This window comes from Fundicoccus sp. Sow4_D5 (assembly GCF_052116365.1).
Classification (GTDB): domain Bacteria; phylum Bacillota; class Bacilli; order Lactobacillales; family Aerococcaceae; genus Fundicoccus.
Map to the genome: position 1 here is coordinate 57,672 of NZ_JBQKLF010000006.1, position 57,671 is coordinate 115,342.

General features: G+C 38.8%; 53 protein-coding genes and 1 tRNA gene (2 of these 54 cut by a window edge). 5 read left to right on the top strand and 49 right to left on the bottom strand.

All coding sequences use genetic code 11. From position 1 onward, the window contains the following. On the top strand, positions 1–747 hold the 3' end of the coding sequence (locus ACTQ45_RS08265; RefSeq protein WP_441752784.1) for an ATP-binding cassette domain-containing protein. Its footprint begins 795 nt before the window's first position; 747 of the gene's 1,542 nt are visible here — the last part of the coding sequence; its start codon lies off the left edge, out of view; its stop codon occupies positions 745–747. A 297-nt stretch (positions 748–1,044) separates the two neighbouring features. Then, positions 1,045–2,427 carry a L,D-transpeptidase family protein gene (locus ACTQ45_RS08270; RefSeq protein WP_441752786.1) on the top strand — a complete coding sequence of 461 codons (1,383 nt, stop codon included), beginning with the start codon at positions 1,045–1,047 and terminating at the stop codon, positions 2,425–2,427. A gap of 175 nt (positions 2,428–2,602) precedes the next feature. Here ACTQ45_RS08270 and coaD read toward each other — a convergent pair whose 3' ends face one another. The 10 genes from coaD to ACTQ45_RS08320 form a co-directional block, all read right to left on the bottom strand. Next, positions 2,603–3,097, bottom strand: coding sequence for a pantetheine-phosphate adenylyltransferase (gene coaD, locus ACTQ45_RS08275; RefSeq protein WP_441752788.1), 495 nt, complete (start codon positions 3,095–3,097; stop codon positions 2,603–2,605). 1 nt (position 3,098) lies between these two features. Then, on the bottom strand, positions 3,099–3,659 hold the full coding sequence (rsmD, locus tag ACTQ45_RS08280; protein ID WP_441752790.1) for a 16S rRNA (guanine(966)-N(2))-methyltransferase RsmD: 561 nt from the start codon (positions 3,657–3,659) through the stop codon (positions 3,099–3,101). Positions 3,660–3,690: 31 nt separating this feature from the next. After that, on the bottom strand, positions 3,691–4,233 hold the full coding sequence (locus tag ACTQ45_RS08285) for a YlbG family protein (protein ID WP_441752792.1): 543 nt from the start codon (positions 4,231–4,233) through the stop codon (positions 3,691–3,693). A gap of 8 nt (positions 4,234–4,241) precedes the next feature. Beyond that, on the bottom strand, positions 4,242–5,603 hold the full coding sequence (locus ACTQ45_RS08290; RefSeq protein WP_441752793.1) for an FtsW/RodA/SpoVE family cell cycle protein: 1,362 nt from the start codon (positions 5,601–5,603) through the stop codon (positions 4,242–4,244). Between the two features lie 482 nt (positions 5,604–6,085). Then, entirely contained in the window at positions 6,086–6,688 is a 603-nt protein-coding gene (locus ACTQ45_RS08295; protein WP_441752794.1) for a superoxide dismutase, read from the bottom strand. A gap of 82 nt (positions 6,689–6,770) precedes the next feature. Continuing rightward, positions 6,771–7,667 carry a DMT family transporter gene (locus tag ACTQ45_RS08300; protein WP_441752796.1) on the bottom strand — a complete coding sequence of 299 codons (897 nt, stop codon included), beginning with the start codon at positions 7,665–7,667 and terminating at the stop codon, positions 6,771–6,773. A 71-nt stretch (positions 7,668–7,738) separates the two neighbouring features. Continuing rightward, entirely contained in the window at positions 7,739–9,568 is a 1,830-nt protein-coding gene (gene typA / locus ACTQ45_RS08305) for a translational GTPase TypA (RefSeq protein WP_441752798.1), read from the bottom strand. Next, entirely contained in the window at positions 9,555–10,364 is an 810-nt protein-coding gene (locus ACTQ45_RS08310; RefSeq protein WP_441752799.1) for an inositol monophosphatase family protein, read from the bottom strand. Before ACTQ45_RS08310 ends, typA begins: the two co-directional genes overlap by 14 nt. A 9-nt stretch (positions 10,365–10,373) precedes the next feature. Beyond that, on the bottom strand, positions 10,374–10,679 hold the full coding sequence (locus ACTQ45_RS08315) for a UPF0223 family protein (protein ID WP_441752801.1): 306 nt from the start codon (positions 10,677–10,679) through the stop codon (positions 10,374–10,376). Between the two features lie 289 nt (positions 10,680–10,968). After that, a complete protein-coding gene (locus tag ACTQ45_RS08320; protein ID WP_441752803.1) occupies positions 10,969–11,457 on the bottom strand; it encodes a cupin domain-containing protein in 489 nt (162 codons plus the stop codon). Between the two features lie 212 nt (positions 11,458–11,669). Between ACTQ45_RS08320 and ACTQ45_RS08325 the strand changes: the two genes are divergently transcribed. Continuing rightward, positions 11,670–13,043 carry an MATE family efflux transporter gene (locus ACTQ45_RS08325; RefSeq protein WP_441752805.1) on the top strand — a complete coding sequence of 458 codons (1,374 nt, stop codon included), beginning with the start codon at positions 11,670–11,672 and terminating at the stop codon, positions 13,041–13,043. A 114-nt stretch (positions 13,044–13,157) separates the two neighbouring features. Here ACTQ45_RS08325 and ACTQ45_RS08330 read toward each other — a convergent pair whose 3' ends face one another. From ACTQ45_RS08330 to gdhA, 31 genes are all read right to left on the bottom strand, one after another. Beyond that, positions 13,158–16,694, bottom strand: coding sequence for a phosphoribosylformylglycinamidine synthase (locus ACTQ45_RS08330; RefSeq protein ID WP_441752806.1), 3,537 nt, complete (start codon positions 16,692–16,694; stop codon positions 13,158–13,160). 16 nt (positions 16,695–16,710) lie between these two features. Then, a complete protein-coding gene (locus tag ACTQ45_RS08335; protein ID WP_441752807.1) occupies positions 16,711–17,397 on the bottom strand; it encodes a phosphoribosylaminoimidazolesuccinocarboxamide synthase in 687 nt (228 codons plus the stop codon). 12 nt (positions 17,398–17,409) lie between these two features. Then, on the bottom strand, positions 17,410–18,624 hold the full coding sequence (purK, locus tag ACTQ45_RS08340; RefSeq protein WP_441752808.1) for a 5-(carboxyamino)imidazole ribonucleotide synthase: 1,215 nt from the start codon (positions 18,622–18,624) through the stop codon (positions 17,410–17,412). Beyond that, positions 18,527–19,024, bottom strand: a complete 498-nt coding sequence (purE, locus tag ACTQ45_RS08345; RefSeq protein ID WP_441752809.1) for a 5-(carboxyamino)imidazole ribonucleotide mutase — start codon at positions 19,022–19,024, stop codon at positions 18,527–18,529. The genes purK and purE overlap by 98 nt, the downstream gene beginning before the upstream one ends. After that, the gene (gene purD, locus ACTQ45_RS08350; protein ID WP_441752810.1) at positions 19,021–20,295 is read right to left on the bottom strand and encodes a phosphoribosylamine--glycine ligase; all 1,275 of its coding nucleotides are present in this window, start codon (positions 20,293–20,295) and stop codon (positions 19,021–19,023) included. The genes purE and purD overlap by 4 nt, the downstream gene beginning before the upstream one ends. A 20-nt stretch (positions 20,296–20,315) precedes the next feature. Continuing rightward, positions 20,316–21,905, bottom strand: a complete 1,590-nt coding sequence (gene purH, locus ACTQ45_RS08355; protein ID WP_441752812.1) for a bifunctional phosphoribosylaminoimidazolecarboxamide formyltransferase/IMP cyclohydrolase — start codon at positions 21,903–21,905, stop codon at positions 20,316–20,318. Positions 21,906–21,907: 2 nt separating this feature from the next. Then, complete coding sequence (gene purN / locus ACTQ45_RS08360; protein WP_441752813.1) at positions 21,908–22,480, bottom strand: phosphoribosylglycinamide formyltransferase; 573 nt, start codon at positions 22,478–22,480, stop codon at positions 21,908–21,910. After that, positions 22,480–23,526, bottom strand: a complete 1,047-nt coding sequence (gene purM / locus ACTQ45_RS08365; RefSeq protein ID WP_441752815.1) for a phosphoribosylformylglycinamidine cyclo-ligase — start codon at positions 23,524–23,526, stop codon at positions 22,480–22,482. Before purM ends, purN begins: the two co-directional genes overlap by 1 nt. Further along, a complete protein-coding gene (purF, locus tag ACTQ45_RS08370; RefSeq protein WP_441752956.1) occupies positions 23,519–25,021 on the bottom strand; it encodes an amidophosphoribosyltransferase in 1,503 nt (500 codons plus the stop codon). The genes purM and purF overlap by 8 nt, the downstream gene beginning before the upstream one ends. A gap of 723 nt (positions 25,022–25,744) precedes the next feature. Further along, the gene (gene lpdA, locus ACTQ45_RS08375) at positions 25,745–27,154 is read right to left on the bottom strand and encodes a dihydrolipoyl dehydrogenase (protein WP_441752817.1); all 1,410 of its coding nucleotides are present in this window, start codon (positions 27,152–27,154) and stop codon (positions 25,745–25,747) included. Between the two features lie 12 nt (positions 27,155–27,166). Beyond that, on the bottom strand, positions 27,167–28,810 hold the full coding sequence (locus tag ACTQ45_RS08380; protein ID WP_441752819.1) for a dihydrolipoyllysine-residue acetyltransferase: 1,644 nt from the start codon (positions 28,808–28,810) through the stop codon (positions 27,167–27,169). A 101-nt stretch (positions 28,811–28,911) separates the two neighbouring features. Beyond that, positions 28,912–29,889 carry an alpha-ketoacid dehydrogenase subunit beta gene (locus ACTQ45_RS08385; RefSeq protein WP_441763462.1) on the bottom strand — a complete coding sequence of 326 codons (978 nt, stop codon included), beginning with the start codon at positions 29,887–29,889 and terminating at the stop codon, positions 28,912–28,914. A 2-nt stretch (positions 29,890–29,891) separates the two neighbouring features. Beyond that, a complete protein-coding gene (gene pdhA / locus ACTQ45_RS08390) occupies positions 29,892–31,001 on the bottom strand; it encodes a pyruvate dehydrogenase (acetyl-transferring) E1 component subunit alpha (protein WP_441752823.1) in 1,110 nt (369 codons plus the stop codon). A gap of 353 nt (positions 31,002–31,354) precedes the next feature. Next, positions 31,355–32,269 (bottom strand): ABC transporter ATP-binding protein, encoded by a 915-nt coding sequence (locus tag ACTQ45_RS08395; RefSeq protein ID WP_441752825.1) that lies wholly within the window; start codon positions 32,267–32,269, stop codon positions 31,355–31,357. Further along, positions 32,254–33,315: an ABC transporter ATP-binding protein gene (locus ACTQ45_RS08400; protein ID WP_441763463.1), complete on the bottom strand. Its 1,062-nt coding sequence runs from the start codon at positions 33,313–33,315 to the stop codon at positions 32,254–32,256. Before ACTQ45_RS08400 ends, ACTQ45_RS08395 begins: the two co-directional genes overlap by 16 nt. An 8-nt stretch (positions 33,316–33,323) precedes the next feature. Further along, entirely contained in the window at positions 33,324–34,397 is a 1,074-nt protein-coding gene (opp3C, locus tag ACTQ45_RS08405) for an oligopeptide ABC transporter permease (RefSeq protein ID WP_441763464.1), read from the bottom strand. A gap of 2 nt (positions 34,398–34,399) precedes the next feature. Further along, on the bottom strand, positions 34,400–35,341 hold the full coding sequence (locus tag ACTQ45_RS08410) for an ABC transporter permease (RefSeq protein WP_441752830.1): 942 nt from the start codon (positions 35,339–35,341) through the stop codon (positions 34,400–34,402). 283 nt (positions 35,342–35,624) lie between these two features. Beyond that, a complete protein-coding gene (locus ACTQ45_RS08415) occupies positions 35,625–37,268 on the bottom strand; it encodes a peptide ABC transporter substrate-binding protein (protein WP_441752833.1) in 1,644 nt (547 codons plus the stop codon). Between the two features lie 143 nt (positions 37,269–37,411). Continuing rightward, positions 37,412–38,191, bottom strand: coding sequence for an acetyl-CoA carboxylase carboxyl transferase subunit alpha (gene accA, locus ACTQ45_RS08420; RefSeq protein ID WP_441752835.1), 780 nt, complete (start codon positions 38,189–38,191; stop codon positions 37,412–37,414). Positions 38,192–38,204: 13 nt separating this feature from the next. Then, positions 38,205–39,062, bottom strand: a complete 858-nt coding sequence (gene accD, locus ACTQ45_RS08425; RefSeq protein WP_441752837.1) for an acetyl-CoA carboxylase, carboxyltransferase subunit beta — start codon at positions 39,060–39,062, stop codon at positions 38,205–38,207. 1 nt (position 39,063) lies between these two features. Next, positions 39,064–40,473: an acetyl-CoA carboxylase biotin carboxylase subunit gene (gene accC, locus ACTQ45_RS08430; RefSeq protein WP_441752839.1), complete on the bottom strand. Its 1,410-nt coding sequence runs from the start codon at positions 40,471–40,473 to the stop codon at positions 39,064–39,066. A gap of 1 nt (position 40,474) precedes the next feature. Next, positions 40,475–40,909, bottom strand: coding sequence for a 3-hydroxyacyl-ACP dehydratase FabZ (gene fabZ, locus ACTQ45_RS08435; protein WP_441752840.1), 435 nt, complete (start codon positions 40,907–40,909; stop codon positions 40,475–40,477). A gap of 22 nt (positions 40,910–40,931) precedes the next feature. Then, positions 40,932–41,420 (bottom strand): acetyl-CoA carboxylase biotin carboxyl carrier protein, encoded by a 489-nt coding sequence (gene accB / locus ACTQ45_RS08440; protein WP_441752841.1) that lies wholly within the window; start codon positions 41,418–41,420, stop codon positions 40,932–40,934. 2 nt (positions 41,421–41,422) lie between these two features. Beyond that, positions 41,423–42,658 (bottom strand): beta-ketoacyl-ACP synthase II, encoded by a 1,236-nt coding sequence (gene fabF / locus ACTQ45_RS08445; RefSeq protein ID WP_441752843.1) that lies wholly within the window; start codon positions 42,656–42,658, stop codon positions 41,423–41,425. Positions 42,659–42,701: 43 nt separating this feature from the next. Next, a complete protein-coding gene (gene fabG / locus ACTQ45_RS08450; protein WP_441752845.1) occupies positions 42,702–43,424 on the bottom strand; it encodes a 3-oxoacyl-[acyl-carrier-protein] reductase in 723 nt (240 codons plus the stop codon). Continuing rightward, positions 43,421–44,377 (bottom strand): ACP S-malonyltransferase, encoded by a 957-nt coding sequence (locus ACTQ45_RS08455; protein ID WP_441752847.1) that lies wholly within the window; start codon positions 44,375–44,377, stop codon positions 43,421–43,423. Before ACTQ45_RS08455 ends, fabG begins: the two co-directional genes overlap by 4 nt. Positions 44,378–44,421: 44 nt before the next feature. Next, complete coding sequence (gene fabK / locus ACTQ45_RS08460; protein ID WP_441752848.1) at positions 44,422–45,381, bottom strand: enoyl-[acyl-carrier-protein] reductase FabK; 960 nt, start codon at positions 45,379–45,381, stop codon at positions 44,422–44,424. A gap of 19 nt (positions 45,382–45,400) precedes the next feature. Continuing rightward, positions 45,401–45,625, bottom strand: coding sequence for an acyl carrier protein (locus tag ACTQ45_RS08465; RefSeq protein ID WP_441752850.1), 225 nt, complete (start codon positions 45,623–45,625; stop codon positions 45,401–45,403). A gap of 29 nt (positions 45,626–45,654) precedes the next feature. After that, positions 45,655–46,602 carry a beta-ketoacyl-ACP synthase 3 gene (locus tag ACTQ45_RS08470; protein ID WP_441752851.1) on the bottom strand — a complete coding sequence of 316 codons (948 nt, stop codon included), beginning with the start codon at positions 46,600–46,602 and terminating at the stop codon, positions 45,655–45,657. A gap of 12 nt (positions 46,603–46,614) precedes the next feature. Further along, a complete protein-coding gene (gene fabT, locus ACTQ45_RS08475) occupies positions 46,615–47,082 on the bottom strand; it encodes a fatty acid biosynthesis transcriptional regulator FabT (RefSeq protein ID WP_441752853.1) in 468 nt (155 codons plus the stop codon). A 245-nt stretch (positions 47,083–47,327) separates the two neighbouring features. Next, a complete protein-coding gene (gene gdhA, locus ACTQ45_RS08480) occupies positions 47,328–48,671 on the bottom strand; it encodes an NADP-specific glutamate dehydrogenase (RefSeq protein ID WP_441752855.1) in 1,344 nt (447 codons plus the stop codon). Positions 48,672–48,945: 274 nt separating this feature from the next. Here gdhA and efp point away from each other — a divergent pair, with 274 nt between their 5' ends. Beyond that, positions 48,946–49,509: an elongation factor P gene (gene efp, locus ACTQ45_RS08485; RefSeq protein WP_441752856.1), complete on the top strand. Its 564-nt coding sequence runs from the start codon at positions 48,946–48,948 to the stop codon at positions 49,507–49,509. Positions 49,510–49,665: 156 nt separating this feature from the next. Here the strand turns inward: efp and ACTQ45_RS08490 are convergent. Further along, a tRNA-Arg gene (locus ACTQ45_RS08490) sits at positions 49,666–49,739 on the bottom strand. Between the two features lie 150 nt (positions 49,740–49,889). On the opposite strand from ACTQ45_RS08490, the gene ACTQ45_RS08495 reads away from it, so the two are divergent. Continuing rightward, entirely contained in the window at positions 49,890–51,068 is a 1,179-nt protein-coding gene (locus tag ACTQ45_RS08495) for a glycoside hydrolase family 3 protein (RefSeq protein ID WP_441763465.1), read from the top strand. Positions 51,069–51,167: 99 nt separating this feature from the next. On the opposite strand, the gene def is transcribed toward ACTQ45_RS08495, so the two are convergent. The 7 genes in view from def to ACTQ45_RS08530 are tightly spaced (at most 56 nt apart) and all read right to left on the bottom strand, a layout consistent with a single transcriptional unit that may run on beyond the window. Beyond that, positions 51,168–51,734 (bottom strand): peptide deformylase, encoded by a 567-nt coding sequence (def, locus tag ACTQ45_RS08500; RefSeq protein ID WP_441752859.1) that lies wholly within the window; start codon positions 51,732–51,734, stop codon positions 51,168–51,170. A gap of 3 nt (positions 51,735–51,737) precedes the next feature. Then, positions 51,738–52,994, bottom strand: coding sequence for a GTPase HflX (gene hflX, locus ACTQ45_RS08505; RefSeq protein WP_441752860.1), 1,257 nt, complete (start codon positions 52,992–52,994; stop codon positions 51,738–51,740). Positions 52,995–53,007: 13 nt separating this feature from the next. After that, entirely contained in the window at positions 53,008–53,967 is a 960-nt protein-coding gene (gene miaA / locus ACTQ45_RS08510; protein ID WP_441752862.1) for a tRNA (adenosine(37)-N6)-dimethylallyltransferase MiaA, read from the bottom strand. Positions 53,968–53,981: 14 nt separating this feature from the next. Continuing rightward, the gene (locus ACTQ45_RS08515; protein ID WP_441752864.1) at positions 53,982–54,722 is read right to left on the bottom strand and encodes a glycerophosphodiester phosphodiesterase family protein; all 741 of its coding nucleotides are present in this window, start codon (positions 54,720–54,722) and stop codon (positions 53,982–53,984) included. A gap of 36 nt (positions 54,723–54,758) precedes the next feature. Then, positions 54,759–56,516, bottom strand: a complete 1,758-nt coding sequence (recN, locus tag ACTQ45_RS08520; RefSeq protein ID WP_441752866.1) for a DNA repair protein RecN — start codon at positions 56,514–56,516, stop codon at positions 54,759–54,761. A gap of 56 nt (positions 56,517–56,572) precedes the next feature. Continuing rightward, entirely contained in the window at positions 56,573–57,385 is an 813-nt protein-coding gene (locus tag ACTQ45_RS08525; protein ID WP_441752868.1) for a TlyA family RNA methyltransferase, read from the bottom strand. Continuing rightward, positions 57,382–57,671, bottom strand: the final stretch of a protein-coding gene (locus ACTQ45_RS08530; RefSeq protein ID WP_441752869.1) for a polyprenyl synthetase family protein. Its footprint extends 607 nt past the window's final position; 290 of the gene's 897 nt are visible here — the last part of the coding sequence; its start codon lies beyond the right edge, outside the window; the stop codon is at positions 57,382–57,384. The genes ACTQ45_RS08525 and ACTQ45_RS08530 overlap by 4 nt, the downstream gene beginning before the upstream one ends.

The window sequence follows — 57,671 nt, forward strand, 5'->3', positions numbered from 1 at the left end:
GATCCTGGAGGTGCTCGTTTATTAAAGAAAAAAATGCATGCCGTTAAATCAATGGGCAGGCGCTTTGAAAGAGAAAAAGAGAATTTCGATGACATCCCGATTAAAGAAGATCCGATTCTGGTGAAGTTTTCTAATACGGAACCTCTTGCGAATGGTAAAACCGTTCTCCATTTAGAAAACAAGCAAGTAAGATTAAACGATCGAATACTAGCCCATTCGATAAATTTACTGGTCAGAGGCCCTCAAAAAATCGGTATTATCGGCCAGAACGGTGTGGGAAAAAGTACCTTTCTCAAACAGTTGTGGCTAGACTTGAAAGATCGACTAGACATTAAAGCGGGTTATATGCCACAAAATTATCGAGACTTCTTGCCTGAAACGCAAACACCAATTGAGTTCTTGAGTGAGACGGGAGATGTTGAAGAATTAACGCAAGTCATGACTTATTTAGGCAGCATGCGTTTCACATCTGATGAGATGCATCACCCTGTCTCCGCATTATCCGGTGGGCAACAGGCTAAGTTATTTCTTTTGAAAATTGATTTAGCTGGCCAAAATGTGCTTTTACTCGATGAACCAACACGTAATTTCTCACCTTTGTCGCAACCGGAATTGCGCGATTTGTTTCAAACATTTGAAGGCGCCCTCTTAACTATTTCGCATGATCGTCAATTTTTAAAGGAGGTTTGCGACTTAGTGTATGAACTGACGCCGAATGGTTTAGTTCGCAAGGCTGACTTTGAATAGGTGCTTCTTCTTGAGCTACTTTGGCTAGGAGGTGGGTCGGGACTAGATGTTTGTAGTCTTCAATCATATGATGGGGCTTATTTTTTAATCCATTTAATTATTGTTTAAATGTTGTTCTAGGTGGGACTTTATCACCAAAAATGGTTGCATTAGTGGCGTTTTTTCGTTAACATTCAAACATAGATGATATTTTATTAAAAAAGTCATTATTTCTTCACATTTATGTGGTAAATTATAAGATAATATTAAGTGGTTGAAGATTCTATTAAATTTGAAAGAGAATGGGTGGCGAAGTAGTTGAAGAAAGGTCTTATCATTACAGGGGTAACTTTACTCGGTCTTGGGGCAGCTTACTTAACGGGTGTGGGCTATTACTCGAATCGTTTTGTTGCTAATACAACGTTTGGGACGGTGGATATTAGTAATTTGACGTTGGTAAAAGCACAGGAGAAGCTTGAGACGGATTTGAATGAGCGTGAGGTTGTTCTGATGGAGAATAATCAGGAAGTGGCGCGGATTAAAATGAGCGATCTCAAGAGTGAGTTTAATACAGAGTCTAATTTAGAGACTGTTTATCAATCTCAAGACCCCTCTGTTTGGGTAACGAGTTATTTCGAGGAAGAGGCTTTTGATGATGTATTGACGGATCAAGTGGCGATTACCCCTTCGAATATCGAAACCGTTCTGGCTGAGAGCGGTTTAAGTAATGCTGAGCGTGAGGCTGCTGTCAATGCAGTTATCAATTATAATGACGATGAGGGTTATTTTATTGAAGATGGGCACATGGGTACTCAGATTGATTTTGATAAATTAGGTGCATCGATTGTTCATGCGGTTCAGTCAAACGAGTCGACGGTTGATCTAGAAGATGTTTATGCTGAGCCTGTGATTGATGGTGAAAGCGAAGTTGTGACGTCTGTTATGGATACGATTGATGATTTTTCTGATATTCAATTAACGTTGCAAATTGCGGGTGAAGATATAACCCTTGCGAAAGAGACGATTGAAAGTTGGATTCATTTTGACAACAACAACCAGTTGGTCGTTGATTACGATTTAGTTTATGATTATGTGAGTGCTTTAAACGATGAGTACGCGACTTACAACAAAGAGCGCCTATTTATGAGTACCTTACAAGGCGAAGTAACCGTTCCACCTGGTATTCTTGGTTGGGGTATTGATGTGGAATCTGAGACTCAATCGATTATCGATGATTTATATGCGGGCGTTGATGTAACGCGTGAGCCTGCTACTTTCAGTTCTGGAGGTAATGGGAACTCTGCAAATGAAATTGGTGGTACGTATGTGGAAATCGATTTAACGTATCAGATGATGTATCTATACGTTGACGGTGAGATGGTTTTAGGAACGGATATCGTATCTGGCCAAATCGGTGCTGAAACGGTTCCCGGCGCTAACGCGGTTAATGAGATGTTGACGGACACGAAACTTCGTGGTTACAACCAGTTTAGAGAGACTGAATATGCCACACCTGTTAGTTATTGGATTCGTTTCGATAATCAAGCACAAGGCATTCACGATGCCTCTTGGCAAGGAGCTTATGGTGGCGATGTTTGGACTTACGCTGGTTCATTAGGCTGTATCAACACGCCTTACTGGGCAGTTGAAACAATTTACAACAGTGTGACTTACGGAACTCCAGTCTTAGTATTCTATTAAAATTCTTTTGACTCACAAAAAAAACATGCAGACCGTGCTGAGGCAGTTGCATGGTTTTTTTGTTGGTTATTTATGGGTGGTACTGAAGCATTTTACGGAACCCTACTTTTCACGTTTAAAGCAAAAAAAGACTGGGTTGTGAAGCGAAATATCGTTTCACGACCCAGTCTTTTGGTTATTGTTTAAACTTTACACTCATTGCTTCGGCGACTTTTTCAGGTACCATTTTCGAAACATCTCCATCAAAGCGTGCAATTTCTTTAATTAGTGAGGAGCTCAAATGGCGATATTTCTCATCGGCGAATAGTGTGATCGTTTCAAGGTTCGGATTTTGTAAATGATTCGCAATTGCGATGCCACTTTCATATTCAAAATCAATGGTATTACGCACGCCACGAATCATAGCGGTCGCATTCTTTTCGGAAAAATAGTTCGCAACTAACCCGTCTTCGAGGATATCTACTGTCACATTCGTTAAATGTGAGATCGATGTTTCCACTAAGTTTAAACGTTCTTTTGCTGTAAATAATGCGACTTTTGAGGTGTTAATGGCAATTAAGACAATCACTTCATCAAATAGTCGACTACTTCTTTCAATTAAGTCTAGGTGTCCCAGAGTCATTGGATCAAAACTCCCGGCAAAAATACCGATTTTGGCTTTCGCTGTCAAATCAGATCCTCCTTTGATATAAGCGGACAAATGTTTGCCCATAATGTTTTTCTTTTATTTTTCCCCAATCTTGCATGTTCTGCGGCAAGACGGTTTGGTCGTCTGATTCGCACAAAATCAAAGTTTCTTCCGTTAAGAGTCCTTGGTCTTCTAACCATTGAATGTCTGTTTCAATCGTTTGATTTTTATAAGGTGGATCAATAAAAACTAGGTCGAAACTTAACTCACTCTTAGCTGACTTCAATTTCTTTAAGGCTGTTCGGTTATCTCCTGCAAGAATAGTAAATTTCTCTTCTTCTTTTGTGATCGCCACATTCTCACGAATCGTTTGAATGGCTGGACGGTATTTTTCTGTAATAACCGCTTCATCCATTCCTCTTGAAACGGCTTCGATAGCTAAGGCTCCACTACCACCGTATAAATCAAGCACTCGACCACCATCAAAATAGCCTCCGAGTAAATTAAACATGCCCTCTTTTATTTTATCAGTGGTCGGTCGAGTATTGTTTCCGGGAACTGCCTTCAAGCGACGGCTTCCATATTCTCCTGATATCACTCGCATGATCTAAATCCAACTTTCTAGTTTAAAATGTCTAGCTTTTTCCTTGAGGTTCTTGAGGTTTTTGAGGTTTTTGATTCTTTCTATTTCGATTCGAACGACGACTATTCCGATTTGATTTTCTGCCATTCTGTTTCGGTGTCTTTGAGGCAGCTTCTTTCGTCGCATTGTCGAGCACTTCTTCTACAAGAATTTTATCGTCTTCAACCGATTCATTCATCGGTTTTCCTCTGGTTGGTAAATCTAATGAAGCCGCCACACTCGAAATAAAGACAGAGAAATCATGTTCTTTATCTTCCGAAACTGCCTTCAAATTCGGATCAATTCGGTTTGGAATTGAATCTTTAAAGGACATATCAATCTCATCTCGATGGGACTGCTCTACTTGTCTAACAAAGTGGTAACGTTCCAGCTGTTCAGCTGTTTGAATCGCTTGGTCTGCGTCCACATATAGCACCACGTATTTCAATTTCTTGCTAATATAGTGGACGTGTCCATATTTACGAATGGATTTTAAATGTTTTAACGTATATAACCAGACAATTAAACCTTGTCTTTGAACAATTTCAAAACTCACTTTATCACCTACTCTTCTTGCTTTCGCGAATGAACGAGCGTTAAGCCCTTACGAGGACCTTCAATTCTCGCATTCTCGATTGCTTTGATTTCTTCTTGATATGCTTCTTCTAAACGTTTTTTGGCTTCGACTTTCTCTTCAATAATCATGACTTGCGCAATAGCGACCGTCATAATACTGACTAACATACTCGACCCTCCATAACTAACAAAGGGTAATGTTACACCTGTTAAGGGAATCAATCCGGCAATTCCTCCTAAGTTGATGAAGGATTGAAGTAAAAACATAGTTGCTATCCCGAATAAGACGTTTCGTCTATAATGGCTTGTAGATTGGGCAGCCCAACGATAAATCATAAATATAAAAACGAATAATAAACCAATCACCACAATGATTCCTAACAAGCCAGTCTCTTCCCCTAAAATGGCTAGAATAAAATCCGTATGACCTGCTGGCAATGAGCCGCGTTTGGTCACTCCTTGTCCAATTCCTACACCTAACCAACCGCCTCGACTAAAGGCCAGATAGCCACTAATCAATTGATACCCCGCAGTTTGCGGATATAGAAAAGGATCGGTAAACGAACCCAGACGATTCAATTGGTAACTTGGATGGTTAACTAACCATTCAGATGCGACACGGCCAAACACATTGACCACTCCAATTAACACTACAAATAAACCGTACATCACGAGGTTTAGTTTGGCGCTTAAATACTGTTGCATTGCTACAATGATTAAAGTTCCCATAATTAGTGCAACCATGCCAAAATCAGGTTGAAATAAAATTAAGATAACCGCGACCGCAATTAGTAGAATGGAGATATTCTTTGTCCTCGAGGTTATTTTTTCTTCGGCTAAAATAACTTCCCTTTGTTGATCCTGTAATAATCGCGCCAAGACTAGTACCGAGGCAATCTTGCTTATTTCACTCGGCTGGAAACTAGCAAAACCAAAAGAAATCCAACTTTGCGCCCCACCACCAGTGAGACCATAAATCTTCAGAAAAACTAAAGATAGAACAAGTCCTGTCATCGCAGTATTTAACACAATGATATTTTCGAAAAATTTATATTTTAAAGCGACTAGGATGCTCAAGCCAACTAAACCAACCATTGTGGCCATAAACTGAGTCATCACAAAGCTAAAAGGTTCCGGCGCTGAGACACCATCTGGGCTATAATACATCGTAGCACTAAAAATCATCACAAACCCAATCAGAATTAAAATCAGCATGACGATTAACATCAGATAGTCCATCAAGGCAAACTTCTGCCGAATTTTATCGAGCAGACTTTCTGTTGCATGACTTCTTTCAGTTTCGCTATTAGTCGCCGTGTTTGTTTGTATTTCGCGACGATAATTATTCATCTGCTCCTCCTCACTATTTCATAGTCATTATTATAGCATAAAAAGCCTCATTTGTTAGTTCTCGTCACAGAATTAAAGTCTGTGGATGTTGCCTTGTTTTTCATTATCGTAAGCTTGTCTATGGAACGGAAGAAACAAGATTTCCTCTTATCTTTCTTCAAAGATTAAATACCCAATAATCGCTTATCAAAGACGGATGGGCAACTGTCATAATCTAATTTATATTATTAGAGTCTAAAATATAGAGAGGTTGTCACTACGTTTTGATTATGACAGTTATTTCAATGTCGTAAAATTACTTCATGGTATTAGCTCACCAAATCACCGTCTCAAATTATCCACATGGTATTAGACCACTTAATTCAACGTCACCTAATCATAATAATCCTCACAGGGTCTAAATGATTACATTCGCTGGTTAAACACAAAAAGTCGGATCACCCTAAGGTGCCCCGACTTTTATCGCTTAGTTAATTGTTAAATTACGCGTTTGCACGTTCAACAACAACATCCCAATTTACAACTGACCAGAATGCTGAAATATAGTCTGGACGACGGTTTTGGTAATTTAAGTAGTAAGCATGCTCCCAAACGTCTAGACCTAATAATGGTGTTTGACCATCTGTAACTGGGTTATCTTGGTTTGGAGTGGATGTAACTTTTAACTCACCGTTATCTAACACTAACCATGCCCAACCAGAGCCGAAACGACCGGCAGCTGCTGCAGCAAAATCAGATTTAAATGTGTCAACTGAACCAAAAGCTGCTTCTATTTTAGCTGCAAATTCTGCAGGTACTTCATTAGCATCTGATGGTGCTTGTAATTGCTCCCAGAATAAAGTGTGGTTTAAATGACCGCCACCATTATTACGTACAGCTGTACGTTTATCTTCTGGCACATCATTCAAATTAGCTACTAAATCTTCAATAGATTTGTGTGCTAGATCTGTTCCTTCAACCGCTTTGTTTAAGTTAGTCACATACGCGTTGTGGTGTTTAGTATAGTGAATCTCCATTGTTTGTGCATCAATTGCTGGTTCTAATGCATCATAAGCATAAGGTAATTTTGGTAATTCAAAAGCCATAATTAAATTCCTCCTAATTTTTAATACACCTTCATTATAACACTTACTAGAATAAATTCAAAAGACTTGCTCATTTATTCCATTAGTCTTTAATGTTCTCATCAATGCTTAGGTAATCTTGCTTAAAGTTAAAAAGTTTTAACTCAACCACTAAAATCCCCAGTAAAATAAAAAACGCTCCAATTAAAAGATTAGCAGTCAGAGCTTCATTTAAAATAATTACAGCCGCTATCATTCCAAAAAATGCCTCCGTCGATAAAATCAGCGAGGCTTGATTACTGGTCGTAAAACGTTGGGCATATGTCTGCAAGCCAAAGGCAATCAAAGTACTAAATAAGCCTAAGTAAATAATCGGTGATAAAGCTTGAAGACTCAAATCAAGTGCTAAGTCCCCTTCAAATGCCACCATTACCCAAGACAGTAATGCAGCGACTCCCATCTGCATAAACATAATTTCCCAAGTCGCTAACTTCTTCACGAAAAATTCTGTATAGAAAATTTGTAAAGCGAAAAATAACGCACAAATCAATGTAAGGACATCACCATAATTAATGCCATTAAGTGAACCATTCAGTGAGAGTAATCCAATTCCACCTAGGGTAATGCTCGCTCCTATAACTGCATTCCACGACAATGGTCTTTTTAATATAAACCAAGTTAAAAACGGAATAATCACGATGTTGGTAGCGGTTAAAAAAGCATTCTTAGAGGCTGTCGTATATTGTAAGCCGATTGTCTGGAATGCAAAAGCTAAGAAGAGAAACAGGCCAATTAGACCACCTTGACGCCATTTAGACCAAGTTAGCACAGACAAGCGCGAAATATTACTTGCTAGCAGGATTAAAAATGCTAAGGTAAACCGTAATGCCAATATTTGAAAAGGGCTGTACGTATTTAAAGCTAAGGCGCTGGCTACAAAACCAGATCCCCAAATCACTGCTACACCTAATAATATTATTGTTCCATAGTATTTTTTCATTTAAGCCTCCACTATATAAAAATGACCTTTGGATGAGCTAAAAAAAAAGCATCCAAAGGTATATTGATTAATTAGTCTTTTTTCTTCGCAGACTTTTCACGTGCACTCTTATCTAAGATTTGCTTACGTAAACGAATGCTTTCTGGTGTAATTTCACAATACTCATCTTCATCCATAAATTGTAATGACTCTTCTAAAGTCATTTTACGTGGACGTTTGATGACTGATGTTTGATCTTTATTCGCCGAACGAACGTTAGTTAATTGCTTCGCTTTTGTCACGTTAACAGTTAAGTCATTCTCACGGTTATGCTCCCCAACTATCATACCAGCGTAAACTTCAGTACCTGGTTCAATAAAGATTGTGCCTCGGTCTTCTAAGTTCATGATACTGTAAGTGGTTGCTTGACCATTATCAATCGATACTAATGTACCGTTACGACGACGACCAATACTTGCATTAATCATTGGACGGTACTCGTCGTAAGTATGGTTCATAATACCGTAACCGCGAGTCATTGACATGAAGTCAGTAGAGAACCCAATTAAACCACGAGCTGGTACTGAGAATACTAAACGAATTTGACCGTTACCAGTGTTTATCATGTCAGCCATTTCAGCTTTACGTTGGCCTAACGCTTCAATGATTGAACCCATGTATTCTTCTGGTGTGTCAATTTGAACGCGTTCGAACGGCTCACATTGAACACCATCAATTTCACGAATAATCACTTTTGGTCGTGAAACTTGGAATTCATAACCTTCACGACGCATGTTTTCGATTAGAATTGATAAGTGAAGCTCACCACGACCCGCGACAACAAAAGCATCTGGTGAATCAGTTGGTGTTACTTTTAATGAAACGTCAGTTTGTAATTGTTGCATTAAACGATCGTGCAAGTTACGAGACGTTACATATTTACCCTCACGACCAGCAAATGGTGAGTTGTTCGTTAAGAAAGTCATCTCAATTGTTGGCTCATCGATATGTAAAACTGGCATCGCGATCTGAGCATCTGTTGCTGTAACAGTTTCTCCTACGAAGATATCATCCATACCAGATAATGCAATCAAGTCACCTGCAACAGCTTCACTGATTTCAACACGGTCTAAACCAAAGAAACCTAAAATTTTCGAAACACGGAAGTTTTTAGTTGAACCATCGATTTTGATCAATGTAACGTTATCTCCGACTTTGATTTTCCCACGGAATACACGACCGATTCCAATACGACCAACGTATTCGCTATAATCTAATAACGATACTTGGAATTGTAAAGGCTCTTCACTGTTATCTACTGGTGCTGGAATATGTTCCAATACAGCATCAAAGATAGCGTCCATTGAATGCTCTTGATCAGCAGGGTCAGAAGAGACACTTGAAGTTCCGTTTAAAGCAGAAGCATAAACAACTGGGAATTCCAATTGATCATCATCTGCACCTAATTCGATCAACAATTCTAATACTTCATCCACAACTTCTTCAGGACGAGCAGAAGGCTTGTCAATTTTGTTAACAACTACGACAGGAGTTAACCCTTGTTCTAACGCTTTTTTCAATACAAAACGCGTTTGAGGCATAGTCCCTTCATAAGCATCAACGACAAGAATAACCCCGTCAACCATTTTCATAATACGCTCAACTTCACCACCGAAGTCCGCATGTCCAGGTGTATCCAAGATATTCACACGTGTATCTTTGTAATCTACCGCCGTGTTTTTAGCCAGGATTGTAATCCCGCGCTCACGCTCAATATCATTATTATCCATTGCACGATCTCCGATGTCAGTACGAGCATCGATTGTGTTGGATTGTTCTAGTAGTTCATTGACCAAAGATGTTTTACCGTGGTCAACGTGAGCAATAATTGCGATGTTACGAATATCATTACGAATTTTCATTAATTTCCCCTATTTCTTTCGTTTCTTTGAGTAATTGCATTGCTTGTGCATGTACAGTTGGGTTAGCAAAAACCACTGGACAGCGTTTGAGTAGATTCAATGTTTGATTATCAGGTGTCGTTGCTTTAAAACCTAGAGCCGTAAAAATAGCCCACCCCGCTGCGAAGTCCCAAGGTTGCAGACCAGCAGAAAAATAAACAGCCGCCTCACCTTTCATGACTGAAATAATTTCCAAAGCAGCAGCACCATATGACCTCGCACCTAAAGAATGGGTCAATAAAGCTAAAGAATTGCCACGATTCGTTGCGAACATACCGACATTACCAACAATCAAAGCCTCACTGATTGATGAAATCATGATTGGCTCTAAACGTTGATGATTTAAGAAAACCCCTTCGCCCACAATCCCATAATAAAAATCATGATTCATGACATCATAAATGTAGCCAGCTTGAGGTTCACCATCTTTGAAAACCGCCAACATAATACCAAAATTTCTCTTCTGCTTAACGAAATTTAACGTACCATCAATTGGATCAATGACCCAAACGATACCCGATAGATCCGTAACAGGCACATCACTCATCCCTTCCTCACCAATCACTCGATGAGTCGGATAATGCTCCTGAATATTCTCAACGAAAAACAACTCCGTTGCTTTGTCCATCTCAGTAACTAAATCAGCAGCATCCTTCTTCTGTTGAACCTGCAAATCACGCTGATGAGACAACCTTAAATTTTCAGCAGCCGTCTCCATCCAGACTAAAATACGACTATGCATCTGATAATCAAACATCAAATCCTCCTAAGATAATTTAATTTTGCGCGCCTTTGGCGCTAACTGACTCACATCTGTATCTTTCAACAACTCGCGCATATGCTTTACTGCGCGATAAATCGAATAACCAGAAGCAGCCTGAAAAGCCTTATCCAATTGCTTTTCACCACTAATGCTCGTCACAACCTCTTTAAAGCTACGATGTTTCGCTTGAAACTCCAAGACATCAATCCCAGCTTCATAAACCATTTCAACCGCCGATAAAAAATCAATCACCTGAACCATTTCGCCAGTCGACCAATCCGGATCCAACGGATAAGAATATTCCTTCATCACGAACACCTCCATCACAAAACCAATCAGTAATGTTCCACCTTTTACTATAACGCATTTAACAAGGAATGAAAAAGAAATATTCAAACTAAAACGCTTACCTCATAAAAATTTAATCTTTTCTTCGGAAAATATGCCATTTAACCACTTTGAGCGACACTATTAGTAGCGCGCCACCGTCCAAAAACAACACTATTTTTCCAAATATCCACTAGACACATACTTTAATGGTCACCTTACCTAAGCAATAGCAGTCAAAAACAGCCAGCTTGATATGAGTGAACTTAGATTAATCGGTCGTTAAGCGTGTAATAATTTCGGCATGTTCTGGATATATCTTTAGTAAATCAGCTCGTTTGAATAATTCAAAATCTTCATACTCAAAACTAGGCGCTACCATGCAACTAACCAAAGCATAATCTGCTTCAACGGACGAGCCAAAAATAACGTTTTTGGGTACAACAGCTTGCAAGTGTTGACCAGCTTCTATTTCTTTACCTAAGATGATTTGTTCATAATGGCCATCAGGGTGAATTAAGTGAATCGTCAAAGGAGCACCTTCATGATAATACCACACTTCGTCTGCTGTTAGACGGTGAAAGCGTGAAGGGTTCTCGTCTGTCAATAAAAAGTAGATGCTCGTATAGAGTGCGCGTGCGCCCCTATTACAGGCTGTATCTGAATAAGTTGTTGGTGACTTTAACATTTGACGATAAAATCCCCCTTCTCGATGAGCAGATAGTTCAAGTGTTTCTATCCAATAATTTGCTGCTTGCATGACATCTTCCTCCTTATTTTGTCTTTCTAGTTTAGCATGTCAATGACTTGAACACCAGAAGTGTGCCATATGCTGCCACACTTTTATAAGTTTTACAATGGATAATATTCATAAAGTCGTAGAATAATTTGAGTTCGTATTTTGATAGCAATAAGTTGAAAGTATCTCGCATTCAGTTTGAAGTTGGCGTATAATGACAAGCGGTGATAAAAATGAAAAACAAACAATTTGATCGTAATTTTATAACGCAAGGCTCTTTAAATAAAGTCATTTTAAGTATCTCAGTTCCACTTATGCTTAATAACCTCGTGCGAACTTTATATAATTTAACGGATGGACTGTTCGTGGCACAAATTTCTGCTGAAGATTTTGCGGCGACAGCTTTTGTCTGGCCTCTCAATTTCTTGTTCATTTCTGTTGGTATGGGGATCGGGATCGGCGCCACTGCTTTAATTGCTCAACAAATGGGTGGCAATCATTATCAATCGGCTAAACACTATGCAGACAATACCATTTTATTGTCGCTAATACTCGGCTTTCTGGCCGCTTTGATTGGTTACCTGGCGACACCCAGTCTAATTTATTGGATGGGTGCACGTGACGGTCTTTATGAAAAATCGGTCATTTACTTACAGATTAATTTCATTGGTCTTTTTTTCGATTTCGTATATTTTGGCTATCAGGCGATTTTAAATGCCCAAGGTCAAACAAAATCTATTACAATTATCAGCATTATTTCTTCGCTTACTAATGTGATTCTTGATCCATTGTTTATCTTTGATAATGTGTTAGGACTCCCTGGTCTCAACATGGGCATCGTCGGTGCAGCATACGCAACCGTCATTTCGAAGATTGCCTTATACCTTCTAGGCATACGGATTGTCCATAAATATTCAGAAATTTCTGTTTCCGTTCGTAAAGTCAAAGTGGATCGTCAGATTCTAACGAACATTAGTAAAGTGGCCTTTCCTTCCGCAATGGGTTATGGTGGTTCTGCGCTTGGTTTTACGGTGCTTAATGGTCTTATTGCTTCATACGGAACGAACACTTTAGCGGCTTACTCTATGGTCAACCGCATTACTGACTTACTTAATCAACCCCAATTAGGGATTGGCGCTGCTTTGACCTCGATTGTCGGACAGAATATTGGCTCAGGAAATTTTGATCGTGCTAAGGCGATTTTCAAGCGAGCAATTTACTTAATTCTCGCTCTGTCATTAATCAGTTCACTAACTGTTTTAATCGGCCGTTACCAAATTCTGTCGATTTTTATTAAAGGGGGCTCAGATCCTGAATTATGGACACAAGCCATCGAATATCTGTACTTCTCAGCCTTTATTATTTTCTTTATGGGACTGTTTTCAGCACTTAATGGTTTCTTCCAAGGAACCGGTCAAACTAAATATGCGATGTATCTGTCAGTTGGTCGTTTGTGGGCTTTACGCCTACCAATCATTTGGGCTTTAGGCATCTTTACCGATTTAGGCTCGATGGGAATTTGGATCGCAATGTTATTGTCTAATATGTTAGTCGTCGTTTATGGTTTCTATATCTATCGTTCACGTGACTGGCATGCACTTACTTAAGAAAGATTTGGAGGTCAATTCGCAATGAATTGATCTCTTTTTTAAGACAAAAATAAGGACACCGAGTCCTATGCAAGAAGACTCGATGTCCTTTTTGGTCCATATAAAGAGGGTTTATTTGTTAATTGCTTTTAGTAAGTTTGCGATGAAAGGCGCTTCATTGATCTCTAAGTTATTCAGGCCATCTCGATTGAAACGCTCAAAGTTGGCGTTCACACCTAAGATACGACCGGATGGATCCGTCATTGCATCGACAGCTACTGTCCCTTCAAAGAAACGTGTATATTTAGAAAGTATTTGTTTGGTAAAGAGTGCTTCGTCTAATTCAAGCGTTAAAGAATAGCCAGCAAGTGCCGTCGTATACGAGCCTAAAGCTGCATAAGGACTCTCTTGAACAACATTCGCTTCAACTACTGTAGAGATAAACTTCTCATATGGATTGCTTTTGAATGTCAGACTTGTCCCCTTTTGCATGCGGCCAAATTCAATCAAACCACTTCGAACAAAACCTGCAAATGATGCACCAATCGCCAAGATATGCTTATTTGTTATAAAGCGTTCTAAATCATCTTGTAAGTCTTCAAGTAATAACTCAACTGCTTGTCCATAAGCTAAACGGTTCGATAAAATTGAACCGTCCGGGAAAGCCAACACATCGTATTCATGCATTAGTTGACCTAATTCTTTAACAGATTCAGTGTAAGCAAGTTCTTCTTTAACAATAAAGAAATCGACGTGCTCAGTATGATGTTTAAAGGCCTCATATAAATCATATTCACCATTAACCCCTGTCATCACTGGAATCAATACTCGCGCCTTAGAATCAACAGCTGGGACAGTTAAAGCTTTCTCAACAGGACTCACATCACACAGTATTACTTCAGAAAAGACATCTGCTAAAGGTGCGCTATAAGCAGCGGCTAATTCAGAGAGCGAATAAGTCTCATCAAGTTTTACCGTTAATTCGGCATGTGTATGTCCAATCAGGTCAGCTCGTTCGGGCATCTTCACATCAGAAGCCACTTCTAATAAGAAGCCTAATGGTACTTTACGGTTTAAGTAAAGCGAGTTTAACTCGAAACCAATCTGATTACCTAAAGCCATCTCGACTAAATTAACTTCTAGCGTTTTATCGTCAAGAGTAGAGATAGCACGAACGACTCCTTGATCGATTAAGGTTTGAACTTGTTCGAACAAGGCAATTAAATGTTCCGTGTCTACCAAGTCATCTTGATTACTTTTAGCGCTTAATAACCATAATGTCGAATCTGTCGCTTTCAATTCACGTGAAACGACTTTACGAGCATCAGTAGCAGCAACGGCGAAACTGATTAAAGAGGGTGGTACGGCTAAGTCTTCAAACGTTCCACTCATACTGTCTTTTCCACCAATGGCTGCTAATCCTAATTGCTTCATCAATTTGAAGGCCCCTAGTAAAGCGCCTGTTGGTTTACCCCAACTTGTTGAACTTGTCATGCGTTCAAAGAATTCTTGGAAGGTTAAACGTACATCCTGGTAAGCTACCCCTAAGGCCACGGCTTTTGCAACCGAGTTAGCTACAGCGTAATAAGCACCGTGGTAGGGTGATAATGTTGCTAATGCTGGTTTAAATGACACCGTCATCACTGAAGCTGTATGAGTATCTTTACCTAGAACTGGAATTTTTGCGACCATACCTTCTTGAGGTGTGACTTGTGCTTGACCACCTAAAGGTGCTAAGACAGTCCCTTTACCAATTGTAAAGTCAAAGTTTTGAGCAAGCGCCGCTTGACTCGCGTTATTCACATCTGCTAATTGGTCAAGAATTGTTCTTTCATCTTTAAAGAAGTCTTTAATATTCTCAGCTTGGATGACAGCATCTGCCGCTTTAGCACCACCATTTGAATCTAAAAATGAACGTTTCAGTCTGAAAACTTCTTCGCCATTATAGTTCATCACCATATAAGGTGAGTCAGTAACTGTTGCAACAATACTTGCTTCTAGGTCTTCTTTTTCTGCTAAAGCAATAAATGCCTCAGCATCTTTAGCATCCACTACTACTGCCATACGTTCTTGTGATTCAGAAATCGCAATTTCACATGGATCCATACCAGGATATTTTGTAGGTACTTTGTCTAATTCAACAATTAAGCCATCGGCTAATTCACCAATCGCAACAGCAACACCACCGGCACCAAAGTCATTACATTTTTTGATTAATGTTGTTGCTTCTGGTTGACGGAATAAACGAATGATTTTACGTTCAATTGTTGGGTTACCTTTTTGAACTTCTGCGCCTTGTAACTCCATTGATTTTTCAGTTTGAACCATCGATGACCCCACTGCAGCGCCTAAACCATCACGACCAGTACGTCCCCCTAATAGAATCACTAAGTCTGAAGGATCTGGTTTAATACGCACAACGTGATCAACGGGTGCAGCCGCAACTAAAGCGCCTAACTCCATACGTTTTGCTTCAAAACCATCATGGTAATATTCGCGTACATAACCTGCAGTTTGTCCAATTTGATTACCATAATCAGAATAGCCTTGAGCAGCTCTTTGAGAAATCACACGTTGTGGTAATTTACTTGCGCGTGTTTCATCATAAGAAGTTGTTGGATTTTTAGCCCCTGTGATACGCATTGCTTGATGAACGTAACTACGACCTGATAGAGGGTCTCGAATCCCACCACCAATACAAGTCGCTGCGCCACCGAAAGGTTCAATTTCAGTTGGGTGGTTATGCGTTTCGTTCTTGAAGTATAATAAATAATCTTCTGCTTCCCCTTCAACGTCCACTTCAATTCGGATACAACAAGCGTTAACTTCATCTGATTCATCTAAGTTGTCTAATAAACCTAAACGTTTTGCATCACGCGTATTGATTGTTGCTAAATCCATCAATGTCACAGGTCTTGTTGATAGTCTTTCTCCAAAGACAGTTTCGCGAACTTGATTATATTCAGCAATTGTCGCTTCAATTGCCGCTTGATAATCGCCTTCTGAGACTTGGATGTTGGTTAATTCTGTCATAAAGGTTGTATGTCGACAGTGGTCTGACCAATAAGTATCAATGACTTTTAATTGGAAAACAGTTGGTTCAATCGCTTCTTCTTGGAAGTAAGCTTGAACAACTTTAATATCAGATAAATCCATCGAATAATCTTCTAGTAAAGCTAATAAACCAGCTTCGTCTAAGTCGTTGAAACCTGCTACTTTTTCTAAATCTGTTGCTGGTGAAATACCCATATCATAATTTAGCGCTTCAAATGATACTTCTTCAACTTCAGTTTCATTTAAATAGTAAGCTTTAAATTGGTTAATTGCTTCCTCAGTTAAACCTGGTAAGTCCATGATTTTTGAATGGAATAACGTCACATTATGATCACGCAAGTTGCTGACTAAACGTTGCGTCATTTCTTGAATTTCATCATATTGACCTAATACTTGGCGATATCTAAAACTTGTTGCATTGTTAAATGCAGATAAGTCATCGACTAAAATTCCACCAGGAATTAAAGGTAGAATAGCACTTAACTCTTCATCAGCTAATACTTCAAATACCTCATATTGTTTCACTGCCTCTAATGTTGGCAAGTTTAAAAAGTTATGAGCTTCTTTCAACAAGAAACTTGAATCATTTGCGGGTAGTACGATAAATTTACTCATCTTTTTCCTCTCAATCTTATTGTTCAGTGTAAAATGCAGCTAATTCTAATGGAGTGAGCAAAGTCTCTCCTTGATAAACACGCATATTGCCGCCAGAAATCTCATCCATTAAGACAATTTCATCTGGATTATCTGCTTGATAGCCGAATTCTAGTTTAAGGTCATACATTTCTAAACCCTTCCCGGCTAAATCAGCTTTAACAAACTCAGCAATTTCGACATTTAATGCAAGCAGTGATTGATATTGCGCTTGCGTCATGACGCCTAAAGCCACGATGCCCTCAGATGTCACTAAAGGATCCTCACGTACGTCATCTTTTAACGTTAGTTCAACATAAGCATCTAAGGCTTGGCCTTCTTCAACATATGCGCCGTAACGTTTAATAAACGAACCTGTTGCACGATATCTTGTAATCACTTCTAAACCTTGCCCGAAAACTTCAAGCGGTTTGACCATCATCGTATTCGCTTCTAAATCAGCACTCACATAATGACTTGCAATCCCTACTTTTGCTAATGACTCAAAGAAGTAAGTTGTCATTTCAAGATTCAATTTCCCCATGCCAGCAATTGATAAGCCAACTTGGTTAGCACCTGGATCAAATTTTCCATCAGTACCGGTGACATCATCTTTAAATTTCAAACAGATTAATTCTTCAACTTTATAAATATCTTTCGTTTTACCTTGATAGATTAGTTTCATTTCATTCTCCTTTTAAAACTGCTGACGCCATGATTGTAGAAAATCTGAATTTAATAAACTCTGGCTATCACAAGCACAGAATGTAAAATGTCCCATCTTTCGCTGTGTTTTAACTTCGCCTTTATCGTAGATATGTAACATTGCATCCGGATAAAGTGCCATTACCTCATCTAATTGACCCATGTGTTGACCTAGAATATTCACCATTAATGAGTTTTCCAACAAGCGAATTCCCATTAAAGAACGCCCCGTAATCGCCAGAATATGTTGGTCATATTGTGACACATTACACGCTTCAATCGTATAATGTCCTGAATTATGAGGTCTTGGCGCTAATTCATTGACAAGAATTTGTCCATCGGCTGTCACAAAAAATTCAATGCCACAGACACCGACTAATGCTCCTGCTTCAGCAATCTTATTTGCTATTTGATTGATTTTGTCAGTTAATTCCTTATCAAACGCTGAGTTTACATCTGAAGTAAACAAAACGCCGTTGACATGTTGGTTGATACTCGGTGGGAAAACACTAATCTTTCCTGCTGTATCACGGGCAACAATCACAGAGACTTCATACTCGAAGTCACAGAAAGCTTCTTGAATCATCGTATGCTCATTTAATAAAGCTTCAATTTCAGTTTCTAACTCAGCAAAAGCATCGCTTGCTTTCAATAAGAATTGACCTTTTCCGTCATAACCCAATCGATTAGTTTTCAACAAACTTGGTTGGTTAATATCAATATCAGCAAGTGATGAGACGGGCGAATAATCGACCGTTTTAACATCGATGCTTTTTAACCAAGCTTTCTCTTTCAAGCGATCTTGGGTAGTCAGTAACAACTGCGTCCCTTGCGGTAAGTACCCTACATTGGCTAATTCTTGAAGAAGTTCGCCATCAATATTCTCAAACTCATACGTCACAACATCCACTGATTGGACAAAAGCCATCAACTGCTCACGATCTGAAAAATCAGCGACTGTTTTCGAATGAGCCACCGCAAAGCCACACGAGCTTGGATTAGGATCGTACATAGCAACTTTGTAACCCATTTTCTGAGCTGATTGAGCAAGCATTTTACCAAGTTGTCCCGCTCCGATAATGCCTATCCTTGCGCCTGGATGAATTAGTTTACTCATATAGCTGTTCACTACTTTCTGTTGCTTTTTGATGCTGACTTTGTTGGAACGCTTCAAGCGCCTGGCGAATCTCAACTTGAGTTGTCGCAAGAATTCTGGCCGCCATCAACGCTGCGTTTTTCGCTCCTGCTGGACCAATTGCCATAGTAGCAACCGGTACACCTGCTGGCATTTGCACAATTGATAACAGAGAATCCATCCCACTCAAGGTACTTGATTTAATTGGTACGCCAATGACTGGTAGCGTGGTTGCCGATGCAATCATGCCTGGTAGATGAGCTGCCCCACCTGCCCCTGCAATAATTACTTTATAACCTTTATCAGCAGCATTTTTTGAAAACTCCATCATTTCGATGGGCATGCGGTGAGCAGAAATTACTTGGCAATCATGTTTGATGTTCAAGTCTTTCAACCATTCACTGGCACCTTGCATTTGCTCCCAGTCAGAAATACTGCCCATTACAATTGCAACTTCAGTCGCCTGTGTCATTCAATCCCCTCCTTCAATTCACGGTGTAAACCAATATCTTGACGATAGAATGTATCCTCAATCTCTAACTGACTTAATAGTTGGTAAGCATTATCGCGCGCTTCCTCTAGATTTGCGCCACTAGCTGTCATCATCAGAATGCGTCCACCTGTCGAATGCAAAGCGTCTGCTTCGCCTCCAACACCCGCATATAAAACATGAGTCGTTAGTTTTTCTGGAACAGAGAGTGGTATTTCTGTTTTACAAACTCCTGGATAACCAGCCGCTGCTAACACAACCCCTAGATTTGTTTGCTGTTTACGTTCAATCTCAAAAACTTGTTTACTTAAATGCGCCTCAATAATTTCATTGAAATCTGATTCGAATAAAGGCAACAAGATTTGTGTCTCAGGATCACCCAAGCGAGTATTAAACTCAATCACTTTAGGTCCTTTATCAGTTAGGATAATACCTGTGTATAAGATACCTGTGAATGGTGTCTCCTGACGGACCATTTCTTTAGCAACTGGCAAGACAATCTCATCAATAATTTGTTGATTTAATTGTTGATCCACCCAAGGAACCGGAGAAAAGGCCCCCATTCCTCCAGTGTTTGCACCTTTATCAGCGTCAAACACACGTTTATAATCACAGGCGCTACCCAGCGAAATAATATGTTCGCCATTGACTAAACTAAAATGTGAAAACTCCGTGCCAGTTAAAAACTCTTCAATTAGAACCGACGTATCATTATCCACCATCATTCTTTCAAGCGTCTCTTTAGCTTCATCTAATGATTCAGGTATCACAACACCCTTACCAGCCATTAAACCATCGGCTTTAATGACACAAGGTAAACCAATTTCTAAGCAGTATGCTAGAGCCTCTTGATGGTCTTTAGCGGCAAAATACTGATATTTAGCTGTCTGAACATTAGCTTCCGCCATGATTTTCTTAGCAAACCATTTCGAGTTTTCTAGTTGAGCAGCAACTTTCGAAGGCCCAACGATTGCTAAATCACGTTGTTCAAAATAGTCAACAATCCCTAACTCTAAAGGTTGTTCTGGTCCAACAAAAGTCACTGCAACCTCATGTTCAATCACAAAAGCTGCTAACTCTTCAACAGCTGTCACAGCAATTGGCACACATTCGATGATGTCCGCTTTATCCAGGAGCATGCCTGGGTTACCTGGTGCAACAAAAACTTTCTTTACCGACTGACTATTTGAAAAAGCACGCGCAATTGCATGTTCACGGCCACCAGAGCCAACAACTAGAATCGTTTGCTTCATTATTATGTGCCGCCCTTCTCTTAATGACGGAAATGACGAACACCCGTCATTGCCATTGCTAAATCATTTTGGTCACAGACTTCAATTGACGCATCATCATGAACGGATCCACCTGGTTGAGCGATCGCTGAAATACCACGTGAATTAGCTAGTTCTGCAGTATCACCCATCGGCAAGAAGGCATCACTTGACATGACATAAGTATCACGTAATGACGCATCTTGAGCCTCAGCTTGATTCAAGGCAATTTCAGCAGCCCCAACACGGTTCATTTGTCCCGCACCGATACCCAAAGTCATAAATTCATTTGTGACAACAACCGCATTACTCTTAACGTGTTTAACAACTTTCATACCAAAGTTCATTGCAGCAACTTCCTTAGCGTTTGGTTGACGCTTCGTTGCAATATTCCACGCTGCTGGCATGTCATTCACAGCGTCTAATGATAATTCATATGATTTATCAGCTGTTTGAACAAGTAAACCACCTGAAACAGATACATATTCATCTTGGTAACTGTCTTCAGTCGCAGAGAAATCAACTGTTAATAACCGTAAGTTCTTCTTGCGGCTTAAACGAGCTAAGGCATCTTCGTCAAAACTTGGTGCAATAACAATTTCAAGGAAGATCGTTGCTAATTTTTCAGCTAAAGCTAAACTAACTGGACGATTGACCACAACAATACCACCATAGATTGAAATTGGATCTGCTTGATAGCAACGCTCGAAAGCTAATTCAATCTCATCAGCAATCGCAACGCCACAAGGGTTCATATGTTTTAAAGCGACCGCTACAGGCTCTTTAAATTCACGGGCAATTTTAATTGCAGCATCAGCATCTTTCAAGTTGTTGTAAGACAATTCTTTTCCATTTAATTGCTTTGATGCGCCAATTGAGTAAGCTGGTGCATTGACTTGTTTGTAGAAATCAGCCGCTTGATGGCTATTTTCTCCGTAACGCAAGCTTTCTTGGTCAACAAATGTTAACGTTTTGTGATTCCAGCTGTGAGCTTCAAAAGAGTCAGCTGCTGAGAATTGTTTCAAGTAGTCAGCAATTAAAGTGTCATAATGAGACGTTAATTGAAAGACTTTCCCAGCTAAATATTGACGAAATTCAAAACTTGTTTCGCCTTTAGCTTGCAATTGACTAATTAAAGTGTCGTAGTCTGAAGGATCAGTAACTACTGTCACGTCTTGATAGTTTTTAGCAGCACTTCTTAACATTGAAGGGCCACCGATATCAATATTTTCAATTGCATCAGCCAGGGTTACATTAGGCTGACTTATTGTTTCTTTAAAGGGATATAAATTAACAATAACAAAATCAATCGCACGAATTTTATGCTCTGCCATTGCCGCAACATGATCTGGATTGGTTCTTAGACCTAACAGTCCACCATGGATTTTTGGATGTAACGTTTTAACACGTCCGTCCATCATTTCTGGGAAACCTGTATAACTATCTACTGATTCAACTGGTAAACCTGACGCTTCAATCGTTTGATAAGTGCCTCCTGTTGAGAGTAATTTAATGCCTCGATCTGTTAAAGCTTTAGCAACCTCTAAAATATTTGTTTTATCGGAAACACTCAATAATGCATATTGTGTCATAATTAATTTCTTCCTCTCTCAATAACTGTTTGAATTGCTGTTGGATATAAAACATGTTCAATTTTATGAATAGCTGTTTCTAATTGTTCTAAAGTCCAATCACTTGCGACCTTAACTGTTTCTTGCATAATAATCTCACCCGTATCAATACCTTCATCAACATAATGAACCGTTACTCCCGTTTCACTTACATCCGCTTCAAAAGCATCTTTGATACCATGTCTACCTGGAAAGTTAGGCAGTAATGATGGATGAATATTTAAGACTTTGTTCGGGTAAGCTGCCAAGATAGTTTTGCCGATAATTCGCATAAAACCCGCGAGCACGACTAGTTCCACCTCATGCTCCTTTAGAAAAGCTAGAATGTGTTGTTCCCAATCTTCACGGTTAAGACACTCTTTCGGACTTAAGACTAGATATGGTACGCCCGCTTGCTTGGCTTTATCTATCACTTTAGCTCCCGCTTGATCACAGACTAGACAAGCAGCTGTTGCTGTTAACCTGCCCGCTTTAATCGCATCTAAAATGGCCTGCACATTGCTTCCGGTTCCCGAAGCAAATAAAGCTAATCTCATTAGGCTTCACCTAACACGTTGCCTGTTACTAGACGCACTGTTTCCTCAGCCACCGTTTGTTTCGCCATCTTACCGATGACACGAGCGCCTTCAACTTCTTTCAGAATAGCATCAACATTATTTTTGTCGACTGCTAAGACTAAGCCGATTCCCATGTTGAAAATATTAAACATTTCATCTTGGGCTAAGTCGCCTAATGTTTGCATTTCTGTGAAAATAAGTGGTAACTCCCAGCTAGTTGTATCCACAACAGCTGTTAAGTCTTCACCAAACATCCTAGGTAAGTTTTCGTAGAAACCACCACCTGTAATATGAGCAATCCCATTAATTTGTTGTGATTTAACAAACGGTAAGACTTCTTCGACATAAATTTTAGTCGGGATCAATAAATGATCTAATAGCGTTTGGCCATCAGCCATTTGATAAGCATAGTCTAGAGAATGGTCTTTAAAGAATATTTTGCGGACTAAAGAATAGCCATTTGAATGGATGCCTGAACTTGGTAAACCAATTAAAACATCGCCTTCAGCAACTTTGCTACCATCTAAGATGTTTTTCTCATCAGCAACACCCACACAGAAGCCAGCTAAATCAAATTCATCTTCTTCATATAAGTCTGGCATTTCAGCGGTTTCACCGCCAACCAAGGCAGCACCTGCTTGAACACAGCCTTCAGCAACCCCAGCGACAATTTGTTCAATTTTTTCTGGATTACTTGAACCGACAGCTAAATAATCTAGGAAAAATAATGGCTCTGCACCTTGAGCTAGAATATCGTTGACACACATTGCCACACAATCAATCCCAATTGTATCCAAACGCCCTGATGTTTGAGCTAACAGTAATTTAGTACCTACACCATCAGTTCCACTGACTAAAACAGGATTTTCATACTGTGTATTATTTAACTTAAAAAGTGCGCCAAAACTACCTAATTGGTTCATAACCTCTGGTCTAGCTGTTCTTTTAACATGCTTCTTCATTCGGCTAACTGCTTCGTATCCTTTTTCAATATCTACACCTGCACGTTGGTAAGCATTACTCATCTTGAAATTCTCCTTTTAAAATTGTTTTCTGTAAGGGACTTAAATTCTCTTCAAACTCTTGACGATAATCTCCAATATCTGCTGGATAAACCCCCGTATAAGCGTCCAAACTAACACCGATAGGTTTTGAATCGGCAGATGCGACATTTATACTATCGACTAAACCATTAATTGATAGGAAGCCAAGTGAATCACTACCAAAAATCTCATTTAATTCTGGCACTGTATAATTGGCCGCAAATAATTCGCTGGTGTGCGTTGTATTCACACCATAATAATTGGGAAAACGGATAGCTGGACTGGCTATTCTTAAATGAATCGCTTTTGCTCCAGCTTCTCTCAGTAATTGAATCAAATGTTTGACCGTCGTGCCTCTAACGATTGAATCATCAACTAGGACGATTTCTTGCCCCTTAATCAAACTCTCAACAACTGACAGTTTATAGCGAACACCTTGTTCACGTAACTCCTGAGTTGGTTGAATAAAGGTACGACCAATATATTGATGTTTGATCAAGCCGATTTCATAAGGTAAGTTATGTTCTTCAGCATAACCACTCGCTGCTGATAAGGATGAGTTCGGAACCCCAATGACTATATCTGCTGTTTGGGCTGGATGTTCTTTGGCTAACTGTTTCCCCATTCTCTTTCTAGCAGCATGCACATTGACGCCAGCTATATCTGAATCTGGACGCGAAAAGTAAATAAACTCCATCGGTTCTAAAGTTGTTTCTGTATCAGTGGCATATTGGTAAATCTGATAACCATAGTTATTAATGACAACATATTCACCTGCCGCTAGTTCAGTTACATAACTTGCCCCAATACTAGATAAGACACATGTTTCACTGGCTAAAAGATAGGCACCATTCGCAAACTTGCCAATAATCAATGGACGGAAACTATTGCGGTCGACCGCCCCGTATAAGCCATCATTTGTTAATAAACAGAAATTAAAGCCACCTTTTAGTTGTTGTAAAGATTGTTCTAGGGCTAATCTAAAGTCTTTAACTTTGGCGCGTCTAATTAAATGAATTAATAATTCTGCTGCAGAATTTGATGAAAATACCGCGCCATCCGCTTCAAGGCTTTGACGCATCGAGAGTGCTTCTGTTAAATTGCCGTTATGGCTAATCGCAATCGATTGATTGTTAAAATGAAACAACAGAGGTTGAATATTAGAATCATCTGCTTGGTCACTCTGAGTTGCTGAACGAACTTGTCCAACTGCACTATTACCTTTCAAGCCATTCAACATATCTACCGACGAAAACACATGATTCAACAAGCCATAGCCGCGATGAGCTTTAAAAATTTGCCCATCACTTGTTACAATCCCCGCACTTGTTTGCCCTCTATGCTGTAAAGCATGTAAGCCAAAATAGGTCATCTGATTCGCTAGAGGATGATTCCAAATTCCAAACAAACCACCCGATTCAACAACACTATCAATGCCATGGAAATTGCTAATAGCTGAGTTGGTACTCTCCAACACTTCTTTCACATTTTCACTCCTCATTACGTTATGTTCTTTCTACCTTTCTAAGATACCCATTCTGAAATCAATACACAATAAATAACCGAACTAAAAACACTACCGAAACACAAACGTTCGTTAATAGTTTGGTTTTCCCTGTTCCGAATAGGGTTGTTTTTTTTTTTTAAGCTCAAAAACCGAACGTTTTAAAAAATATAGTGAGGTGCTCCATAATTTACTTGCATCCGATTGTTAATATCGGTAACGCTAACTAAGTCACTCTCACTATCAGGCTTAGATTCCCTCTTATTCTAAGCAAAGCCTCTAAAAACAGAATGACACATTAATCCTGGATACTATCAGAAAATTTCGGAGGAGTCCGAGTTCTTTAACATCGAATGAGCAGTTTTTGCTTGATCTTAAAGCGATATTGTTGTTGGATAATTTTTGCTTAACTCAGTGATGTATTTTCCAAAGCTGTATAAAAACTCAGCCATCACCAATTGCTACTAAATCAGGCGCAGCGTACTCTGACTGTAAACGCATTGAACGAGTCAGAGCCTAGCCGATTGAGTCGGAAAAGCCTTAGGCTTTGAAGACGACCACCGCGATTGGAAAATTAACAAGCTGAGCGTAGCACCATAACACAAAGCTTGTTAAATCAACATAAAATTTATCATCCCTTATACTACGAAAAAAACCGTTCTACACGTGATGTGTATGAACGGTTTTAGTAATTTATTAAATATGAATTGGATTGCCTAAAACTAACTCAGCTGTATCCATAATTGTTTCAGCTAATGATGGATGAGAGTGAATTGTTAATGCGATATCTTCCGCATTTAAGCCACCTTCAACAGCCAATGTTAATTCAGCTAATACGTCAGAAGCGCCTGGTCCAGCCACTTGGCCACCCACAATAACATTATCTTCTTTAGTAGTCACTAAACGTACAAAACCTTCCGCTTGACCTAATGATAATGCACGTCCATTACCAGAGAATGGGAATTTCGATACGTTAACATCTAAACCAGCTTCTTTTGCAGATGCTTTAGTATGACCCACAGAAGCTAATTCTGGGTCAGTAAAACATACTGATGGCATTGCAATGTAATCAATTTGTGAGGGTTCTCCAGCAATTGCTTCAGCAGCAACTTTTGCTTCATAACTTGCTTTATGAGCAAGTGCAGCTCCAGGAACGATATCACCAATTGCAAAAATTGATTTCTTGTTAGTGCGACCTTGATTGTCAACTTTTACAAGTCCACGATCAGTCATTTCAACACCAGCAACTTCTAAACCAAGTTCGTCAGTATTTGGACGACGACCAACTGTTACTAACACATAATCAGCTTCAATTGATTTTTCCTCACCATTAACTTCGTATGCAACAGTTACACGGTCGCCATTAACTTCAGCGCTCTTAGCCATTGCTTTTGTTACGATGTCAACCCCTTTACTCTTGAATTCTTTCTCAACAAGTTTAACCATGTCTTTTTCAAAAGTAGGGATGATTTGTGGTGATCCTTCCAAAATAGTGATTTTAGAACCTAGGTTTGCAAACGCACCTGCTAATTCCGAACCAATGTAACCTCCACCGATTACCACTAATTCTTTAGGAATTTCAGTTAAGTTTAACGCGCCAGTAGAATCGATAATACGTTTACCGAATTTGAAACCTTTGATTTCAATTGGACGAGATCCTGTTGCTACAATAGCGTTTTTAAAGTTGTAAGTTTGGCCTGGGCCATCTTCTTCCATCACACGTAAAGCTGATTCATCAATAAAGAAAGCTTCTCCACGAATAATTTCAACTTTATTTTTCTTTAAAAGGTACTCAATACCACTGGTTAATTTATTAACAACTTGTGTTTTTTTCCACTCTTGTGTTTTAGCAAAATCAATCGTAACATCTTTAGCTGATACACCAAACTGATCACCAGTTAGCGCGCTATGGTAAACATGTCCTGCATTAATTAAAGCTTTTGAAGGAATACAGCCGACGTTTAAACAAACGCCTCCGATATTTTCTTTTTCAATAATAGCTACTTTTTGGCCTAATTGCGCTGCACGAATTGCTGCAACGTATCCACCAGGACCTGAACCAATAACAACTGTATCTAAGTCTAGTGCTAAATCTCCTACTACCATTTATGTTTCACCTTAACCTTCCATTAATAACAATTCTGGATCAGCGAGATATTTCTTAATTTCGTTCATCGCTTTTTGAGCAGTCGCTCCATCAATAACACGGTGGTCATAAGAAAGAGATAACTTAATTACACGTCCAACTGCCAATTCACCTTCTTCGTTAACGATTGGTTGTTGTACGATTGAACCGAAGCCAAGAATAGCTACTTCAGGATGGTTGATAATTGGCGTAAACCATTTACCACCAGCAGAACCAATGTTTGAGATTGTGATCGTTCCTTGTCCCATATCTGTTGCTGATAATTTACCTTCATGAGCTTTGCCAGCTAATTCAGTAATTTCATCCGCGATATCAAACATGCTCTTAGTGTTTGCATCTTTAATATTTGGTACAAATAAACCACGGTCAGTATCAGTTGCGATACCGATATTGTAGTAGTTTTTATAAACTACTTCTTGAGTAGCGTCATCTAATGATGCATTCAAGATTGGGTATTTCTTAGTTGCTGCGATTAAAGCTTTAACAGCGTAAGGTAAGAATGTTAATTTAGTATCGCGATCTGAAGCGATATCTTTAAATTTCTTACGGTGATCCCATAATTTAGACACTTCAATTTCATCAAAGTGAGTAACATGAGGTGCAGTATGTTTTGAGTTAACCATCGCTTTAGAAATTGCTTTACGCATTCCTGTCATTGGTTCACGTGTTTCTGCTTCTCCTCGTTGTGATGTATAAGGTTTCGCAGGTGTTGGTTTAGCTGCTGGAGCTGCCGGTGTTGCTGCTACTGCAGTTGCAACTTCAGTTGAAGGTGTTTCAGTAGCTGGCACTGCTGATCCATTAAAGTTCTTAACATCATCTGCAGTAATTCGGCCATTTTTACCTGATCCATTCACTAAAGTAATGTCAATTCCTTTTTCACGGGCTAATTTACGTACTGATGGCATGGCTAAAATGCGTCTGTTTGGATCTGCTGGAGCTGATGGCGCTGCTGTTGATGTTGATGCAGTTGCTGGTACAGTTCCTTCTTCTGCAGTTGGTGATGCTGGTGTAGATTCTACTGCAGTTTCTGTTGCTCCATTGTGACCAGGTGCATCAATTTCGATGATTACTTGACCTAATGTTGCTACTTCACCTGCTTGAACATGAATTTTCACAACTTTTCCATCGACTGGAGAAGGTAATTCTTCAACAGATTTGTCGTTTTGAATTTCAACTAAAGTATCGTCTTCTTTAACTTCGTCACCTTCAGCAACTGCCCAAGAAACAACTTCACCTTCCATGATACCTTCGCCTAATGCAGGTAACTTGAATTGGAAGTAGCTTGTTCCTCCGGCTGGTGCTGCTGTTTGAGAAGATGCGCCCGCTGGTGCTGCAGCTGGTGCTGCTGGCGTTTCTTCAGCAGAATCGTCTTCATAACCCGGTGCATCGATTTCAATAATTACTTGACCTAATGTTGCAACTTCACCTTCTGCTACATGAATCTTAAGTACTTTACCGTTTACTGGAGAAGGTAATTCTTCAACAGACTTATCGTTTTGGATTTCAACTAGTGTGTCGTCCTCTTTAACTTCATCGCCTTCGGCTACAGCCCAAGATACGATTTCGCCTTCCATAATTCCTTCACCTAAGGCAGGTAATTTGAATTTGAATGCCATATTTTGTTTACTCCTTTTCTATTAGCTCTTTTAAGTATCTCGCTTCATACAAGCCTTTAAAAGACAGCCCTATGCAGGGCCATCTATCAAAGTGTATTTAATTAAAATTCTTTTAACTCGCGAATTTTGTCTGCGATATCTTCAGCATTTGGTAACCAGTCTTTTTCAGCTTGACCAAATGGGAATACAGTATCCGGAGCAGCAACAAAACCAATTGGTGCAACTAATGAAAGTACAGATCTTTCAGAAATTTCAGCAATTACTCTAGAGCCTACACCAGCTTGACGTTGTGCTTCTTGAACAACTACAACGCGTCCTGTTTTCTCAACTGAAGCAGTGATTGTCTCGATATCTAATGGCTGTACTGTACGTAAGTCTACAACTTCTACAGATACACCTTCTTCTGCTAATACTTCAGCAGCTTTAACAGATTCTTGTACCATCGCACCGTAAGTAATTACAGTAGCATCTGTACCTTCAAGAACTACTTTAGCTTTACCTAAAGGAATTGTATATTCTTCTTCTGGAACTTCCTCACGGAATGAACGGTATAATTTCATATGCTCTAAGAAGACAACTGGGTCATTGTCGCGAATAGCAGAAATTAATAAACCTTTTGCATCATATGGGTTTGATGGGATAACCACTTTAATACCTGGTGATTGTGCAATTAATCCTTCTAAACTGTCCGCATGCAATTCAGGTGTATGAACACCACCACCGAAAGGTGAACGAATTGTAATTGGCATATTACGTGTATTCCCCATACGGTAACGAGTACGCGCAGCTTGAGCTACAACAGAGTCCATAACTTCAAATACAAATCCGAAGAACTGAATCTCTGGAATTGGACGAAAACCTTCTAGTGACAAACCAACTGCTAAACCACCAATACCAGATTCAGCTAAAGGAGTGTTGAATACACGATCTTCACCGAATTCATCTTGTAGGCCTTGAGTTGCACGGAAAACTCCACCGTTTTTACCAACGTCTTCCCCAAAGATTAAAGTACGGTCATCATTACGTAATTCGATGGCTAATGCTTCTGTAATAGCCTCAATCATTGTTTTTTGAGCCATGATTATTTATTCTCCTTTGCTTCATATTTGTCAATTTGTTCTTGTGTTACAAAGTCAGGTGTTTCATACATATTTTTCAAGAATGTTGACACTTTTTGTTTTTCAACTTGGTCCGCTTCTTTAATCGCTGCTTTTGATTCTTCTTTAGTACGTTCAATTACTTCTTCTTCTTTTTCTGGAGACCATAAGCCTTTGTCAGTTAAGAATTTACGGTAACGGATTAATGGATCTTTTGCTTGCCACTCATCTTGGATACCATCTGGTTGGTAACGTTTTGGATCATCACCGGATAATGAGTGGGCTCCGAAACGGTAACATAGTGTTTCAATAAGAACTGGACCATTTCCAGCGATAGCGTAGTCACGAGCCGCTTTAGAAACAGCATGAACTGCTAGGATGTCCATACCATCTACAACGATTCCTGGAATTCCTACTGCAACTGCTTTTTGAGCTAGAGTTGCTGCTGCTGTTTGTAACTCACGAGGAGTCGAAATTGCCCATCCGTTATTTTGGATATAGAAGACTGCAGGTGCCTTATAAGCTCCAGCAAAGTTGATTCCTTCGTAGAAATCTCCTTGTGATGAACCACCGTCTCCAGTCCATGTCATCGCAATTCCTTGACGTTTGTTTTTCTTAATACCTAATGCGACACCAGCTGCTTGCACATATTGTGCACCAATGATGATTTGTGGTGGGTATGCACGTAAGTCTTCTGGATAGTTATTTCCTTCAACATGTCCTTTAGACCATAAGAAAGCTTTAGATAATGGTAAACCATGTTTGATTAATTGTGGGATATCACGGTAACCTGGTAAAATAGCGTCATCTTTAGTTGTAACTGAAATTGATCCAATTTGAGATGCTTCTTGACCAGCTGTAGGAGCGTAGAAACCTAAGCGTCCTTGACGAGCCAATGCCGTAGAACGGTTGAACAACTCACGTGCCCATACCATATCCTCCATTAATTGAACAAACTCATCATCAGTTAAATCTGGCATTAAATCTGGGTTAACAACTGTCCCATTCTCATCTAATACTTGTACTGTGCTAAAATCAAAGTTTTCTGGATTTAATAAGTCTTCGATTTTAACATTCGCTTTCTTTTCTGCCATCCTTTACACATTCCTCTCTAAAATTGATTCAGTAATACACAGCCATAGTAACTGTTACATTACCTTTCCAACTAATAATTTACCACCTATCCACTAAGAATGCAAGCCCCAAGCGGTGTGTCAGCGTTTTTTTAGTGCATTTTTCTAGTTTGTGAGAAGTTAGCATGCAAATATGAGAAACAGATTTTCATAGGGTTCCGTCCGTTTTTTCGTACTTTAGACGATTTTTCACCTGTTATTCTGTTATGCTACATGTTGAAAACTGTACTAGTTTTCACTTATATTCAGAAGCTTTTCTCACTTAAATTAGAATAATGAGTCGCATTCTTTTTTCTTGTGAAAAATTTTTCAAATTATTTTTTTTGATAAACCCAGTGATCGGACTCAACTTCCTGCAAACTTTTATCTGATGAAAAAAAATCATCTGTAGGATTGAAAATTATTCTGCGTCGCTCACGTTCGTAATCAGGGTCCGGTAAAGGAATTGCCGACAGTAAACTTTGTGTGTAGGGATGGAGTGGGTTCTCATAAAGCACATCGGAACTTGCAATTTCAACAATTTTCCCCCGGTACATCATGCCAATTCGATCACTAAAGTATTTAACCATCGATAAATCATGGGCAATGAATAAGTAGGTAAGCCCACGATCAGCCTGCAATTCCTCAAGTAAATTAATTATTTGAGCTTGGATTGATACATCCAGTGCTGAAATTGGTTCATCTGCTACGATGAATTTCGGCTCAACTGCTAAAGCCCGTGCGATTCCAATCCTCTGCCTCTGTCCCCCGGAAAATTCGTGAGGATAACGCGTCGCATGATCCTTATTTAAGCCAACGACTTCTAAAAGGTCACTCACTCTGTCTGTCCGTTCCTTGGGGCTATTTACTAATCCATGAATATCTAAGCCCTCACCAATGATGTCGTTTACTTTCATTCGAGGATTGAGGGAGGCATAAGGATCTTGAAAAATCATCTGAACCTCTTTATTAAAAGCCAAGCGATCTTTTTTGGTTTTCAGCGTTGAAGATGATGTTTCCTTATAAATGATTTCCCCCGCTGTTGGTCGAAATAAATTAACAATGGCCCGACCAATCGTCGATTTACCACTTCCTGATTCTCCTACAAGGCCGAATGTTTCACCTGTATAAATGTTAAAACTAACATCGTCGACTGCTTTTACTTCTTTATTGGTAGCAGGATTGTAATACTGTTTTAAATTCTTCACTTGCAGAAGAGGTGCTACAGAATTATTTAAAAACTGTTCCATCCTGGATTCCCTCCTTCTTTCTTAGCAGCATAGTGTGCATATCTTTCTTGAATGTTTAGTGGTGGTGTAACGTGTGGAGCATCTGGGTGCAGTAACCATGTAGCTGCGAAATGTTCTGGATTTACTTCGAACATCGGTGCTTGTTGTTCGAAATCTAGTGCTAATGCGTATTCATTTCTCAATGAAAAAGCTTCACCTTTTGGTGGCCGAAGTAAATTGGGGGGCGTTCCTAGAATCGTATAAAGCGTTCCTGTTGATTTTGGAGTAGGCATCGAACTTAGCAAGCCCCATGTATAAGGATGTTGTGGATGATAGTAAATATCATCCACTGGACCGATTTCAACAAAACGACCTGCATACATAACTGCCACTCTATCTGCTACATTTGCGACAACGCCCAGATCATGTGTAATAAAAATTATTGTCATCTTTTTTTCTTTTTGAATTTTCTTTAGTAATTCAATTATTTGAGCTTGAATCGTGACATCCAATGCAGTTGTTGGTTCGTCAGCTATCAATATTTCAGGATCACCTGCTAACGCGATTGCAATCACAACTCTTTGCCGTTGCCCCCCTGAGAATTGATGTGGGTACTGTTTTAAACGTTCTTCCGGATTGCGAATACCACATAGAATCAATAGATTGAGTGCTTCATCAACCGCTTGCCTCGCATCCATTCCCCGATGTTTTTTTAAGACTTCCATAATTTGGCGTCCAATAGTTAGAGTAGGATTCAAGGAAGTCATGGGGTCTTGAAAAATCATCGCAATTTGCTTGCCACGAATCTTCTGCATTTTTTTATCTGAGAAACTTAGGAGATTCTCCCCTTTAAATTCAATGTTACCTGTTTCTATAATTGCATTTTTACTTAAAAGACCCATGATTGAACGAGTAGTCACTGATTTTCCAGATCCCGACTCACCAACAATCGCTAAAGTTTCGCCTTCATAAAGATTAAAATCCACCCCACGAATTGCCTGAACCTTTCCAGCAAATGTTTGAAAACTAATCTGTAGATTTTCGATTGATAATATTTTTTTCTTCATACGACTACCTACTCTTTCATCTTAGGATCAAAAGCATCACGTAAACCATCAGCCAATAAATTAAATGCCAACATTAAAATCGAAATGACTGCTGCAGGATACCACATTAAGTGCGGTAAAAATCTGAATGTTTGATAACCGTCATTAATTAATGTTCCTAGCGAAGCGTTTGGAGCAGGAATACCAATACCAATGAAACTTAAAAAGGCTTCAAAGAAGATGGCCGAAGGTAAAGCAAACATAATCTGAACGATGATTAAGCCAAGCATATTCGGTAGAATGTGTTTGATTAATATCTTTGGCGTTGATTGACCCAATACTTGGGCGGCAAGTACGTATTCTTGTTGCTTAAGCCTAATCGTTTGGGCCCTAACCACCCGAGACATTGTAATCCAACTTGTTAGTGCAATTGTAATAATGATTGAAAGCAAACCTGGTCGCATGACTAATAACATTAATACGACGATGACTAAGTTCGGAATTCCAGACAGTATTTCTAAAATGCGTTGCATAAAGGTATCAATTTTACCACCGACCCAACCAGAAATTATGCCGTAACTTATGCCTAATACAAAGTTGATTGCCGCGGCAGAAAAAGCCACCATTAAAGAAATTCTTGTTCCATAAATGATTCGTGAAAGTAAGTCGCGCCCCAGTGCATCAGTCCCAAGGTAGTAGTAAACGTTTGCTGGTACCCCTTGATCTGCATAATTATCGGTTAATGAACCTCCACGATTAAGGGTTAATCCGTCAAACCATGTAAATTGTTTGAGAAATGGAATTTTCGGAGGTAAATTTGACCATTCTGGATTCTGAGCATTTGGATTGTGTGGTGCCACCAAAGGAGCAGCAACCGCTAGACTAATAATAATAATCAGACACACGAATGAAATCATTGCGCCACGATTTTTCTTCAGACGCCTCCATGAATCTTGTAAAAAATTCAAAGACGGAACGACAATTTCTTCCATTTTATCTTGATTTTGTTGATTGTCCAAATGAAATTTCCCTGCATCAATTTTTGGAAGTTCCCTTAATAATTCATGATTATAATCTGTTTGAGGTAATCTTGTTTTCCTCATCATCAACTACCTCCTTTAACTGTGCGCATTCTCGGATCAATTAAACCATAGAGAATATCCACAACTAAAATTAATGTGACAAGTATGCCAGAATACATGATGGTAATCCCCATAATCGTTGGATAGTCATTGACTAAAATTGATTTAGTAAATTGCTCACCAATTCCTGGGATTGAAAATATATTCTCGACTACTAAGGAACCGGTCATTAAACTAGCTGTTACCGGTCCGAGAATGGTTAGTAAAGGAATAATGGCATTCCTCAATGCATGTTTGAATATCACATATAAATTACTAAAGCCCTTGGCCTTGGCTAATTCAATATAATCACTATTTAAGACCTCAATCATTTCTGTCCGTATAAAACGAGAGGCCTCTGCCATTGGCGAAATAGATAAAGCAAGGGTTGGTAAAACACTTGACATAAAGCCTTCACGCCAGAATGCAATCGGAAACCATTTTAAACTAACGGCAAAAATAAATTGAAGAAGAACTGCAAAGACGAAACTAGGGACCGAGCGCCCTCCTATTGCGAAGACTGATGTAAATGTGTCTAACCAGGTATTCTGCTTAAAGGCCGCAATTATTCCCAGTAAAGTCCCAATAACAGTCCCTAATACCATCGATTGGATACCAATTTGGAAAGATGGGCCCGCGCGATCCGTAATAATCTGAGTCACAGGTGTATTGTTAAATTGAAAGGATACACCCAAATCTCCCCTAAGTATGTTGCCAAGATAAGTCACATATTGGTCGAAGACTGACTTATCTAATCCGTACAATTCATATAGAACTTCTATTTGTTTCTCAGTTAAATTTTCCTGATTAGCAAATGGTGTTCCTGGTAGAAATTGTAGTAGTAAAAAAGTTACTGTGATAATAACAAAGATTGTTAGAATCATAAAAAGGATTCTGCGTATAATGAATCGAATATATTGTGCCATACTCCACCTCTTTTCTAGTCATTGCTACTTGTTTATTGCCTAATATATTACGCTTTTTGACTGCCGTTTGTCTCTTTCTATGAATTTAGGTTTCAGCAAGAATATTGTACTTCACTTAGGCTATTATCTCAATGTTATCGATTGTTACTTGCTCCGTTAAATGGTCATTCATCGAGAAACCTCTAAACTGCAGCCAGTTTAGGATAGAAGATAAACGAAACGGACATACCATCGAAGGCACGTCCGTTAATAAGGCAAAATCAGTGTCTATCAACTAGCTAAATTATTCGCTAACATAAACTGTTCGTAAATTAATTGTTCGACCAAAAGGATAGACTTCAAAGTTTTCTACATTCGTATCTAATAAGTAAGATGTAGATGCTTGATAGAAAGGTGTTACAGCTGCATCTTCATCGATGACTATTCTTTCTGCTTCAAGTAAGGCAGCACGTCTTTCCTCTGGTTTATTCGCAAACTCTACTCGAGCTTGTTCAACTAAGTCATCATAAGTTTCGTTACTGTAATCTCCGAAGTTAATGCCACCTTCAGTCGTGTACTGTTCAATAAAATTAATACCATCTTGATAATCAGGCGCCCAAGTACCATACATGATATCAAAGTCCAAGTTACGAGAAAACTCAATTCGGTTTTGTAAAGGCACACTACGAATTGTTAAGGTTAGACCTGGTAAGTTATCTTGCAATTGAGCTTGTAAAAACTCAGCAGTACGACGAGATAGGTCAACATCTGATGTAAGAAGTTCTAAATCAAGTGAGTCAACACCCAATGCTTCTAATCCAGTCGCCCAATCAGCTTGAGCTGCTTCGATATCATAAACTAACAAGTCACCTTGAGCATCACGGAAATCTTCACCGGCTTCATTCACATCAAAGTTACGAGGAACTAAACCATGTAAAGGAATTGAACCATCTTTGATAACCGATTCAGCATAAAGGACTTTATCAATGGCTTGGCCAATCGCACGGCGAATGTTTGCATTGCCAGTTGCTTCGCGACTAGTATTATAGATTAAATAGCCTTTTGTCGCTTTAGGAATCGTATTGAAAAATTCACTTCCATCATACAAGCGAACAAAATCATCGGTTAGAACCACATAATCTAATTCTTCCGCATCAAATAAATCAGCGCCGGTACTCGTTTCTTTTACAACTGACACTAACACATCTTCTAAATAAACATTTTCAGCGTCCCAGTAATTAGGATTCTTAACTAAATTCCACTCTAAGTTTGTACCATTCCAATTTTCAATGGTAAAAGGCCCGTTACTAACCACATTCTCTGAAGATGTCGCGTAATCTGACCCAATTGCTTCAACAAAGGCTTGACTGACAGGTAAGAAACGACTACCTGTTAATAATTTAGGAAAATAAGGCGCTGGATACTCAAGGGTAATTTCTAACGTTAAATCATCCTCAGCTACGACACCTAATTCAGCTACATCCATTTCGCCCGCGCGAATCGCTGCTGCATTCTTAAAGACTTCAACCGTTGATGCTGCCACTGAACCTGAAGTCGGATCAACTAAGCGTTGGTAAGTATAGACATAATCATTTGCAGTCACCGGTTCGCCATCGCTCCATGTTAAACCTTCACGCAGAACAAAGCGATAGACTAAACCATCGTCGCTTACTTCAACACTTTCGGCTTGCCCTAGTTCAACATCAGAACCAGTTGTCACACGGTATAAGCCTTCAAATGTTTGACCAATCATATCTGAAGTAGGTACGTCATTGTATAACATACTATCTAAAACCGACAATTCACCATTTGTTGCAATATTTAACGTTTGCTCAACATCTGGATTAAGTTCAACAACCTCTTGTGCACCAATCGATACGATTGGATTAACGGCACCTAATGCCAATAAACTCGCAACAAGCGTAAATAACTTTTTCTTTAACTTCACCAAATACACTCCTCTTCTCATCTTACATCCATTATTTTAACCAAATGTACATTTAATGTATCACTTTAATCAAATTAATGCAAGAATGTTATTTCCAGCATTCAAATAAAAAAAAACCGCCCAAAAATAGGCGGCAATATTTATTAAAATTTACGGAATCTAGCATGACGCGCAATTAATAGTTCTTCTTGAGAAAATGCGTCTAATTCACTAAAAACTTGGTGAACCGTTCGATTAATCTCAGCAAGAATAGCATCTTTCGCCAACGTGCTACCGTTATGTGTTTCTGAAATGATACCATCGATCACTCCCATTTCCAACAAATCAGTAGCTGTTAATTTCATGACATCTGCTGCTTGTGAAGCTAACTTAGAATCCTTCCAAAGGATCGAAGCGAAGCCTTCTGGTGAAAGAATTGAGTATATACTGTTTTCCAGCATCAATACCTTATCAGATAGGGCAAGAGCGATTGCGCCGCCACTGCCGCCTTCACCTAGTATGATAGCCACTGTTGGTACAGTTAATTCGCTCATTAGCGTTAAACTACTCGCAATTGCTTCACCGATACCATACTCTTCTGATTCAGGCGCTGCAAATGCTCCGGCCGTATTAATCAGTGTCAGTACGGGACGATTGAATTTTTCAGCTTGTTTCATTAGACGCTGCGCTTTTCTATAACCAGCTGGGCCAGCAGAACCGAAATTTCTACGAATATTTTCTTTTGTATTATTACCTTTTTGAATGCCAATAATCGTGATTGGTTTATTGTCCATCAAGCCGACTCCACCGACAATTGCGGCATCATCAGCCATTATACGGTCGCCATGACATTCAATAAAATCAGTACATAAGAAATCAATCACCTCAATTGTTGAAGGACGTGAGATTTCACGAGCTTTTTGAACGATTTGATAGGCTTGCATTTTCTCACTCCTTTCACTGGTGTGTTTGATGAATAGTCAATAATAGGTGTAATATTTTTCTTTGGTCATCACGTTTCACAATCTGATCAATGTAGCCATTTTCAAGCACAGACTCTGCCTTTTGGAATTCCTGAGGAAGAGTGGCTTTAATTGTTTGTTCGATTACGCGTTTTCCAGCAAAGCCAATCGTTGCTCCAGGCTCCGCTAATGTAATATCGCCTTGCATTGCGAAACTAGCAGTTACGCCTCCAGTTGTCGGATTCGTTAAAACAGTACAGTAAAACAAACCTGCTTGGCTATGCTTTGCCACTGCTTGAGTTACTTTTGCCATTTGCATTAATGATAGGATGCCTTCTTGCATACGAGCTCCTCCCGATGCGATGAATAGGACTACCGGTAATGATTGTTTAGTCGCTTCTTCAAATAGACGAACCAACTTCTCACCAACAACGGTCCCCATACTTGCCATAACAAAGCGATTGTCCATTACACCTAATGCTAGTGGCAATTGATTCAATGTCGCTTGCCCAGTTAGTACAGCTTCTTTCAAGCCAGTAATCTCTTGAGCCAATGTTAGTTTATCTTGATAGCCTGGAAACTCTAACGGATCTGCTGAATCGATATCATTATCCCATTCTACAAAACTGTTCTTGTCAGTCAGCCATTCAATGCGTTTTTTTGCTGGAAACTGTAAATGGTTCTGACAATGTGGACAACAATGATTCTCTGGTAGTTGTGTTTGAAAAATAACTTTATGACATTTCGGACAACGTTCAATTAGGTTATCTGGAATTTCTGTTCTTCTTGGGATGGATTTTGTTGGCAATTCAGGATTTAACCGAATTGTTTTTTTCTTACGAAACAACGCCATATTATCCCTCCTCTGTTACCTCTTGATTTTTCATTTCATTGTCTTGTGACAGTGCTTCTAACCATTCTGGCATAAATACTTCTTCTAGCCATTTAGTATGTGTGCGGTCTGCTTGAACATCAGGATGAAATGCCAGTTCCTCTAACAACTCCACATTCGTTTCTAAACCTTCAACGACCACTTCAACTAATGCACGATTTAACAGTGTAAAAGCTTTTTCTCGTGTTGGACGATGAACAATGATTTTTGCAATCATTGAATCATAAAATGGTGGCAATGCATATTGAGGATAAATCGCACTTTCAATACGTAAGCCCATTCCTCCTGAGGGCATAATTAAACGATTAATGTAACCACTAGATGGTCTAAAGCCATTTCGAGGGTCTTCTGCATTCAAGCGACATTCAATCGCAACACCTGAGAAAACAATTTCTTCTTGTGTGAATGTTAATTTTTGCCCCATCGCAATTCGAATTTGTTCTTTAACAATATCTATCCCCGTAATCATCTCAGTAATGGGATGCTCTACTTGTAAACGAGTATTCATTTCCATGAAGTAATAGTTATATTCCTCATCCACCAGAAACTCAATAGTACCCGCATTTGTATAACCAATGGCTGCTGCTGCCTTCACAGCTGTCGAGCAAAGAGCTTCTCGAACTTCATTAGGTAATGATTGAGCAGGCGCAATTTCAATCACTTTTTGGTTGTTTCTTTGTAATGAGCAATCACGTTCACCTAAGTGTACAACATGTCCATGTTCATCTCCAAGCAATTGCACTTCGATATGCTTTGCTGGATAGATGATTCGTTCCATGTACAAATGTTGGTTACCATAAACAGACTGAGTTTCTTGTTGGGCTTGTTTAAACATTGTAACGAGCATGTCGGGCGTTTCAACTCGTCGCATTCCTTTACCACCACCGCCATCGGCTGCTTTGATCATTAGTGGAAAGCCTATTTCAGTCGCGATCTTTTCAGCTTCCTCTAAAGAAGATACTAAGCCTTCACTACCTGGAGTGATTGGAATACCAGCTGCTTTCATAGTTTCACGAGCATTTTGCTTATTGCCCATGTCATGAATAATCCAGCTTTGCGGTCCAATAAACTTTATACCAATTTCTTCGCACATTGATGCAAAGTCGCTACGTTCTGAAAGAAAACCGTAACCAGGGTGAATAGCATCGGCACCAGTTACAATCGCCGCAGATAGAATAGCCACTGGATTGGCGTAAGAATCTAAACTCTTAGCAGGCCCAATACAAATTGCTTCATCTGCTAGCTCCGTGTGGAGCGCATTGCGATCCGCTTCACTATAAACTGCTACTGAGGTGATATTCAACTCTCTAAGTGCACGGATAATACGTACGGCAATCTCCCCTCGATTAGCTACCAGAACTTTATGAAACATCCTATTTAGCACCAATAATGAAGGTCATTTCGGCCTCACATACTTTTTTATCGCCAACAAAGGCTTGGCCGTACCCAATCCCTGCATTGCTTTTTAATTTAACAATATCTACTTGAAGTCTTAAAACATCTCCTGGAACTACTTTCTGACGGAATTTAACTTTGTTCAATCCGCCTAAATAAGCCGTTTTACCTTCAAAACCATCCATTTTTAATAACGGAATTGATCCTGCTTGGGCCAAAGCTTCAACAATTAATACTCCTGGAAATACTGGTTCACCAGGGAAATGTCCTTGGAAAACTTCTTCATTAATTGTTACGTTTTTACGGCAGACAACTTTTTCACCTGGAATTAATTCGTCTACTGCATCGATAAAGAAAATTGGGTAACGGTTCGGAATAATATCCATTACTTGTTGTGCTGTTAAAATAGTCATTTTTTATGTCCTCCTGAGGGTGTTATTTAATACGTACGAGCGGTTGATTAAATTCAACCACCGCTTCATTTTCAACTAAAATTTCGGTTATAACGCCTGATTTTGGCGCTTGAATTTCGTTCATTAGTTTCATCGCTTCAATTAAGACGATCACATCACCTTTTTCTACAGTGTCGCCGACCTTAACAAAGGGATCTGCTTCAGGATTCGCTTGTAAATAAGCAACTCCTACCATTGGTGATAATACTGTTTCACCTTGGGCTACAGCTTCATTATTAACCTCAGTAGTTTCTGCAGAATTAGTTGATCCGACAGAAGTTTGCTGTGATGTAGTTTCACGAACCTGTATGTTAGTGGAGCCATCTGCTTGAGCAATAACGTTAGAAGTTGGTGAAGTCATTAAACCATCTTTTGATAAGATGACGTGATCTCCAGCGTGAGTGTAATCAACATAACTAACGCTCGATGTTTCCAAACGGTCAATTAATTTTAATAATTCTTCAAATTGCATGCTTAGGCACCGTCCCAACGTTTAAAGCAAAGAACCGCATTGTGTCCACCGAAGCCTAGTGAGTTCGATAGAACATAGTTTAATGCTTGCTTGCGTCCCTCGCCTGGTACATAATCTAAATCACATTCTGGATCAGCATTCTGTAAACCTAGAGTAGCGGGTACAAAACCTTCTTGTAAAGCTTTTACACAAGCGATGGCTTCAACACCACCAGCTGCACCTAATAAATGTCCAAAGTGACCTTTAGAACTAGAAATCGCTACTTTATGAGCATGTTCTCCAAGTGCATACTTAATCGCAACTGTTTCTCCTGAATCATTTGTTGGAGTACTTGTACCATGAGCATTGATATAATCAACTTGCTCTGGTTCAATTCCTGCCATTGACATAGCAGATTTCATTGCTTCTCCTGCACCACTTCCATCTGGACTTGGCGCTGTCATATGATATGCGTCAGAGTTTGCACCATAGCCTACGACTTCTGCTAAAATTTTTGCACCTCGTGCTTGAGCTGATTCTAACGATTCCATAAATACGACCCCAGCACCTTCACCCATAACAAAACCATCACGGTCACGATCAAACGGACGTGAAGCTGTGTTTGGATCTTCGTTAGTTGAAAGAGCAGTCAAAGCAGCAAATCCAGCAATACCGATTTCATTAATCGTGCCTTCAGCGCCTCCCGCAAGTGCAGCATCTAATAAACCTGCTTGAATTTTCAAGAAAGCTTCACCGATTGAGTTAGTTGCACTCGCACATGCCGTAACGATATCTAAACTAATCCCTTTAGCACCCAATTTCATTGAAATGTTACCAGCACCCATATTACCAATCGTTAACGGGACAAATAAAGGTGGGACACGTTTTGGTCCTTTGGCAATCATTTTACGAATGCCATTTTCAATTTCAACTAAACCACCAATACCTGAGCTGACTAAAACACCTACTCGGTGTGCATTTGAAGCAATATCATAGCCACTCATTGCATGAGCCTCAACTGAAGCTGCAATCCCGTATTGTGAGAATAAATCCATACGACGATATTCTTTACGATCCATCGTAAACGTTGGATCAAACTCTTTAACTTCTGCTGCTACCGTAATACCCGTTTGACTTGCATCAAAACGCGTAATTGGTGCAACGCCTGTGTTACCTTCTTTTAAGTTCTTCCAAAAAACATCCGTATTATTTCCAATCGGAGAAACAGTTCCGATTCCAGTTATTACTACCCTTTTCATGTTAGTCCTCCTTGTAAACTTCAATCTGATTGTAGTCGCCTGACTACATATTCATTCCACCGTTAACTTCGATGACTTGACCAGTGATATAGCGATTATTAATTAAAAAATCAACTGTCTGAGCAATTTCTTCCACTTGACCAAAACGTTTTAAAGGAATTTGACTTAACATTGAATCTTTCACCCGGTCGCTAAGTTGATCGGTCATATCGGTTTCAATAAAACCTGGGGCAATCGCGTTAACTGTAATCGCTCGCGACGATAATTCGCGCGCTAGAGCTTTAGTCAAACCAATCACACCGGCCTTACTTGCAGCATAGTTCACTTGTCCAGCATTTCCTGTTACACCTACAATGCTTGATAAGTTAATTATGGTTCCAGATTTCTGTTTCAACATAATTGGTGTAATGTGACGACACATATTGAAAGTACCATTTAAGTTTGTTTGAATCACTGAAGCAAAATCTTCTTCGCTCATACGCATCATTAATCCATCACGCGTAATACCAGCATTATTAATCAGCACATCGATTTTACCAAACTCAGCTTTTATTTCATTAATCATGTCTTTAGCAACATTAAAGTCGCTAATATTCCCAATTGCTTGGCCAACTTTCACATCATACTCTTCAAATTCTTTTAGAATACTTTCATCAATTGCTTTACGACTATTTAAGATCACCTGATGGCCTTGGCTGGCTAGATGTTTTGCAATCCCTAAGCCAATTCCTCGTGAACTTCCCGTAATTAAAACTGTTAAACTCATTCGTTTTCTCCTCCATTAAGAAATGGTTGAATCTCCGCTACATCTTCTAATTTATCGATGACTAAACATGCCGGTGTGTCTTTTTCACGTTTTAGCATTTGTGCTAAAGTTTTTCCAGGTCCAATTTGGATAATATGTGTGACACCTTGCTTTGAAAAGAAATCAATTGTTTGACGCCATTTAACTGGTTCTGTTAAATGACGGACTAAAAGATTTTTAACATTAGATACATCATGCGCTTCCACTGTCGTATTACTTATTACTAGTGTTTCTGTTTGTGAAAACTCTACTCCACTTAATACTTCTGCAAACGGCTCAGCAGTAGCTGACATTAATGGGCTATGAAATGGCCCTTCCACTTTAAGTGGCATTGTTTTTTTATAACCTAATTCTTTTGCACGTTTTTTAAATAACGTAGTCGTTATCTCAGTGCCTGCCAAAATAACTTGCTGGCTAGAATTGATATTAGCAATATACAGTTCTTCATGTGATTCTTTAATTTCATTGACAATTAACTCAATTTCTTCAAATGGCATCTGCATCACTGCAAGCATTTGAACTGGAGTTGCTTTAGCTAAAATTTCACAGTGACGAGACATAATTTCCCCACGTGCTTTCAATAACTGATAGCCCGCTTCTTTAGGTAACATGCCACTCGCCATTAAAGCTGTATACTCCCCTAAACTTAATCCAGCCATAAAAGTAATGGCTGGAAGATTTGGGGCAATACTATTGAATATGGCAAGGCTCGTTGCCGTGATAGCAACTTGTGCATTGCGAGTTTCTTTAAATTGATCGAGATCTGACTCAATCCATTCACGAATAGGCATTCCTTCTGTTGCAGCTTCTGCTAATTCAAATTCTTCTTTGGCTGTAGCATATTCGGTTTGAAAGTCTAAGCCCATTCCCTCGTAATGAGCGCCTTGACCATTAAATATAATTGCAAGTTTCATCGATTGCCCCTTCTATCTTTCAGACTTTAGTAATATATAATTGCTTATAATTCAAAGAACGCTTGACGTTCAAGATAAACAGCTTTTGCACCATTTATATAATCTAAAATGATTTCTTGAACACTTTCTTCTTTAGTAATTAACCCAGCGATTTGACCTGCCATCATCGAGCCTGTTTCAGTATTACCTTCAACAACAGCACGTCTTAATGCACCTTTTGCCAACTCTTCTAGTTTTTCAAAATCAGGATTTTCTTTCCCGGTTTCTTCTTTTTCAACTTGTAAGTATTGGGTTGTGAGCTTATTACGTAACACTCTAACTGGGTGACCATTAATTTGACCAGTAACTACTGTATCAATGTCACTCGCTTTTAAGATCGCATTTTTAAAGTTAGGATGAGCATTTGACTCTGTAGAAACAACAAAGCGAGTCCCAACTTGAATTCCCTGAGCACCAAGCATTAATGCTGCTGCTAGAGAACGTCCGTCTCCAAAACCACCTGCTGCAATTACAGGAATCGAAACAGCGTCCACAACTTGAGGTAGTAGCGTAAGAGTCGTCAATTTCCCAATATGACCCCCTGCTTCCATCCCCTCAACAACAATGGCTGTAGCACCAATTCGTTCCATTCTTTTAGCTAATGCAACGGAAGCTACAACAGGAATCACACTAATACCTGCTTCTTGAAAGCGAGTCATGTATTTCCCAGGGTTACCCGCACCTGTTGTAATAATTTTAATACCTGATGCGATTAAATAATCAACCACTTCTTCAACATGTGGGTTTAATAACATCACATTGACCGCGAACGGTTTGCTTGTTTTACTTTTCATGTCTTCGACTTTTTTCTGCACAAGTTCAACTGGATCATGACCAGTACCTATTACGCCAAGACCACCCGCATTTGAAACAGCGCTGGCTAAATCTGCATCTGCTACCCAAGCCATTGCGCCTTGCACGATTGGGTATTCAATATTTAATAATTCTGTGATCGCTGTTTTCATGTTTATCTTCCTTCTTTAATTAAGCTTCTAGACTTTCGATGTATTTAACTAAGTCTTCAACTGTTTTTAAGTTTTGGTCAGTATCAATGGTAATATCTAATTCGTCTTCGATTTCGCTGATGATTTGGAATACATCTAAACTGTCTGCTTTTAAATCGTTCTCGAAGTCAGTTGCTAATGCTACTTCACTCGCTTCAATACCTAATTGATCCACAATAATTTCTTTTACTTTTTCGAATACCATAATAATTTTCCTCCAAATATTTGTTTTTTTTATAGTTTAATACTGATATTTCCCCACGCTAAGCCGCCACCAAAACCACACATTACGATTGTTTGAGAACCGTCTAAAGCCAATTTATTATCTTTCACAAGTTCGTCTAGTAGAACCGGTATACTTGCTGCCGATAAATTTGCGACTTTTGATATGTTTGATGGTATTTGTGTTTGTGAGATTTTAAGCTTTTTAACAATTATATCTAACAAGCGTTGATTAGCTTGGTGGCAAATCAAATAGTCATAATTTTCAACACGTTCTGTCATGAAGTTCCCAAGAGACTTAATCACTGTACGATTAACAAAATTAAAGACGTCACGCCCTAGCATGCTCATGACATTTTTGCCTTCTGCATTAGGATTAACAGCGATGGATAACTTATCATCTTCTATCGCATGTAGTTCGCTTTGATAATTTGGCAAGCCAGTTCCATCATGTTTAATTAGAACGGCACCCGCTCCATCACCAAACAATACCGCTGTACTTCGATCAGAAAAATCTAAAATCTGACTCATCTTCTCAGCACCAATCACTAACGTGTATCCTTCAGTTTTTGATCGTGACATTTGTTCTGCTATATCCAGTGCCATAACAAACCCACTACATGCTCCGCTGACATCAAAGCCCCAAGCGTCGTTGATTCTTAATGCTGCTTGAACTTGATTAGCAACTGATGGTGTAGGCGCATTAGCCGACATCGTTGCTACAACAATCAATTTAATCTCTTGTACAACGTCAGTTTCAAGTTTTGAAAGTAAGTCTTGTGCAGCTTTCGTGGCGAGATTAGCAACTGTTTCGTCTTTTAGGGCGAAATAGCGCTGTGTAATACCTGAACGCTGTTCAATCCACTCATGGGATGAGTCGATTTGAAATTGTTCGATTAATTGATCATTCGTCAGAACTGTTTCTGGCAAGTAAGAGCCTGTCGCAATAAGTTTACTCATGATATCTTCCTTTTATTTCGTTTTGGTTTTCGTTTTGGTTTTCATTTCATCTAAGAATGAATGTAGATTTCTTAAGCCTTTTTGAAGAGCTAAAGCTTCTGTTTCATTCAATCCTGATAATGTTTGGTGGACCATGTTGAGATGGAATTTCCGATGAAGTCGATACAGCAATTTTCCGCGTTTAGTTAAACGTAAATTTACTACACGTCGATCTTCTGGCAACCGCACTCTTTCCACATAGCCTTTTTTCACTAAATTCTGAACAGACACGGATAAAGTTCCGACTGTCACACTTAATTTCTTCGCGACTTCGGATGAACTTAATTCAGCAGTCAAACCAATCGCTTCAATTGTATGCATCTCTTTTATTGTTAAGTCAAAGAATTCACTTTCTTTTAATGCGCTCTCTTCAATTAACAAAATTTCATTGAAAATCATAACTAAATATTCATTAATCTCATGAATGGTCTCAAATTCCAAATACGTCACCTCATTCCAAAAATATATGTTTTGATTATCAAACTATTTGATGTTCAAAGTTTATTATAGCTAAGATATTTTGTCAACCAATATAATGGTTAAATATTTCCTAAGTAAAAAGGAACGTCATTAAAATGCAACTTGTAATCGTGTTCATTTTTTATAAGAATATATAACAATAAAAATAGTGCTAACTACTTTAGAGTAATTAGCACTATTCTTTAGATTAATCCTTTTACAAAAAATTAAACGACACCATGAATTAACATTAATTCGACTGTTTTTTCGAATGACGCAATGTCAGCGCCTGATGCATAATCTAACCCTAAGTCGTATGTTTCACAGGCAGTTAAACAACTTTGGAAAATACTCTTCATAATTCCTTGCAATGTTTCGTCCACTTGTTCTTGCGTCCATCTTTGACGCATAGAGTTTTGACTCATCTCTAATGCTGATACTGCGACCCCCCCAGCATTAGCTGCTTTACCTGGCCCATAATAGATACCGTGTTGTTTGTAGATTTTCACAGCTTCTGATTTACTTGGCATATTGGCACCTTCAGCAACGAATTTCACACCGTTAGTTGCTAAACGCTGTGCTTGATTTGCATCAATCTCATTTTGAGTGGCACACGGTAGAGCAATATCCGCTGTCACATCTAAATCCCAAACAGATCCTTCAGCGTGGGTTACTGCTGGATATTTGTCCAGATATTTAGCAATTCTTTCCCGTCCAGATACCTTTAGTTCATAAACTAATTCTAAGTCGATACCATTCTCGTCATAAATTGCACTGTTAGAATCACTCATCGAAACAACGATACCTCCAAACTCTTGAACTTTACGCGCGGCATAGTATGCAACGTTTCCTGATCCAGAAATCATGACACGTTTACCTTTTAAGTTGTCTTCTACTTGCCTTAACATTTCGTTCAAGAAGTAAACAAGACCGAAACCAGTCGCTTCTGTCCTTCCTAGACTTCCTCCCGCCGGAATTGGTTTGCCTGTTAGAACACCTGCTTCTGGACCATTCAAACGTTTATATTGTCCTAAGAAATAACCAATTTCTCGTGCACCAACACCAATGTCTCCTGCTGGAACATCCACATCTGGTCCTACGTAACGTGCTAATTCTGTCATAAAACTTTGACAAAAACGCATCACTTCTTGTTCTGATTTACCTTTCGGATCAAAATCAGCTCCACCCTTACCGCCACCTATCGGTAGGCCTGTTAGGCTATTCTTAAATATTTGTTCGAAGCCTAAGAACTTTAGAATGCTCTGATTTACGGTTGGGTGGAAACGAATCCCACCTTTATACGGACCAGCTAAAGAGCTAAATTGCACACGGTAGGCACGATTTACTTGGACTTGGCCACTATCATCTACCCAAGGTACTCGGAAAGAGATAATTCTTTCTGGTTCAGTAATTCTTTCTAAGACGGCTTGTTTTCGATAATCTGGGTTAGCAAGAATAACTGGTTCAATTGCATCTAAGAACTCTTTGACAGCTTGCAAAAACTCTCCCTCATGTGGATAAATTGCCTCTAGCTTCTCATAGACCTCTTGTGTATATTTTTTTTCGTTCACTTAATTCACTCTCCTTATACCAATCAAATATTTTAGTGTTGAAGCAAAAATAACATTTTCCTACTATAATAATAGTCTGAAATGGTTACTTATCTTTCACTTCAAAATTATAGCATAGATTCATAAAAATTAAAATTCTCTCATTAAGCATTGTTATTTTTAATTTAGTCCGGTAGTTTGCATATTTTGGTATAAATACTGAGACTATGATAATTAATGACATTATTTATGCTATAATGAGTGAGTAAATTTCGAATATAAAGGAGACATCTCAATGATTAATGCATCAGACTTAAAGGCTGGTATGACTTTTGTTCAAGACGGAAAATTAATTAAAGTTCTTGAAGCTAGTCACCACAAACCAGGTAAAGGTAACACAGTAATGCGTATGAAACTCCGTGACGTACGTGGTGGGGGAACATACGAAACAACTTTCAGACCAAACGAAAGTTTCGAACGTGCTTATTTAGATTCAAAAGCTGTTCAATTCTTGTATGCTATGGATGACACTGCTCATTTCATGGATTTAGAGACTTATGAGCAATACGAAATCCCAACTGATTCTATTGAAAATGACATGTTATACTTATTAGAAAATATGGATGTCAAAATTCAATTCTTCGGCCACGAGGTTATTGGAATCGAATTACCAGGTTCAGTTACTTTAACAGTTGTAGAAACACAACCTTCTATTAAAGGTGCTACTGTAACTGGTTCAGGTAAACCAGCGACAATGCAAACTGGTTTAGTTGTAAACGTTCCTGACTTTATCGAAGTTGGAGAAGCTTTAGAAATCAGTACGGCTGATGGTGCTTACCAACGTCGTGCACAAAAATAATTTAAATAAATACAGTGATCTCAGATTTTGAGATCGCTGTATTTTATTTGAAGCGTATTTTTATTTTTAGAAAGTAATCCATATTATTGATAAATGATGGACTTTAAGGTTTGGAATAAAAAAAAGCCACCCCGAAGGATGACGATTGTTTCATTACGTCACAGGCAGGATTCGAACCTGCGACCGTTCGCTTAGAAGGCGAATGCTCTATCCAGCTGAGCTACTATGACTTGTTATTTAACAACTACATTAGTATACGATATAAAGTGAGTTTCTGTCAACCATATCTTTAAAATCGTTTAATTTTTCTTTAAAAATCTCTTCCTAATTTTCGCATTTATAAATTCAAACGCGTATACTACATTTAGGAGGCGAAATTAATGAAAAGAATAGTTTCAGTCCCAATCACAAAAATACTAACGACCATCATTGTACTATTAATTTTGGTTGGAGGCAACTCGAATAGGGTTAAAAGTAACGAATCTTTAGAAAATGCCTCACAAAGTTCACAGAACCAAATAAATTTACAAGTTAAAGATGAAGGTCCGATCACTCAATCACCCGAAGAAATCTTACTGGCGCAAATGAGTCTTGAAGAAAAAGTCGGTCAAGTATTCTTGGCTAGATATCCTGAAACTGAAAGTCTCAAGATGGCTGACGAATATAATTTAGGGGGGTATATTTGGTTTGCTCACGATTTCGAAAACAAAACACCAGAGCAAGTCTTATCAAAAACAACCACTTTACAGGAGAATAATCCAATCAATATGCTGATGGCTGTGGATGAAGAAGGTGGTACCGTCACTCGTATCAGTTTATTCTCTCAATATCGCGAAGAACCATTTGAATCACCTTATGATTATTATCTAAGTGGTTCATGGGATGAAGTCCGTTCTACTGAACAAGAAAAAGCTAATTTACTTAAGAGTTTAGGATTTAATATGAATCTAGCACCAGTAGCTGATGTCACAGTCACACCTGAAGACTTTATCTTTAACCGCTCATTTTCGTCTGATCCTGAGTTAGTTGCTAAATTCATTGAACTTTCCTTAGAAGTTTTTGAGGAAGCGAATGTTGGTGCTGTTTTAAAGCATTTCCCTGGATACGGATCAAACGTTGATACACATATTGGAATAGCGTATGACAATCGAACAATTGACGAGCTAAGAAGCCATGATTTCATTCCGTTTAAAGTCGGAATTGAAAATGATGTGGATGCTATTTTGGTCTCTCATAATGTGATGACTTCGATTGATTTTGAAGTACCCGCTACACTTTCATCAGCTGTCATTAACATCTTACGCGAGAATTTGAATTACAACGGAGTAATTATGACAGATGATTTAATAATGGATGGATTAACTCAATTTGCTAGCGCTCCAGAAGCCGCTCTTCTAGCAATCGAAGCTGGAAATGATTTACTTATCAGTTCTGAGTTGTCGACTCAGTGGCCAGCAGTTTTAGAAGCGGTAAAAAGTGGTCGAATCAGCGAGGAACGGTTAAACACTTCTGTTTTAAGAATCTTAAGATTGAAGCTAAATCTTGGGATTATCGAATAAGTGTCTTGGCGATTTCCAAATAATTTATACTACTCAACTTTTTGAAATAAAAAAGTTCTGACAATCACTCATTCAAAGTGACGTCAGAACTCTTCTTTTTTATAAAAGGGTTGTATCCTTGTCCGAGGACCAAGGTTCTTCTTTATTAATGTGATCATAAAACATAATACCTTTTAAATGATCAAGCTCATGTTGAGTTACTACAGCTAAATAATCACGTAGTTTTAATTCGTATGTGTCTCCTTTAAAATCTTGATATTCAAGACGAATACGCTTCGAACGAGGGACAAGACCTGGAACTTCACGATTCACAGATAAACACCCTTCTCCTTCTTTTAAAGCCGCTTTTTGTACTGAATGGCTAATGATTCGAGGATTAAAGAGTACTTCGCTTATTAAAGGTTCAGTTTCATACCCATCTTCATCATAATCCATCACATGGACTGCAAATATCTGCTTATTGATATTCAATTGAGTCGCTGCCAAACCAACCCCAGCTCTCAAACCGTATTTTTCAGCGGTCTCTTCATCTTGACTATTGATTAAAAATTCTAACATGTCTTTACCTAGTTGGTAAGTATCGCTATCTAACGGAAACTTAACAGGTTCGGCTTGTTTACGAAGAGACGGATGCCCCTCTTCAACGATATCATTCATCGTAATCATACGTTAATTCCCTCCTGCATTGTGGCTATCATCGATTAAGCGTCTACGATAACCAGTTAAAATATAAAATTGATGTTCTTCATTAAAATCAATTGATTCAATCAGTGTCTTCTGGCGATACAACGCCAGTAACTCAGATTCTTCTGGTTGAATTTCAACAGTGAATTTCTCCGAATTATCTAAACTAATTTCCCAAATCTTTTGTTTTAAACGTTCTAAATCGTCTTCATTATATGCTGAGACGAGTATATTTGGAAATAGAGTCGCTTCAAATGATCCATCTTCAATTTTATCGGCTTTATTATAGATAGTCAATACAGGAATATGTTCCATTTCTAAATCTTTTAAAATAGATAGGACAGTCTGTTCATGTCTGTCTTTTGACGGACTTGAAGCATCAACTACGTGTACCAACAAATCAACATAACGCATTTCTTCTAAAGTCGATTTAAAAGCTTGTACTAACTCCGTTGGCAACTCTTCAATGAATCCAACAGTGTCTGTTAAAGTAAAAGCTGTTTGCCCATTAATCGTTAACTTACGTGTTAGCGGATCTAACGTTGCAAAGAGCTGATCTTGAATATAAGTTTCAGTTTCAGTTAGCTTACTTAATATTGTGGATTTACCAGCGTTAGTGTAGCCCACTAGTCCTAGATTAAACTCTCGTCCACTCTGACGACGTATTCGTGTACGCTCACGGTGTTCTTCAAGATTTTCTAATTCTTTTTTAATTGAATTAATTAATGAGCGAATATGACGACGATCAGTTTCAAGCTTGCTTTCACCCGGTCCCCTCGTTCCAATTCCTCCACCTAAACGTGACAAATATTTTCCTTGTCCGTGCATTCTTGGTAATAGAAAATCATATTGGGCTAATTCCACTTGTAATTTACCTTCTCGGCTATTGGCTCTTAAGGCAAAAATATCCAAGATCAATTGGACACGGTCAATGACTCTAACTTCTAACCCCTCCTCAATGTGACGGTTCATACTTGGTGTCAGTTCATTGAAAAAGATAACAAGATCAATTTCTTCAACCTCAATTTGAGCTTTAATCTCTTCTAATTTACCGCTACCTACTGCTGTACGACTATCGAGTCGAGTTAATTTCTGTGTCATGATTTTAACTGGCTCACCGCCAGCAGTTTCTGTTAGTGACGAAAGTTCTTTCATCAACGAAGCGAAATGCTCGTCTGAATACTTTTGTGTTTGCACCCCGACGAGCATGACTCGTTCGGGACTACTTTCAACTTCTATCATATAGTTAATTCACCTAATCCTTTTCGCTTTTAATTACATGTTGCTTTACAATGGATAATGCACTTTCTATCGCAAGTGTTTCATTAGAATTATCAATCCAATGAACTGATTTGAATCGATTTCTAAACCATGTTAACTGACGTTTTGCGTAACGTCTAGAATTTTGTTGAATTTGGGCAATAACGGCTTCCTTAGACATCGTCCCTTTAAAATATGGCCACCATTCTTTATAGCCAATCCCCTTCATGCTTGGCAGAATCTGTCCTTGCGCCTTATCAAATAACCATCTCGCTTCTTGTTCCAAACCACTCTCACTCATTTGGTACACTCTAAAGTTTATTCTATCATATAATTGCGCTCTTGGCCGGTCTAAAAAAATTAGACATTCATTAAAGTTTGATAACTGTTCTTGCTGACTTTTTTGTTCAGAAAATAGTTGACCTGTCGCTTGAATAACTTCTAGTGCTCGAATCGTTCGGCGAATATTTTGATAAGGGATAGATGCGGCTGCACTTGGGTCAACACTCTTTAATTCTTCCCAAAGTGCAAGATCGCCCATTTGTTTTGCACGTGCTTCAATACTCTTTCTGATTTCAGGCTGGCTACTCAATTTCCCACCAAATTCTAGATTATATAACAGACCTTCTAAATATAAACCCGTGCCTCCTACAATAATCGGAAGTTTACCTTTATCCCAAATTTCTTGGATTAAAACAGTCGCTTCCTGTTTAAAGCGACTCGCATCATACTCTTCTTCAACTTCCAATATATCTAGAAGATGATGTCGAATATCGGCCATCTCTTCTTTTGTAATCTTTCCACTGCCTATGTCCAGATGGCGATAAACTTGCATACTATCGCCATTGATAATCTCACCGTTCATTTCTTGTGCTAACTGGATACTTAAGTCTGTTTTGCCAACAGCCGTTGGTCCTCCAATGACAATTACGGGGATTTCTTGTAAATGACTCAACATACTACTCCTTTTTATAAGCTATTCATCGTTTCTCTCAACTTCAATGCCTGTCTTGGATAATCTGTCATAAGTCCTTCAACATTTAACACATCAGATTTAAGCCATTTTTCTATCTCATTACTTTCATTAACTGTCCATAATCGTAAAGGTAATGAGTCAGTGTACGCTTTATCTAATTCTTCTACCAACTTAAAGTGGACATGTAAAGCCGACGGGTCTAAGGATGGAATAAACTTCTGATAAGGCAATAATGGTTCGGCAATCAACAGAGCTAGCTCCGCTTTAGGTTGTAACTCAGCCATACGTTCGATACTTTTCCAATTAAAACTTGAGTAAATTATTCTATAAGCTCTAGGTTTCGCTTCGACTGTCTGCTTAACAAGCTTTTCGATGCCTTCATACTCATGACGGTCGGTTTTAAGTTCGATATTAAGTTCACCGTTGAAAGCTAGTCGATCAAATTCCTCCAACATTTCTTCTAAAGTAGGAATCTTTTCATCGCTCAAGCGATTATCGGGATTTAGCAAATGAAAAGCTTTTATTTCATTCAGTGACATATTAATAATCTCACCTTCACCTGTCGTCGTGCGATCAATCGTCTCATCATGAATAATGATGGCTTGACCATCAGCTGATACATGAACATCACATTCAATGCCGTCTACCCCTAGCTCAATAGCTGATCTAAACGCTTGTAAACTATTCTCTGGAAATTCCGATTTATTACCACGGTGTGCGTAAATTTTGATCAATGATTCGTCTCCTTTGATTGTCCGATTTCTACCTTATTAATGTTTATTTTGATAATCGGTTAATAGTTCTTTTGCGAGCTGTAAGGATGCTTGAGTCAGTACTTTCCCGGACATCATTTGGGCAATCACTTCACTACGTTCTTCATCGTTTAAAGTTGCAACTTGCGTGGATGTTCGTTTATCCGAAACTGATTTTGAAATATACAATTGTTCTTCGGCAATCGCGGCCACTTGAGCTAAGTGGGTAATACACAAGACTTGATGAAACTGGCTAACTTGATGGATTTTTTCAGCTATTGCTTGGGCAACACGTCCAGATACTCCAGTATCGATTTCATCAAATACCATTGTTTTGGCTAAACCAGCCGTTCCAAAAACAGATTTTAGCGCTAACATAAATCGAGAAAGTTCTCCTCCACTAGCAACTTTTACCAATGGTTTCATAGCTTCACCAATATTTGTTGATACGTAAAACTCGATTTGATCATAGCCAAATTCATTGAGTGATAAGAAAATTTCTTGGTTACCTAATTTGAAATCTGAGACATCTTTCAATGCATTATCCGGAATGGCTTTATGAAATTTCACTGAAAATCGACTATTCTCCATGTATAAACCCGCCAATTCTGCTTCAATGCGAGTGACTAACGCTTCCGTTTTGTCTTGTCTAAGTTCATGTAATGCATCAGCTAGTCGTTTAGCTTCAGCGTATGCTTCAATCAGTTGTTTAGATAATTTTTCCATAAATTGTTCTCGATGTTTAATCTGATATATTTCTTCCGCAATTTCGTCATAATAACTTAAAATTTCGGCAATCGACATATTATATTTTCTTTTTAAATGTCCTAATTGGTTTAGGCGACTTTCAACTTCGTCAATCGATTGATCATCGGCTTCACTATTTAGTTCAGTTGCTGCAATTTGATGAGCCAATTCTTGCAAATCATAATTAATTGACTCTATTTGCTCTAGTAAAGCTGGATATGCTTCATCATAAGCGATAATCTCTTGTAACAAAGTAATGATTTGATCGACTTGAGTTAAGACGCTAGTGTCTGATTCACTGAACATCAAATTGATATTCGCAATATTTAAAGATATTTCTTGTGCGCCTTGTAATTTCTTACTTACTTGTTCAAGTTGCTCGTCTTCTTCTAATACCAACTCTGCTTCTTCGATTTCATTTAATTGGAATTCTAAGAAACTTAATCGTTGCATCTGATTACTTTCATTACGTTGGGCCTTTAACCACTCTCTACGCAATTGTTGGTAGTTCGTATAAGCTGTCTGATACTTTCTTGCTGTAGTTGCTAGTGATGTTGCAGCAAACTGGTCTAGTAGATGCAAATGTTGTTGATTATCAAGCAAGGCTTGATGTTCATTCTGTCCATGAATATCCACTAGGAAACTTCCGATTTCTTTTAACAAAGTTACATTGGCTAATTGACCATTCACACGAATAATATTCTTACCGGAATGGTTAATTTCTCTACGTATGATTAACCCGTCTCGTAGGGTGGTTGCTGCATCTAATTCAATACCAAACTTTTCCATAGATTGTAATAATTCATTTGGAAGTTCTTCAAAGCTAAATAAACCCTCGACGGTTAATCGCGATTCGCCATGGCGAATAAACTCGACCGAGCCACGACCGCCGCACAATATTCCTAATGCATCAATAATAATCGATTTCCCAGCACCTGTTTCACCTGAAAGCACCGTCATTCCTTCAGAAAAATCGATACTAATTTGATCAATAATCGCAAAATTTTCAATTGTTAAACTCTCAAGCATGTCTTCACCTATTCTTATCAAAACTGATTACATTGTGGATGATTACAGTAACTTAACTAAAATGTTGAATGTGCCTCTTGAACTACCGCAAGAATATCGATTGCTTTCCAGCTATCATTATTGCTTTGTTTAGTATTCTTTAAATGAGCCAAAAACTCGATGTTCCCTTCCCCACCAGTAATAGGTGAAAAAGTTAAGGCTTGAATGGTAAAACCAATTCTTGAAGTAAACTCTAAAACTTCGGTTACCACATCTTGATGGACCTTTGGATCTTTAATTATGCCATTTTTACCCACACGTTCACGTCCAGCTTCAAATTGAGGTTTGATCAATGCTAACACTGATCCATTCTCTTCTAATATATCTACTAGAGGTGGTAAAATTAATTCTAACGAAATGAAGGAGACATCAATACTTGCAATAGTTGGTAGGCCTTGATTAAAGTCATCACGTGTTGAATATCGAAAGTTTTGTCTTTCCATTACAACTACTCGTTCATCTTGACGTAAAGAATAAGCTAACTGGTTATAGCCTACATCCAGTGCGTAACTCTGCTTCGCTCCAAATTGCAAAGCAGCATCTGTAAAGCCACCTGTTGACGCCCCAATATCTAACAAGATTTGATCCGTCATATCGATATCAAACGCTTTAATCGCTTTTTCTAGCTTTAAGCCACCTCGACTAACATAAGGGATTGTCTTGCCTTTAATGTGCAATTCTTTACTTGCATCTATTTTTTCTCCTGGTTTATCATAACGTTGATTATTCTCATCATAGATTTGTCCTGCCATTATATAACGACGGGCTTGTTCTCTAGATTCAGTTAAACCTGCTTGAACGACTAACTTATCTATTCGTTCTTTTTTCATACTTCTTCACCGCGCTCTACGCTTAATTTATTTAAGAAGAATTCTAATTTCTGGTAATTTCTTCCTGTTTTTTCTGATAATTCATCTAGATAATTTTTAGCTCTCGTAAGCTCTTCGTTTAAGTAAACAATCGCTTGGTCTACGCCAAGAAAAGCTGGATAAGTTTTCTTATCTAGAGCTGCATCGCCTTGAACTTTCTTTCCAGTTTCTTGTTCTGTTCCGAGTACGTCCATCAAATCATTATGAATTTGATAGGCCACTCCGAAATGCTCAGCAAAATGATCCA

What these genes read in the sequence shown, in the direction of transcription:
- ACTQ45_RS08300 (WP_441752796.1), bottom strand. Translation starts at nt 7,667, where the DNA reads ATGAAAAAATACTATGGAACAATAATATTATTAGGTGTAGCAGTGATT.
- ACTQ45_RS08495 (WP_441763465.1), top strand. Translation starts at nt 49,890, where the DNA reads ATGAAAAGAATAGTTTCAGTCCCAATCACAAAAATACTAACGACCATC.
- accC (WP_441752839.1), bottom strand. Translation starts at nt 40,473, where the DNA reads ATGTTTCATAAAGTTCTGGTAGCTAATCGAGGGGAGATTGCCGTACGT.
- pdhA (WP_441752823.1), bottom strand. Translation starts at nt 31,001, where the DNA reads ATGGCAGAAAAGAAAGCGAATGTTAAAATCGAAGACTTATTAAATCCA.
- ACTQ45_RS08335 (WP_441752807.1), bottom strand. Translation starts at nt 17,397, where the DNA reads ATGAAACTAATCTATCAAGGTAAAACGAAAGATATTTATAAAGTTGAA.
- accA (WP_441752835.1), bottom strand. Translation starts at nt 38,191, where the DNA reads ATGCAAGCCTATCAAATCGTTCAAAAAGCTCGTGAAATCTCACGTCCT.
- ACTQ45_RS08330 (WP_441752806.1), bottom strand. Translation starts at nt 16,694, where the DNA reads ATGAGTAAATTTATCGTACTACCCGCAAATGATTCAAGTTTCTTGTTG.
- ACTQ45_RS08310 (WP_441752799.1), bottom strand. Translation starts at nt 10,364, where the DNA reads ATGTTTGATTATCAGATGCATAGTCGTATTTTAGTCTGGATGGAGACG.
- rsmD (WP_441752790.1), bottom strand. Translation starts at nt 3,659, where the DNA reads ATGCGAGTGATATCAGGAGAATATGGAAGCCGTCGCTTGAAGGCAGTT.
- ACTQ45_RS08465 (WP_441752850.1), bottom strand. Translation starts at nt 45,625, where the DNA reads ATGGTATTCGAAAAAGTAAAAGAAATTATTGTGGATCAATTAGGTATT.
- ACTQ45_RS08290 (WP_441752793.1), bottom strand. Translation starts at nt 5,603, where the DNA reads ATGAATAATTATCGTCGCGAAATACAAACAAACACGGCGACTAATAGC.
- ACTQ45_RS08380 (WP_441752819.1), bottom strand. Translation starts at nt 28,810, where the DNA reads ATGGCATTCAAATTCAAATTACCTGCCTTAGGTGAAGGAATTATGGAA.
- accB (WP_441752841.1), bottom strand. Translation starts at nt 41,420, where the DNA reads ATGCAATTTGAAGAATTATTAAAATTAATTGACCGTTTGGAAACATCG.
- fabZ (WP_441752840.1), bottom strand. Translation starts at nt 40,909, where the DNA reads ATGACTATTTTAACAGCACAACAAGTAATGGATATTATTCCGAACCGT.
- efp (WP_441752856.1), top strand. Translation starts at nt 48,946, where the DNA reads ATGATTAATGCATCAGACTTAAAGGCTGGTATGACTTTTGTTCAAGAC.
- ACTQ45_RS08400 (WP_441763463.1), bottom strand. Translation starts at nt 33,315, where the DNA reads ATGAAGAAAAAAATATTATCAATCGAAAATCTACAGATTAGTTTTCAA.
- lpdA (WP_441752817.1), bottom strand. Translation starts at nt 27,154, where the DNA reads ATGGTAGTAGGAGATTTAGCACTAGACTTAGATACAGTTGTTATTGGT.
- purM (WP_441752815.1), bottom strand. Translation starts at nt 23,526, where the DNA reads ATGAGTAATGCTTACCAACGTGCAGGTGTAGATATTGAAAAAGGATAC.
- ACTQ45_RS08455 (WP_441752847.1), bottom strand. Translation starts at nt 44,377, where the DNA reads ATGAAACTTGCAATTATATTTAATGGTCAAGGCGCTCATTACGAGGGA.
- fabF (WP_441752843.1), bottom strand. Translation starts at nt 42,658, where the DNA reads ATGAAAAGGGTAGTAATAACTGGAATCGGAACTGTTTCTCCGATTGGA.
- fabG (WP_441752845.1), bottom strand. Translation starts at nt 43,424, where the DNA reads ATGAGTTTAACAGTTTTAATTACGGGAAGTTCACGAGGAATTGGCTTA.
- fabK (WP_441752848.1), bottom strand. Translation starts at nt 45,381, where the DNA reads ATGAAAACAGCGATCACAGAATTATTAAATATTGAATACCCAATCGTG.
- def (WP_441752859.1), bottom strand. Translation starts at nt 51,734, where the DNA reads ATGATTACGATGAATGATATCGTTGAAGAGGGGCATCCGTCTCTTCGT.
- ACTQ45_RS08315 (WP_441752801.1), bottom strand. Translation starts at nt 10,679, where the DNA reads ATGAAGGAATATTCTTATCCGTTGGATCCGGATTGGTCGACTGGCGAA.
- ACTQ45_RS08410 (WP_441752830.1), bottom strand. Translation starts at nt 35,341, where the DNA reads ATGGCACAATATATTCGATTCATTATACGCAGAATCCTTTTTATGATT.
- recN (WP_441752866.1), bottom strand. Translation starts at nt 56,516, where the DNA reads ATGCTTGAGAGTTTAACAATTGAAAATTTTGCGATTATTGATCAAATT.
- ACTQ45_RS08295 (WP_441752794.1), bottom strand. Translation starts at nt 6,688, where the DNA reads ATGGCTTTTGAATTACCAAAATTACCTTATGCTTATGATGCATTAGAA.
- ACTQ45_RS08395 (WP_441752825.1), bottom strand. Translation starts at nt 32,269, where the DNA reads ATGGAACAGTTTTTAAATAATTCTGTAGCACCTCTTCTGCAAGTGAAG.
- purE (WP_441752809.1), bottom strand. Translation starts at nt 19,024, where the DNA reads ATGACACAGGCGACTGAAGTTGCAATTGTAATGGGCAGTATTTCTGAC.
- accD (WP_441752837.1), bottom strand. Translation starts at nt 39,062, where the DNA reads ATGGCGTTGTTTCGTAAGAAAAAAACAATTCGGTTAAATCCTGAATTG.
- ACTQ45_RS08470 (WP_441752851.1), bottom strand. Translation starts at nt 46,602, where the DNA reads ATGAGTAAACTTATTGCGACAGGCTCTTACTTGCCAGAAACAGTTCTG.
- opp3C (WP_441763464.1), bottom strand. Translation starts at nt 34,397, where the DNA reads ATGAGGAAAACAAGATTACCTCAAACAGATTATAATCATGAATTATTA.
- ACTQ45_RS08325 (WP_441752805.1), top strand. Translation starts at nt 11,670, where the DNA reads ATGAAAAACAAACAATTTGATCGTAATTTTATAACGCAAGGCTCTTTA.
- purH (WP_441752812.1), bottom strand. Translation starts at nt 21,905, where the DNA reads ATGACACAATATGCATTATTGAGTGTTTCCGATAAAACAAATATTTTA.
- typA (WP_441752798.1), bottom strand. Translation starts at nt 9,568, where the DNA reads ATGAAAATTCGTAATGATATTCGTAACATCGCAATTATTGCTCACGTT.
- ACTQ45_RS08525 (WP_441752868.1), bottom strand. Translation starts at nt 57,385, where the DNA reads ATGAAAAAAGAACGAATAGATAAGTTAGTCGTTCAAGCAGGTTTAACT.
- purD (WP_441752810.1), bottom strand. Translation starts at nt 20,295, where the DNA reads ATGAAGCAAACGATTCTAGTTGTTGGCTCTGGTGGCCGTGAACATGCA.
- ACTQ45_RS08320 (WP_441752803.1), bottom strand. Translation starts at nt 11,457, where the DNA reads ATGCAAGCAGCAAATTATTGGATAGAAACACTTGAACTATCTGCTCAT.
- ACTQ45_RS08385 (WP_441763462.1), bottom strand. Translation starts at nt 29,889, where the DNA reads ATGGCTCAAAAAACAATGATTGAGGCTATTACAGAAGCATTAGCCATC.
- purN (WP_441752813.1), bottom strand. Translation starts at nt 22,480, where the DNA reads ATGAGATTAGCTTTATTTGCTTCGGGAACCGGAAGCAATGTGCAGGCC.
- hflX (WP_441752860.1), bottom strand. Translation starts at nt 52,994, where the DNA reads ATGATAGAAGTTGAAAGTAGTCCCGAACGAGTCATGCTCGTCGGGGTG.